Consider the following 57,671-nt stretch of genomic DNA (forward strand, 5'->3'; position numbering starts at 1 on the left):
GCTGCGCCAGCACCGAGCCGTCGACGTACGACACCATCGAGTGGATCACCGACTGCGGATGGATGACGACGTCGATCTGGTCGGCCGGGGCGCCGAACAGCCAGTGCGCCTCGATCACCTCAAGGCCCTTGTTCATCATCGTGGCCGAGTCGACCGAGATCTTGCGGCCCATCGACCAGTTGGGGTGCTTGCAGGCCTGCTCCGGCGTGACGGCGTCGAGCGTGTCGACGGCGCGCGTGAGGAACGGGCCGCCGGACGCGGTGAGCAAAATCTTGGCCACGCCGCTGGCGCCGGGCTGGCGTCCGTACGACGACGGCAGGCACTGGAACACGGCGTTGTGTTCGCTGTCGATCGGCAGCAGCACGGCGCCGGCGTCGGCGGCGGCGTCGATGAACAGCTGGCCGGACATGACCAGCGCCTCCTTGTTTGCCAGCAGCACCTTCTTGCCGGCGCGGGCGGCGGCCAGGGTCGGGGCCAGACCGGCGGCGCCGACGATGGCGGCCATGACGCTGTCGACTTCGGGCGCGCTGGCGATGGCGCACAGCGCCGCCTCGCCGAATTCGATCTGGGTGGCGACGCCGGCCGCGCGCAGCAGCGCGCCCAGGCGGTCGGCGGCGGCGGCGCTGCCGACCACGGCGCGCGCCGGACGGAATTGCACGCACTGCGCGGCCAGTTCCTCGACGCGGCTGTGCGCCGACAAGGCGTAGACGGAATAGCGCTCGGGATGGCGGGCGAGCACGTCCAGCGTGGACACGCCGATCGAACCGGTGGCGCCAAGTATGGTGATGCGTTGCATAGAAATCTCTTTCAGAGCCAGGCGGTCAGCAGCGCCGCCAGCGGCAATACGGGGATCAGCGCGTCGACACGGTCGAGCACGCCGCCATGGCCCGGCAGCAGGTTGCTGCTGTCCTTGATGGCGGCGCGGCGCTTGAGTTGGGATTCGAACAGGTCGCCGATGACCGAGGCGGCGACGATGACGAGCAGCGCCAGCAAGGCCAGCGCCCAGCCGAAGCGCGCCTGCAGGCGCACGGCGAAGGTGTCCTGCAGCCACGGCGCCGAGACGGCCGCGACGATGGTCAGCGCGGCGATCGCCAGCACGGCGACGCCGCCGCCGATGGCGCCTTCCCACGATTTGCCGGGCGAGATGGTCGGCGCCAGCTTGCGCTTGCCGAACGCCTTGCCGGAGAAATAGGCGCCGATGTCGGCGATCCACACCAGCGCCAGCACCGACAGCAGGTACAGCGGCGATTTCAGGTACAGGCCGACGATGGCGAAGAAGCACGCGAAAATGGCAAAGCTGAAGGTGATGGCCATCGACCAGTTGGCAGCGCCCTTGAGCGGCGGCAGGCCCAGGCCCAGGGTCGGCGCGTAACGGATCAGCCACAGCAGCGCGGCCACGCCGTACAGCGCGTTCACGGCGCCCGGCTTGGCGCCGTACATCAGCAACACGAACAGGGCGCAGCTGACCACGCCGGTGACCTTGGCGGCCGTGGCCGACAGGCCGAACAGGCGCGCGCCCTCCCACATGGCGGCGCCGACGAACAAGGTGACGACCACGGCGAACGCGGGGAAATAATTGAAGAACAGGACCGGCAGCAACACCGCCAGCAAGAGCACCGCGGTAATAATCCGTGTTTTCAGCATTAGTTGGTCTTTTCCGCCAGTTGCGCGCCGGTGCGGCCGAATCGGCGCTCGCGGTGCTGGTAGGAGGCGATCGCCTCGTCGAGGCACTCGATGGAGAAATCGGGCCAGTAGGTGTCGGTGAAGAACAGTTCGGTGTAGGCCAGCTGCCACAACAGGAAGTTGGAGATGCGCTGTTCGCCGCCGGTGCGGATGAACAGGTCCGGCTCGGGCGCGTAGGCCATCGCCAGGTGCGGCGCCAGCTGCTCCTCGGCGAAGTCGCCCGCGCCCGGGTGGGCGGCGACCATCTTGCCGACCGCCTGCATGATGTCCCAGCGCCCGCCGTAGTTGGCGCAGACGGTGACGGTCATGCGGGTGTTGTTGGCGGTCTTGCGCTCGGCGCTGGCGATCATGCCCTGCAGCTTGGCGTCAAAGCGGCTCAGGTCGCCGACGACTTTCAAGCGGATATTGTTGGCGTGCAGCTTGGAGACCTCGCGGTCGAGCGCCGTCACGAACAGGCGCATCAGCAGCGACACCTCTTCCTCCGGGCGGCGCCAGTTTTCCGAACTGAAGGCGAACAGCGTCAGGTATTCGACGCCGCGGCGGGCGCAGGCCTCGACCACGGTGCGCACCGCCTCGACGCCCTTGACGTGCCCGGCCACGCGCGGCAGATAGCGCTTGGTCGCCCAGCGGCCATTGCCATCCATAATGATCGCCACGTGGCGCGGCACATTCGGGGCTTCCGGAACCTCAGTAGTCGAACTCGTATATTTCATGAAAACTTTGGTGCCAAAGTATAAAGTATTGCAGGTGTGGTGCGAAAAGACAAGGTGGCACGGTAACCCGCACCCCGAAAGCGTGACGGGGTCGGACCCCGTACGGGGTCCGACCCCTCGGCCGAGGTGCCAAATTCGCCGTCGGCGTCTTCCGGGTTAGACCGTCAGCACTTCCTTTTCTTTTTCGACAACCATCTTGTCGATGTCGGCGATGAACTTGTCAGTCAGCTTTTGCACCTCGTCGGACGCGCGGCGCTCCTCGTCCTCGGAGATGGCCTTGTCCTTGACCAGTTTTTTCAGCGATTCGTTGCCGTCGCGGCGGATGTTGCGCACCGCGATCTTGGCGTCCTCGGCTTCGCTCTTGACCAGCTTGACCATCTCCTTGCGGCGCTCCTCGGTCAGCGGCGGGGTCGGCACGCGGATCATGTCGCCCTGGGCCGACGGGTTCAGGCCCAGGTCGGCGTCGCGGATGGCTTTTTCGATGGTCGAGGCCATTTTCTTCTCGAACGGCTGCACGCCGATGGTGCGCGCGTCCATCAGGGTGACGTTGGCCACCTGGCTCAGCGCCGTCGGCGAACCGTAGTATTCGACCATCACGTGGTCGAGGATGCCGGTGTGGGCGCGGCCGGTGCGCACCTTGGCCAGATCGGCGCGCAAGGTTTCCAGCGATTTGGTCATGCGTTCTTGCGCATTCTTTTTAACGTCAGCTACGGACATTGCTGCTCTCCTGTTATCGGATGAATTAAACGTGGTGCATAAACATTAAACGTGAACCAGTGTACCCTCATCCTCGCCCATGATGACGCGTTTGAGCGCGCCGGGCTTGGTGATGGAGAACACTTTGATCGGCAATTTCTGGTCGCGGCACAGCGCGAAGGCGGTCGCGTCCATCACTTGCAGGTGCTTGGCGATCGCCTCGTCGAAGGTGATCGAGTGGTACAGCGTGGCGTTCGGGTCCTTCTTCGGGTCGGCCGTGTAGACGCCGTCGACCTTGGTGGCCTTCAGGACGATCTCGGCGCTGACCTCGGAACCGCGCAGCGCGGCGGCCGTGTCGGTGGTGAAGAACGGGTTGCCGGTGCCGGCCGCGAACACCACGACCTTGCCCTCTTCCAGGTACTGCAGCGCCTTCGGGCGCACATACGGCTCGACCACCTGCTCGATGCCGATGGCCGACATCACGCGCGCGGTGATGCCGACATGGCGCATCGCGTCGGCCAGCGCCAGCGCGTTCATGACGGTGGCCAGCATGCCCATGTAGTCGGCGGTGGCGCGGTCCATGCCTTGGGCGCCGGGGGCGACGCCACGGAAGATGTTGCCGCCGCCAATGACGATCGCCAGTTCCACGCCCAGTTTCGCGACCTCGGCCACATCGGCCACCATCCGTTCGATCGTGCCGCGGTTGATGCCGTAAGGATCATCGCCCATCAGGGCTTCGCCGGACAATTTGAGGAGGACGCGCTTGTAGGCTGGTTTGGACATGAGACGGGGCTCCTAAAGTGTATAGGGTTGATTCGGGGAAGGCTGCCGGCGCCTATCATACCTTGAGATAGGCGCGACGGCCGCCGGGGACAACTTGTGTTACAGACAATGTTATGTTGCCGGGTTAAAAAAACGGGCCTCTCGGCCCGTTTGTACTATTAACCCTGGGAAGCGGCCATTTGCGCGGCCACTTCAGCGGCGAAGTCGTCGACTTTCTTCTCGATGCCCTCGCCCACCACGTACATGGTGAACGCCTTGATGGTGGTCGCTTTTTCCTTCAGCATCTGTTCGATCGACTGCTTGTCGTTCTTGACGAACGCCTGGTTCAGCAGCGACACTTCCTTCAGATACTTCTGGACCGAGCCTTCCAGGCGCTTGGCCAGGATTTCCGGCGATTGCGCAGGCTTGCCGGCGGCCACGGCGGCGGCCGCGTCTTCCTCGGCCTTGAGCTTGGCGACCGAGCGCTCTTTTTCGATCAGTTCGGCTGGAACCTGGTCGGCCGACAGCGACACCGGCTTCATCGCGGCGATGTGCATGGCGACGTCTTTACCGACTTGCTCGTCGGCGCCGTCGAACTCGACCATCACGCCGATGCGGGTGCCGTGCAGGTACGAGGCCAGCTTGGCGCTCGTTTCGAAACGCTGGAAGCGGCGGATCGACATGTTTTCGCCGATCTTGCCGATCAGGGCCGAACGCACTTCGTCCAGGGTCTGGCCGTTGCCCGCTGGCAGGGCCAGCAGCGCGGCGACGTCGGCCGGGTTGTTTTCAGCGACCAGCTTGGCTGCGGTGTTGGCCAGGTTCAGGAAGTCGTCGTTCTTGGCGACGAAGTCGGTTTCCGAGTTCACTTCGATCAGCGCGCCCACGCCGTTGGCGATGTAGGCGGCGACCACGCCTTCGGCCGTGATGCGGGCCGATGCCTTCGATGCCTTGCCGCCCAGCTTGACGCGCAGGATCTCTTCCGCACGACCCATGTCGCCTTCGGCTTCGGTCAGTGCTTTTTTGCATTCCATCATTGGCGCGTCCGTCTTGGCGCGCAGTTCGCCTACCATTGCTGCAGTAATCGCTGCCATAGTGTTTCTCCTGTATTCGGTATTCGGTGGAAGGGGAGCGGCCGGTGAGCCCTGCTCTACCCATTAGTTAAAAAAAAGGGGGAGCTGTTGGCCACCCCTTTTTCCTTACAGCTAGCTAGTAAAGAACAATTAAGCCTGTTCGTTCACTTCGACGAATTCGTCGCCAGCTGCGGCTTTGACCATTTCAACAACTTCGTTACCGGCGGCTGCACGGCCTTCCAGGATCGCGTCCGCAACGCCACGGGCGTACAGCGTGATGGCTTTCGACGAGTCGTCGTTGCCTGGAATAACGTACTGAACGCCTTCTGGCGAGTGGTTGGTGTCGACCACGCCGATAACCGGGATGCCCAGTTTAGCGGCTTCGGTGATGGCGCCTTTATGGTAGCCAACGTCAACGACGAAGATAGCGTCAGGAACGCCGCCCATGTCTTTGATACCGCCGATCGATTTTTGCAGCTTGACCATTTCGCGCTGGAACATCAGGCCTTCTTTTTTCGACAGCTTCTCGACCGAACCGTCTTCGATCTGGGCTTCCATGTCTTTCAGGCGCTTGATCGAGGTCTTGATGGTCTTGAAGTTGGTCAGCATGCCGCCGAGCCAACGCTGATCGACGAAAGGAACGCCCGCGCGTGCGGCTTCAGCGGCGATGATTTCGCGTGCCTGGCGCTTGGTACCAACCATCAGGATGGTGCCGCGGTTCGAAGCAACCTGCTTCACGTGTTTCATCGCTTCTTGATACATACCCATCGTCTTTTCCAAGTTGATGATATGGATCTTGTTGCGGTGACCGAAGATGAACGGTGCCATCTTTGGGTTCCAGAAACGGGTTTGGTGACCAAAGTGGACACCGGCTTCCAGCATTTCGCGCATCGTTACGGACATATTTAACTCCAGGGTTGGGTCTGGAATCCGATCAGTCACCATAGAGGCACCCTTGTCGATCGGATTCGCGTTTATGAATAAACAATATTAACAACATTGCCCGAACACAAAATCAAATTCAAGCAACCCGAGATTCTACCCTGAAAACAGCCATTTGGGCAAGTCCGGTCCCGGACCACGCGCCGACTCAGCGGCACAGTGCGCCGAAAGGCATCGGCGAGCCGACTGGCGCGATCCGCGTCCGCGCCCGTTGCCCTGGACAAAAAATGTCAAATGTCGGCGCCGATACAACGACCCAAACGTTAAATTGTAACATTCAGAAATTTATTGTTCTCGATCATGTGAATCGTGACCAATTTGTAATATCATTTGCCAAAGTTTAGTGCCCCAGCAATAAGACACTTGCTTTTCTGTAAGACCTGTTAAAATCGCAATATTGCGTTTTGGAGATTGTCTCGATGTCCACCCTTTTTGCCATCACCCTCGCGGCGGCCGCGACCGTACAACCGAGCTGTTCGTGGGACCGCCCGGGCGCGAACCCGTACACCGGCAACACCGACGCGGCGATCGACCGCTACACCGACATCCCGGAACGCACCCGCGTCAAGCTCAAGCACCGCCTCGCCTACGGCAACCCGGACGAGATGGTCAGCATCACGCGCGACGCCATCACCGGCAAGTATAACTACGACCCCGAGATCCGCGACATGCACTTCGGCGCCGCCTCGGTGTGCCACACCGTCACCCGCAGCAAGTGGAGCCCGAAACGCGAAGAGCCGGGCGCCGTCTACTGCGTCGACCAGCATTGCATCCTGGTGCCCAAGATCTGCGGCAACGTCAGCCGCATCGCCCGCCCGCGCCCGGCCGTGGCCGCCGTGCCGCCGCCAGCGGTGGCGCCGGCCCCGAACTGGAACGACCACGTCGGCGACAGCGACCTGGGCCTGGTGGACGCGCCGATGATCGAGGACGTGCCGAACCTGCGCACCGCCGGCTTCCTGCCGGCGCCGATGCCGGCCGCGCCGGTCGAGGAACGGGTGGTCGAGCAGCCCTTCGCGGGCCGCCCGGTGCCGGCCAACCAGCCGGTCTTCCCGGGCGGCAGCGTGCGCCCCATCCTGCCGCCGCCCAACCCGCCCGGCAACCCGCACGTGACCCCGGTGCCGGAGCCGGAGACCTACGCCATGCTGCTGAGCGGCCTGGGCCTGCTCGGCTTCGCCGCCCGCCGCAAGCGCCGCGCCGCCGCCGCGGTCGCCGCCCACACGGCGGCCTGAGCCGATTTCGACACAGGGCGGCCGTTGCCGCACGCGGCGCCCCCGGCGTCGTTTATAATTTCAGCATATCTGCACGCCGCGACGGACCCCGGTCCGCTCGCCGCCTGCGTTTTTACCGTTTACCTTGCTGATTGCGATCCTCTATGTCCATCTCCATTAAATCCGCCGAAGACATCGCCGGCATGCGCGTGGCCGGCCGCCTCGGCTCCGAAGTGCTCGATTACATCACCCCCTTCGTCAAGGCCGGCGTCACCACCGGCGAGCTGGACCGCCTCTGCCACGAATACATGGTCAACGTCCAGGGCACGATCCCGGCGCCGCTCAATTACTGCCCGCCCGGCTACACGCCCTACCCGAAGGCGATCTGCACCTCGGTCAACGACGTCATCTGCCACGGCATCCCCGGCGACAAGGTGCTCAAGAGCGGCGACTCGGTCAACCTCGACATCACCGTCATCAAGGATGGTTATCACGGCGACAACAGCCGCATGTTCCTGATCGGCGAACCGTCGATCATGACCAAGCGCCTGTCCGACATCACCTATGAATGCATGTGGCTGGGCATCGCCAAGGTCAAGCCGGGCGCGCACCTGGGCGACATCGGCCACGCCATCCAGCAGCACGCCGAAAAAGCCGGCTACAGCGTGGTGCGCGAGTTCTGCGGCCACGGCATCGGCAAGATTTTCCACGAGGAGCCGCAGGTGCTGCACTACGGCCGGCCGGGCACGCTCGACGAGCTCAAGCCGGGCATGATCTTCACCATCGAGCCGATGATCAACGCCGGCAAGCGCGAGATCCGCGAAATGGGCGACGGCTGGACCATCAAAACCAAGGACCGCAGCCTGTCGGCGCAGTGGGAGCACACCATCCTGGTCACCGAGACCGGCTACGAGGTGCTGACCTTGTCGGCCGGCAGCCCGCCGCCGCCGGCCTTCATCACGGCCGGTGCGGCCGCTGCGGCCGTGGCGGCGTAGCGCGCATGTCGGCGGCCGTCATGAAAAACGAGCTGCGCGAGCAGCTCAAACGCCAGCTCAAGACCGAACGCCAGATCGTCATCGCCGGCTTCCAGGCCGACGGCATGCCCGAAAAGCTGCTGCGCAGCCTGCGCCAGAGCGTCGACGCGGTGCTGACCACGGCCTGGCACGCGGCGCGCCTGCCGGCCAACACGGCGCTGGTGGGCGTGGGCGGCTACGGCCGCGGCGAGCTGTTCCCCTATTCCGACGTCGACCTGCTGATCCTGCTCGAACAGGCGCCCGACGCCGCCACCACCGAAAAGCTCGAGGAGCTGGTGCAGCTGCTGTGGGACCTGGGCCTGGAGATCGGCCACAGCATCCGCACCGTCGACGAGTGCCTGACCGAGTCGGCCGCCGACATCACCGTGCAAACCAGCCTGCTCGAGGCGCGCGTGATCTGCGGCGACGAGCAATTGTTCGCCCAGCTGCAGCGCCGCTACGACGAGGCGATGGACCCGCGCGCCTTCTACCACGCCAAGCTGCTGGAGATGCGCCAGCGCCACGCCAAGTACGAGGACACCGCCTTCAGCCTGGAGCCGAACTGCAAGGAAAGCCCGGGCGGCCTGCGCGACCTGCAGGTGATCCTGTGGCTGGTCAAGGCCGCCGGCCTGGCCAACTCGTGGCGCACCCTGGCCACCAGCGGCCTGATCACCCAGACCGAGGCCAAGCAGCTGATGGAAAAGGAGCGCGCCTTCAAGGACATCCGCGTGCGCCTGCACCTGCACGCCGGCCGCCGCGAGGACCGGCTGGTGTTCGACATCCAGACCGCCATCGCCGAGTCGCTCGGCCTGCAGGCCACCGGCAGCGGCCCGGGCATGCGCCGCGCCAGCGAATACCTGATGCAGCGCTACTACTGGGCCGCCAAGACGGTCACCCAGCTCAACACCATCCTGCTGCAAAACATCGAGGAACGGCTGTTCCCGCAGGAGGAGGTGGCGGTGCCGATCAACGCGCGCTTCAACGACCTCAACGGCCTGATCGACATGGGCGACGACGACACCTTCGTGCGCACGCCGTCGGCGATGCTGGAGATCTTCGTGCTGATGACCGAGCGGCCGTCGCTCAAGGGCATGACTTCGCGCACCATGCGCGCGCTGTGGCACGAGCGCTTCCAGATCGACACCGCGTTCCGCGCCGACCCGGTCAACCGCGCGCTGTTCCTGCGCATCCTGCAGGCGCCGCAGGGCATCATCCACGCGCTGCGCCGCATGAACGATTTGTCGATCCTGGGCCGCTACCTGCCCAACTTCCGCAAGATCGTCGGCCAGATGCAGCACGACCTGTTCCACGTCTACACGGTCGACCAGCACATCCTGATGGTGGTGCGCAACATGCGCCGCTTCACGATGGCCGAGCACGCGCACGAATACCCGTTCTGCAGCCAGCTGATGGCCAACTTCGCGCAGCCGTGGCTGCTGTACCTGGGCGCGCTGTTCCACGACATCGCCAAGGGCCGCGGCGGCGACCACTCCAAGCTGGGCACGGTCGACGCCCAGCAGTTCTGCGTCGAACACGGCATGAGCGCCGAGGACACCGAGCTGGTGGTGTTCCTGGTCGAGCAGCACCTGGCGATGTCGCAGGTGGCGCAAAAGCAGGACCTGTCGGACCCGGACGTCATCGCCGCCTTCGCCAAGACGGTGGGCGACGAGCGCCACCTGACGGCGCTGTACCTGCTGACGGTGGCCGACATCCGCGGCACCAGCCCGAAGGTGTGGAACGCCTGGAAGGCCAAGCTGCTCGAGGACCTGTACCGCATCACCCTGCGCGTGCTTGGCGGCGAGCCGCACAGCGCCGACCACGAGCTGAAGAACCGCCAGCAGGAGGCCTTGGCCACGCTGCGCCTGTACGGCCTGGGGCCGGACGCGCACGAGGCGTTCTGGCGCCAGCTCGACGTCGCCTACTTCCTGCGCCACGACGCCTCCGACATCGCCTGGCAGACGCGCGCGCTGTACGACCGCTTCACCAGCGACAAGCCGGTCGTCAAGTGCCGCCTGGCGCCGATCGGCGAGGGCCTGCAGGTGGCGGTCTACATCCGCGACCAGCCGGACCTGTTCGCGCGCATCTGCAGCTACTTCGACCGCAAGAACTTCAGCATCCTCGACGCCAAGATCCACACCACGCGCCACGGCTACGCGCTCGACACCTTCCTGGTGACGGAGCAGAACTTCGCCAAGAGCTACCGCGACATCATCAGCCTGATCGAGCACGAGCTGTGCGGCGTGCTGACCCATCCGGAGCCGCTGACGGCGCCCGGCAAGGGCCGGCTGTCGCGCCTGTCGCGCACGTTCCCGATGCAGCCGACGGTGGACCTGCGCCCGGACGAGCGCGGCCAGTATTACCTGCTGTCGATCGCCGCCAACGACCGCACCGGGCTGCTCTATTCGATCGCCAACGTGCTGGCCAAGTACCGCCTCAACCTGCACACGGCCAAGGTCATGACCCTGGGGGAGCGGGTCGAGGACGTGTTCCTGATCGACGGCCCGGCGCTGGGCAACGCCCGCAGCCAGTTGCAGCTCGAGACCGACCTGCTTGAGGCGATCAAGGTATAAACTGTTCCATTGGCGGCTCATGGCGGATTACGCGCGGCGCGCTAATCCGCCCTACGTGTTTTAGATCGGATTTACCGTCATCGGACCGTAGGGCGGATTAGGCGGAACGCCGTAATCCGCCACGAGCCGCCAGCGACGCGGCCCGACCCGATTCATATTAGCTTTACCCCATACTCATCATTTATAGAAAAGCATCATGTCAGAAGAATTATTACGCCTGTCCAAACGCATGTCCGAACTGGGCCTGTGCTCGCGCCGCGAAGCCGACGAGTGGATTGCGCGCGGCTGGGTCCGGGTCGACGGCCAGGTGGTCTCCGAACTGGGCAGCAAGGTCACCCCCAGCCAGAAGGTCACCGTCGAGCGCCAGGCCGCCGCCGAGCAATCGAAGCGCGTGACGGTGCTGATCAACAAGCCGATGGGCTACGTCAGCGGCCAGGCCGAGGACGGCTACCAGCCGGCCGTGGTGCTGGTCAAGCCGGAGAACCGCTGGCCGGACGATCCGTCGCCGGAACTGTTCCACCCCACCCAGCTGCGCTCGCTGGTGCCGGCCGGCCGGCTCGACATCGACTCGGTCGGCCTGCTGGTGCTGACCCAGGACGGCCGCGTGGCCAAGCACCTGATCGGCGAGACCACCAGCGTCGACAAGGAATACCTGGTGCGGGTCGAGTACACCAAGCCGGGCAAGCTGCCCGACAGCGACCTCAAAAAGCTCAACCACGGCCTGTGGATGGACGGCAAGCCGCTGTTGCCGGCCAAGGTGCGCTGGCAAAACGACGACCAGCTCAGTTTCACCCTGCGCGAAGGCAAAAAACGCCAGATCCGCCGCATGTGCGACATGGTCGGCCTGAAAGTGGTCGGTTTGAAAAGGGTTCGCATCGGCAAGGTCAAACTGGGCGACCTGCCGGTGGGCCAGTGGCGCTATCTGCGTCCCGAAGAGCAGTTTTAAGGCGCCGGCGCCGGCGCCCGTGGACCAAAACCGCACAATCGGTGAAATATTCTGACCACTTATTGCTATTTAGCAAGCCAAGTGCGGGAATAAATTGTAAACTGTGCGGACCGACCTCGCATTGCCGAAGTCATTATCAAAGAGATATGCCGCAGTGAACGATCCCATACCCAATGAAATGCGCCGTGGCCCGCCCAGCCTAAAAGATGCTGTGGAGCCGATACCGGCCGGTTCGAAGCCGCATGACATGACCGATGAGCACGACATCGGCGATTCGCTGACCCTGCTCGCCGACAATGGCGACCCGGTGTCGATCTATCCGGCCAGCACCACCAACGTGGTGATGGCGCGGATCCGCTCGGTCGATCCGGAAAACCCGTATTTTGTGCTCGAGCTCAACGAGGGCGAGTTCCTGCCGCCCGGCGAGGCCACCTTCGTCGCCTGGCTGCGCTCGTCGAAGATCCAGTTCAAGCTGGCGTCGGACGAATGGGCCTGCCAGCCCGGCGTGCCGACCCTGATCCCGCTGGAGTTCCCGGACAAGTGCCTGGTGCTGAACCGGCGCGCCTCGACCCGGCTGGAAACCCCGCTGGGCATCTACTACATGGCCTCGTTCGTGCTGAACGGCAAGCCGTACGAGTTGCAGTTGTACGACTTCTCGTCGGGCGGCGTCGGCATGCGGGCGCCGCCGCGCGACTGCGTCGGCCTGCACGTGGGCCGCAAGCTGCAGCGCGTGCGGCTCGAGCTCGGCCCCGACTCGGTCATGATCGCCGACCTCGAGGTGCGCCTGTCGCGCACCTTCCGCTCCTTCCTGCTGGGCGAGCAGGTGCAGATCGGCTGCCAGTTCACCAACCTGTCTCCCGCCATGCGGGACGAGCTGACCCGCCTGCTCGACAAGCTCAACAGCGGCAAGCACCGCTAGCGGGCCGGCCCCGGCCGCTTCAGACCGTATCGGTCGACTGCCGCACGCTGGCCGCGCCGGTGGCCTTGTGGGTATCGCCCATCATCGCCTCCAGTCCCGCGTGGCCGGTATCGTCGTTCTTGAAGTTGACGCTCGACGTGTGCGAATCGAAGCGGAACACGTCGTACTTGACGTCGCGCAGCACCGAATCCTCGAAGTCCACGTGCGCCGTGATCGGCTTGCCGCCGCTGGTGACCATCAACTGGCCGACGTCGGACGCCTGGAGCCCCTGGAGCTTGACGTTGGCGTCGCCGTTGGTCTGGATCACCTTGTCGTGCGCGTGGTAGAACGACGAGTTGGTGATCTCGACCTGCGCCGGCCGGCCCAACGCGGTGGCGGCGACGCCGGCGCGCTGGGCGTCGACCGCGCGGTTGTCGGCGCCGTCGATGGTGATGGCGTCCTCGCCGACGTCGCGGTTGACGACGTTGTCGAGCTTGGCGTCGCCCATCAGGTGGATGCCGTCCGCGCCGGAATACTGCAGATTCTTCAGCTTGCCGCCCGATTCCACGATAAACACCGGCAATTGCGTCTCGCTGACGCCGCCGTCGCCCAGCGCTTTGGTCGGACGGTAATACTTACCGCCGCCGTCGAAGGTTTCGCCCGCGTGGACGATGATGGTTTTATTCACATCGACGATGGCGGTCGGCTCCGGCGGCGCCGTGCGGGCCGCCGGCCGGACGCCCGGCACCGGCCCGGCGGCGGCAAGCGTGACGGCCTTGACCGGCGCGTGCGGTGCGCTTACTGTCGTGTCGGCCAATTTTGCACCATCGTGGTGCACAACCGGGGCTGCCGCGCCGATGTGATGCGCGGGCATGGCCACATGGGTCGCGGCGGACCGGGTTGGCTGCGCGTCGGCCGATTTATGGTGGTGGTGGGCGTGGTGGTTGTGATGGGTGTGATGGGTGTGATGGTGATGGTGATGGTGATGATGGTCATGCTTCGGCCGCTTGTGGTCGCCGTCGTCGAGTTCGGACGCCGCCGACTTGCGGCCCAGGCCGCGTTGCATCAGACGCCGCACGGCCTGCTCCCATTCCTTGTCCAGATTGATGGCACCGGGGCCGGCCGGATGGGCGTGACACTCCCCTCGGGGATGCTGCGCGTCGTGTACGCGCGTGGCTGAAATTTTTTCCATGGCTTGCACTCTCTCTTCTCGATGTGGGCCGGATAAATTCCGGCTTATCGACTCTACAAGCCCGTCCGGCGGCGCCACGCCGCCCCGGCGAAGTGGACATGCGCGGAACGAAAGCCCGCGCCCCGCCCCATTCCTCGGCATATTTCTTGCTTGAAAATACGGACAAAAGACCTATAAGACAAAACAGGAAGCACATGAGCACCACAGCGGCAGAGACCGAACCGCCCCAGCGCATCGTCAAGATCCGGCGCGACTACAACACCTGGGTGGCCAACGAAACGATCGAGGATTACGCGCTGCGCTACACGCCGCGCTCATTCCGCAAATGGTCGGTGTTCCGCGTCTCCAACACGGCCTTCGGCGCCATCTCGTTCCTGGTGCTCGAAGCCATCGGCGGCACCATCACCGTCAACTACGGCTTCATCAACGCGCTGTGGGCCATCATGGCCGTCGGCCTGATCATCTTCCTCACCGGCCTGCCGATCAGCTACTACGCCGCCACCTACGGCGTCGACATGGACCTGCTCACGCGCGGCGCCGGCTTCGGCTACATCGGCTCGACCATCTCCTCGTTCGTCTACGCCTCGTTCACGTTCATCCTGTTCGCGCTGGAGGCGGCCATCATGGCCTACGCGCTCGAACTGTATTTCGGCCTGCCGCTCTATCTCGGCTACATGGTCAGCGCGCTGGCCGTCATCCCGCTGGTGACGCACGGCGTGACCCTGATCAGCCGCATCCAGATGCTGACCCAGCCCGTGTGGCTGGTGCTCATGGCCCTGCCCTTCGTCGCCATCCTGCACAAGCAGCCGCAATTGCTGCCGCAGCTGATGGACTACGCCGGGCGCTCCGGCCAAAACGGCCATTTCAATGTGCTGATGTTCGGCGCCGCCACCGCCGTCGGCGTCGCGCTGATCACGCAGATCGGCGAGCAGGTCGACTTCCTGCGCTTCATGCCAGCCAAGACGGCGGACAACCGCCTGCGCTGGCACCTGGGCGTGCTGGTCGCCGGGCCGGGCTGGATCCTGCTGGGCATCGCCAAGATGCTGGGCGGCGCGCTGCTGGCCTTCCTGGCCATCAGCAGCGCCGTGCCGCTCGACCTCGCGGTCAACCCCACGCATATGTACCTGGCCGGCTACGGCCAGGTGTTTGCCGATCCGCGGCTGGCATTGCTGGCCACCGCGCTGCTGGTGGTGATCTCGCAGGTGAAGATCAACATGACCAACGCCTACGCCGGCTCGCTGGCGTGGTCCAACTTCTTCGCGCGCCTGACGCACAGCCATCCCGGCCGCGTGGTGTGGGCCGTCTTCAACGCGCTGATCGCCGTGCTGCTGATGGAGCTCGACGTGTTCCAGGCGCTCGACCAGGTGCTCGGACTGTATTCGTGCATCGCCATCTCGTGGATCACGGCGGTGGTGGCCGACCTGGTCGTGAACAAGCCGCTGGGACTGAGCCCCAAGGGCATCGAATTCCGCCGCGCCTATCTGTACGACATCAACCCGGTCGGCGTCGGCGCCATGGTGCTGGCGTCGGCGCTGTCGGTGGCCGCCTTCATGGGCGTGTTCGGCCACCAGGCGCAGGCCTTCTCCGCCTTCATCGCGCTGCTCACGGCGCTGGTGGCGGCGCCGCTGATCGCCATCGCCACCAAGGGCAAATACTATACGGCCCGCGCGCCGGGCATGGTGCAAAAGACCTGCGTGATCTGCGAGAAGGAGTACGAGGCCGAGGACATGGCGCACTGCCCGGCCTACCAGGGTTCGATCTGCTCGCTGTGCTGCTGCCTGGACGCGCGCTGCAACGACGTCTGCAAGCCGCACGCGAAAGTGTCGGCGCAATGGCAGCAGGCGATGCAGGCGCTGTTGCCCAAATCGCTGTGGCGCTATTTGAGCAGCGGCCTCGGACACTATCTGCTGCTGATGATCGTCACGCTGCTGTTCCTCGGCGCCCTGCTCGGATTGATCTACTACCACGAGCAATCGGTGCTGCCGGCCGGCGACGCGGCGCTGCTGCCGCAATTGCGGCTGGTATTCTTCAAGATCTTCGCCGCGCTGCTGATCACCAGCGGCATCGTCGCGTGGTGGCTGGTGCTCACCAGCGAGAGCCGCCGCGTGGCGCAGGAGGAATCGAACCGGCAAACCGGCCTGCTGACGCGCGAGATCGAGCTGCACAGCCAGACCGACGCCCAGCTGCAGCAGGCCAAGAAGACCGCCGACCAGGCCAACCAGGCCAAGAGCCGCTACATCGCCGGCATCAGCCACGAGATCAGGACGCCGCTGAATGCCATCCTCGGCTACGCCCAGCTGCTCGACAACGACCCGTCGATCCCCGAACACCGGCAGCAGGCCATCCGCGTGATCCGCAGCAGCGGCGAGCACCTGCTGTCGCTGATCGAAGGCACGCTCGATATCGCCCGCATCGAGGGCGGCAAGCTGACCTTCGACACCAAGGAGATCAACTTCCCCGACTTCATCGGACAGCTGGTGCGCATGTTCGAACTGCAGGCGGCCAACAAGGGGCTGACCTTCCGCTACGAGTTGACCGGGGCGCTGCCGCGCATCGTGCGCGCCGACCGCAAGCGCCTGGGCCAGATCCTCATCAACATCCTCGGCAACGCCGTCAAGTTCACCAGCGAGGGCGGCGTCGTGTTGCGGCTGAAGTACGCGCGCGAGATCGCCTCGTTCGAGATCGAGGATTCCGGCCCCGGCATCCTGCGCGAGGAACTCGATCACATCTTCGAACCGTTCACGCGCGGCAGCGCCAGCGCGCACGCCAACGCCAGCGGCACCGGCCTCGGTCTGCCGATCAGCAAAATGCTGACCCAATTGATGGGCGGCGAAATGAACATCCGCAGCGCGCCGCTGCAAGGCAGCTTGTTCCACATCCGCCTGTTCCTGCCCAGCGTGCACGTCACCGGCAAGGAGCTCAAGGAACTGGAGGCGCCGGCGCGGCAGCGCACCGGCTATCGGGGCCCACGGCGGCGCATCCTGGTGGTCGACAACGAGCAGGTCGACCGCGAACTGCTGCTCAACATCCTCGCCCCGCTGGGATTCGAGATCGCGCAGGCCGCGTCGGGACTCGAATGCATCGACCTGCACGCCTCCTTCCAGCCCGACCTGATCCTGATGGACCTGGCCATGCCCGGCATGGACGGCTGGGAGGCCAGCTACATCCTGCGCCGCCGCCAGCTGTCGCAGGTGCCGATCGCCATCGTCTCGGCCAACGCCTTCGACAAGGGCATGGAAAACCAGGCCGGCATCACCGCGGCGGACTTCATCGTCAAGCCGGTCAACGTCGCCGAGCTGCTGGACTGGATCGGCCGCCGGCTGGCGCTGGACTGGATCACGCAACCGCGCGCGGAGACGATCAGCAGCGAGATGCCGGCGCCGCCGGCGTCCATGACGCTGCCGCCGGCCGCGCAGATGGCCGCGCTGGAGGAATTGATACGCATCGGCTACGTGCGCGGCATCCAGGCCAAACTCGACGAGATCGACGCGCTCGACGCGGCCCACCACGGCTTCACGCACACCATGCGGGATTTTGCCAAACGCTTCCAGCTGGACGCGATGGCTGACTTTGTCCGAAAGAACAAGAGCGATGAACTTCAACATTGAACCCGCGCGCGGCAACGTGGTGCTGGTGGTCGACGACGTGCCGGAAAACCTCGCCGTGCTGCACGACGCGCTCGACGAATCCGGCTTCACGGTGCTGGTGGCGAACAACGGCGAAACGGCGCTGCAACGCGCCGCCGAAGCGCAGCCGGACATCATCCTGCTCGACGCCATCATGCCCGGCATGGACGGTTTCGAAACCTGCCGCCGCCTGAAAGCCAACCTGGCCACGCGCCACATCCCGGTGGTGTTCATGACCGGCCTGACGGAGGCCGAGCACGTGGTGGCCGCCTTCGAAGCGGGCGGCAACGACTACGTGACCAAACCGCTGCGCACCGGCGAGGTGCTGGCGCGGATCGCCGCCCACATGCAGACCGCGCGCCTGATGGACCAGGCCCGCAGCGCCCTGGACGCCTTCGGCAACGCGGTCATCGCGATGACGCCGCGCGACGGCAAGATCGTCTGGCAAACCCCGCTCGCGCGCACCTTGATGCAGGGGTATCTGGTCGACTCGGAGCTGACCTCATGGCTGGCGGCGACGCAGCACGCGCACAGCCAGGGCCAGTCGCACCCGCCGCTGACGCTGGCGCGCGGCAGCCGCCGGCTGATCTTCTCGGCGGCGGAGTTCAGCGAGGACGAACAATGGATGATCGTACTGCGCGAGGAATCGGACGTCGCCCAGATCGAAAAGCTGATGGCCGCGTTCAAGCTGACGCAGCGCGAATCGGAGGTGCTGAACTGGCTAATCAAGGGCAAGACCAACCGCGACATCGGCGAGATCCTCGGCACCAGCCCGCGCACGGTCAACAAGCACCTGGAACACGTGTTCGTGAAGCTGGGCGTGGAAACGCGCACCTCGGCGGCCGCGGTAGCCCTGGGCAAACTACGCGGTGGCCGCAAAGAGGAACTGGAAAGATCCTGAGCACGCGCACGGACATTGCGCCTGAAAACCACACAACCACACAACCACACAACCACACAACCACGTAATCACGTAGGGCGGATTAGGCGGAACGCCGTAATCCGCCATGAGCCGCCTGCGACGCCTATCGAATGACCACCGTTGAAAACGGCGAAAGAACGCTCCACCCCAACGTCGAGTACAACGCCCGCCCCGCATCGGTCGCCACGAGCAGACGCCGCGCCGCATCGGAGCACTGCGTCGAACCCAGCGCCGCCATCACCGCCCTGCCCAGGCCCCGTCGCTGGTGCGCGTCCTCCGTGACGATGCGGTCAAAGATAAACACCCCGCCGTATTCAACCGCATATCCGCTCGCCGCCAGATTGCCGTCAGCGGCAAAAATACGCGCCACACGCGTAAAGCTTTCAGTGACCAGCTCCAGCCGATACTCGGCGGGCAAGGCGTGCTGCACATCGCGGCTGCCATCGTGGGTCATTAAGTAGCCGGCCGGCTGGAGCTCCCACCCTGGCGGGACGAGGTCGAGCAACTGCTCACCATGTCCACACATCTTGATGAAAACACGTGGAGCCGTAATCGACAGCGCCAGCGCGCGAATTTCCGGGGCTGGTCCGGCAAAGACATAACGCCTAACCTCCTCCGCCGACCCCGTATCAACACGCAGTCCCCCATGATCGGGCACCGGCAACGGCAAACCGCGCGCGATTGAACGGGCGGCCAGCCAGCCAGTAAGAAGTTCTTGCGCGACCTGAGATGCACTGCCTTGCTTGCTCATCACCTCGCTCCATCATTCCGTTAATTCACGCACATCCGCAGCATCAGCATCGGCACGCAAGTCCATGCCGTCGCGGCCAGAGCGCAGATTGCGCGAAGCTAACGTGCGCATCACCTCACCCCAACGCGAGATAATCAGACCCGCACGCGGCCCCCTCGCAGGAGGCAAGCCTGAAGAGGTCAGCATGAAAAAACCATATCGTATCAGCCCCGATGTATGGGAACAATTCCTGTCTGCTTGGACGGATCCCGATGGCAGAATTCGTTGCGTAGTGCCGAATTGCGATGCGCCAATGGATCTGCTGACAGTTGACCACCGGGTGTCGAAATTCGAGCATGGTACTGACGCGCTTAGCAATCTCCAACCCATGTGCCGCTCCCATAACTCATCCAAGGGGTCCCGCCCGGACGGTTATTGGAGTAAGCATCTGTATTTCGACAACGCGCTCAACTTGGCTGTGCTGCGAACGTCCCAGCGGGAATATGTGTATCACGCTTTACTCGATTACCGGACGTTCTTCGCGCAGCCGATCAGCCAAATCAGCGGGAAGCTGTACACTGTGGCGCAAGTCGTGGCCTCTGGGAAGACACTTGCGGAATTTTGTATTCCCTTCGCTATCAATGCATGTGTCCGCAGATCGTGCCCCGCTCAGTCTCGCATCGATCGCATGCTAATCGTGACAAAAGGGACGGCGCTCCGATCTCAAATTGCTCAAGAACTTGAAACGGAACCTGTCAGGTATGGTTTCTTACATGAAGCTCCGACTGTCCTTGAAATCACCGACAACGCCACCTTACTGGATCCCCAAGCTTCTTACCATATCGGTGTGATGTGTCCGAATATGCTGTGGCCTCACCTAGACGTGAGCGCTGAAGGACGGAACGGGCCACGCGGTCGCGCATGGATTCGAGGCATTGAACGTGTCGCTAATCGACATCCGCTGGTGATTTTCGATGAAATGCACTTTGCACCCGACAACATCCGGGAATTTGTCGCTGCAGCAAGCAACACGCTCGTTTTTGGTTTTTCTGCCACGCCCTTTAAAGGCGACGGCAAACTTCTAGATGATATCGTTTTGGTGAGCAATTTCACTTATCTTGATGCCATGTCAGAAGACGGGTCGATGAAATACATTCGCTAGGGGCTATCGTGTCGCAACGAGTACCGCACCGGTCGAACTCTTGGGTCGGGGAATCTGTGATTCGCGGCGAGCGTTCACTTATCGTTCTGTCTGCGGATCGGCAAAAGCTTCTCGACGAGGAGTTCCAGGACACGTCCAATTTCAATGGACTCCCAAGCATTCGTTCGGTAACGAATTACGTCATCCAACTGGTCCAAGAGCTCGATGACCCCCAATTTATTCAAGGAAAGGAGCATATTCGAGAACACGACCATTGGGAGCATTATCGTCACACGCATATGAAAAAGGTGTTGGCTAAACCGTTTCCCGTGCACGCAATCATCTCAGTTGCAGACAACGCGATGGTAGATGAAGTTGCCAGGTATATGCAACGCGTTTTCGAAAGCAAACGCGGCATGTTTCCAAAGAAGGACGGCTGGAATGCAATGGGAGTTCACTGCAGGTCGTCAAATCAGCTAGACAAAGAACACCCGTTCTATCGCTACTTGCGAACTGGGAGGCTTGGCCCGGACTGCTGCCGTTTTTTGGTGGTCAACCAAATGGCTGTTGAGGGAATCAACAACAAGTACTTGTCAGTCTGGGGAGTGGCTGAATACATCGACAGCGCGACAGTCTTAATTCAGCGAGGCGGGCGCTTTATGCGCAGCGCCGCAGTCCGTGTCGGCGACATTTTATATATTCCTCCAGCATCGCATGACATTGTTCGTATCGTCACGCACGAGACTTTCGGGCCGACGCATGCGGGTAAGCACAAGTTCAAAACTGCCGAGAACATTGACCGCGCGATCCACTACATCCGCCACATGCGCGAGGAGACCGCAGGTTTGATGACCCTCGAAGAATTCGTGGCACTTGAATCCAATTTCACGGCGTCTGAAAGTCACCGCACAATTAAGGCCATGTCTTTGGCCGACAAGTACGCAATCGCACATTTAGTGGCGGCAAGTCTGGAAGCCGGTTCCCTACCTGACGTCGAAGACATTCTACGTCGGGTCGAAAACATCCGCGCCAATGCGGCAAGAGAGCAGTCGGCGACAGGAGCGGCGTGGGTGGCCGAAAGTGCTGACTTAGGTCCGCTACGGGCCTACGCCAAAAGCCTGATCGACAACGAACCCGTGACCTTTACCATCGAAGTCAATGGCACGATTGAGGCAAGGGATATCGATGCCGTTAAGGACTTCCGGTCATCCCTTCTCCGGGAAGAACCTCCAGATGCCGAGCCTATTCTCGAAGCGGAACACCTGTTCCGGCGACCTTTTACCGTCGATGACGCAATCGCCTGGTTGAATGAGTGGTCTTTCGGCCCGCGCGAAACCAGCACACGCGAACTATGGGGCGACGAGGTGTGGCTGGCGCATATAGAACAGTTGCGCGACGTGTTGGTTGGGCGCTTTGAAGCCTTGGACTTCGAATTTGAAGAAACCCCTGCGGATCTCATCCGAACGTTGGCTAATAAGATTTCCAAGTTCTTAAATATCAAGGAAAAATACGCCACCGTACTAGAACTTGTGATCGAAGGATCTCGTTACCGTTTGGCTCCGGTCCCAGTCAGCGGACTTAGCGACTTTGAATACGGCGCGGTGCTCTGCAAATCATGCGTCACATTTGCCCTGCGCAGCGAGGCCTTTCAGCGGCAGCTGTTGAAGTGGATCACGTCTCGGTTGCTCAATACAGGTCAGCTCAGGCCACTCGACGAACTCTTCAAGCGAGGGCGCGCATGGGAGGATATATGAGAACCAATGAAACCTCCGCCGTGCGCACGCCAAAGCAGAGCCGCTCGCTCCGAGACCAGCTTGCCGGAACAGAAGCATTGCGCACCCGGATACCGATGCCGGAGTTTATAGTTTTGACGGATCCGGACGTGCGGCGTCATTTTGCCTCGTTAAAAAACGAGACCCAACGTCGGGCCTACCTCGACGCCCTAATGAGGATGCTTGATCACTCTATCGAAAGTTGGACTACCTTCTACGAGGCTGTCTCACTACTCCGAAACCATCGCCCTTATTGGCGTAAGCAAGGCTACGGCACATTTGCCGCATTCTGGCGCGATCGTGCCGGCCCAACATTCCAAGCGCTGAAGGAATTGGAGGACATTTATGCCTATGCCCGTCTTGCCTGCCCCGAGTATGGAGGGAGCGACTCACGAAGTGCTCGCCGTCTACGTTCGCGCGTAGAAGTCTTGGCAACACCTGTCAAATTGAAGCGTATCCCCGTATCCGGCGGAAAGCGGGTCTTTGAATCGAAAGATGACGCGAGTAAAGCCATTGCCCATGCGTTCAAATGGTCCATGGTGAGCAACCGATCTTTCGAATATCGCCTTTATCGAATCAAGAGGGACCGTCAGGATGTCGCCGCACATCTCCTCGCGGGAAAATTCACGGTCCGATTAGATAGTGGACTGTATGCAATCGATCTAATTCGTGCAGAACGCGCTGTCTACGGAGCCACCTACGGAATGAACGGCAGTAGTACTGTTGCTAAGACCTCGACCGAGACACACGCGCTGGATACCGAGAAAAAACGCATAAAACAAGAAATTCAACACTTAGTGAAGGCGTCCGCACAGTCGTCCGCGTATCAACGATATATTCTTGAGCAACTCCGGGCTATACCTTGGCTTGCACGCGAATTCAAAGCTTCGCCGTGAGCGCTATTTCTACACCTTGAATTGCGCCTGTATAACGTCATGATACCCAAATCTGCTACAGCCACAGTGGTCGTCCACTTGGAGATTGATTCTGTCAAAATAGACATAACAGATCTGTTCCTCCTTGACTTCACCCTGACAGAGGAACTTGCCAGCATTCTCGAGGCGCTCATAGTCAAAGAGAAGTCTACATCAGCCCGAGGGCGTCTAGCTGAAGCGAAGCAGTCGCTCTGCAAGGTCCTGGATTTGATCGCGGGGAGAACAATAGAGGTAGGCACACGACTTGCTATGGCGGCACGCGTATCAGAATCGGAGTACGATCCGCGCCCGACAAAGTGTTCATCAGGATTCTCGCCGAGCCGCAATGAGCTGCTGACATTGAAGGCGCGCCGAAGGGATGAGTTCGTGAAAATGAGTATTGGGGAGCTTCGCGTGGCGGTTGGAGAGCGGCAATGGACAGAAATACAAATGCGCCTCGCCGTCATGCAACCTATCCGCGCACTATATTTGCGGAGGACGGCGCAATGGCTTTTGCGTGGCCTCGACATCAGGCAGGCTGTAGCAAAAGCCTGCATGCCGGCAAGACGCCATCGTCAATGAGTCTTTCATACTTGCGCAATGCCGTATCGCGTATTTAGTCCCTAACGTCGAATACGCGGAAGCCACTCGAAAAAACGAAGCAATGTTGCTCGATATTTGCAGAAAAGGCACGCACTTATCACAAAGCTATGCCGCGCAGGCGGCTAAAAAAGAAGCCACGAGGCTCACGGTCCGGTACACATCCGCAGCATCAGCATCGGCACGCAAGTCCATGCTATCGCGGCCAGCGCCAGCGCCGCCGTCGCGACGCGCACCCAAACGATCAGCTGCACCGGTCGCGCTGCGCGCCACAGCAGCCGCACCGCGCGCGCCAGCAGCGCCACGGCGGCAACCATGGCCAGCACCGAGGCCACGACCAGCGCAACGGCGGGATCGCCCCCGCGCTGGCAGGCCGCCGCCGTCCACGCATAGCAAAAAAAGAAATGCGCGGCCCACACCAGCAGCGGCGCCACCGCCAGCGTCATTTGACTGAGAAGCCGGTCTTGAGTGCGCATGATCATCCCATCAATTGTGGCAGCCACCGAACGACCGCCTCGATACACAGCCCCTGCAAGGTCGCATAGTGCCACACCAGCGCGCAGTTATCCAACGTCGCGCGGCCCGGCGGCGTGAGCCTGCCCGTCCAGGACCGGGCCAACAAATAACACGCCAAAATGAACAGCAACACCGCATGCAGCCCCTGATAGGCCAGCATCGCCGCCACGGTGGCGCCCCAGGCATGGGCGGTTGGATCAAGCCCCGCCAACACCTGACCGCGCAGATCGGCCGCGAAGGCGCCCAACATGCACGCCAGCGCCAGCGCGATCGCCAGCCGCTGCCATCCCTGCTCGCCCATCCGGACCGGCGCGCCTGCCACCGCCGTGCGCCGCGTCCATTCGATCAGCAGCGATCCCGCCAGCAGCAGCCCACAGGACAGCAAAGGCCATAACGGCGCGGGCAGGCGGCTGCCCGGCGGCGGACAAACCTCCAGCCGCATCGAGATGTGAATATGCGCGAACAGGAACGACGCGAAGATGGTGCCGTCGACCACCAGCATGATCACCGTCCCCCACCACGAGTGCGAGGCCGGTCCGGTGACGCCCACCGGCAGCACGACATCGTCCGCCACCTTCGCCGTGCGCTGCGCGGGCGGCCTGTCGGACTGCCACATCCACGCCAGCACCGACGCCACGGCCACGATCCCGCAGGCCCATGCCACCAGCGTCAGTTTTATCGTCAGCAGCAGGAAGAAACCTGCCGTGCCGACGGCTGCGGCGAACGGCCACCAGCTGTCCCCCGGCAGCACCTGCAGATACAGCGGGCGCGCCCGCACCGGGCTGGTGACGATGGTCTCGCGCCGCCCGGTGGCGCTGCCCGGCAGCCAGTGCGCGCCATCGGCCACTTCCCGCGCCAGTTGCGGATGGTCCCACAGCGGCTCGCGCGACGCCACCTGCGGAATGCTGCGCGTGGCGTATTCGTCGGCCGGCAGCCATTCGAGCGTCGATGCGCGCCACGGGTTGCCATGCTCTCGCTCCGGCAGGCGTAGCGTGCGCACCGCGTCGACCATGAACAGCAGCACGCCCAGCGCGAGAATGAACGCGCCCACGCTCGACAGCATGTTGAGCAGATCCCAGCCCATCTCCGGCGAATAGGTGTAGACTCGGCGCGGCATGCCCAGCAAACCGGTGATATGCATCGGGAAGAACGCCATGTTCATCCCGCCGAACATCAGTCCGAACACCCAGCGCGCCACGCGCTCCGACATGCGGTTACCGTTCACCAGCGGCATCCAGTAATACAAGGCCGCGAACATCGGGAACACCATCCCACCGATCAAAACATAGTGCAGGTGGGCGACGATGAAATAGGTGTCGTGCACCTGCCAGTCGAACGGCAGCACCGCCACCATCACGCCGGTCAGGCCGCCGAGCACGAAGATGAACATGAAGCCGAGCAGGAACAAGGTCGGCGCGTTGATGCGCACCTGCCCGCGCCACAGCGTGGCTATCCACGCGAACACCTGCACGCCGGTCGGTATCGCCACCGCCATGCTGGCCGCCGACACCAGGCTCGTTTCCAGCAGCCCCAAGCCGGCGGTGAACATATGGTGCGCCCACAGCGCGAAACTGAAAAAACCCACCGCCACCAGCGCGGCGACGATCGAGCGGTGCCCCACCAGCGGCGTGCCGGCGAGTGCCGGGATCATCGTCGACACCATGCCGGCGGCCGGCAGGAAGATGATGTACACCTCCGGGTGGCCGAAGAACCAGAACAGGTGCTGCCATAACAGCGGATCACCGCCTCGGCCGGGAATGAAGAACGGCCAGTCGTAGGCGCGCTCCAGCTCCAGCAAGGTGGTGCCGGCGATCACCGCCGGGAACGCGAACACGATCATCACGCCCACCACCAGCATCGCCCAGGCGTACACCGGCATGCGGCCCAGCGTCATTCCCGGCGCGCGCGTGAACAGAATGCCGACAATCAGCTCGATGGCGCCGGCGATCGCGGAAATTTCGATGAAGCCGATGCCGAGCAGCCAAAAGTCCGCGTTCAGCCCTGGCGAATACTCCTTACCCGTCAGCGGCGGATACATGAACCAGCCGCCGTCCGGGGCCAGCCCCGCGAACAGGCTAAGGAAAAAGCCGATGCCGCCCACCGCGTACGCCCAGAACGCGTAGGCCGACAGGCGCGGGAACGGCAGGTCGCGCGCGCCCAGCATGCCGGGCAGCAGGAATACGGCGATCGCCTCGACCACCGGGATCGCGAACAGGAACATCATCACCGTGCCGTGCATGGTGAACACCTGGTTGTAGGTGCCGGCGGAGAGCAGCGCGTTCTCCGGCACCGCCAGCTGCGCCCTGATCATCAGGCCAAGGATGCCGGCCAGGATGAAGAACAGCAGCGCGGTGCCGATGTACAGCAGGCCGATATTGGTGTTGTTGACGGTGGTGAGGAAGGCCAGCCCGCGCGGCGTGCGCCAGATGCGTTCAAGCTGTTCGAGTTCTCCCGCCGGGCGTGGCAGGGAGCTGGGAAGGTCGTCGCGCGCGGCCGTCATTTGAGCTGCTCCAGATAGGCGGCCAGCGCACGCAGGGTCGCGCCGTCCATGTCGGCGCTGGCCGGCATCCGCACGCCCGGCTTGGCGACATGCGGATCGGCGATCCAGGCCGCCAGGGCGCCCTGCCCGTTGCGCAAGGTGCCGGCGCCCAGATACAGGCGGCTGCCGACGTGCGTCAGGTCCGGGCCAAGTGTGGCGCGGCCATCGTCGGCCGTGGTGCCGGCGCGTATCGTATGGCAGGCGGAGCAACGCTGTTCGTCGAAGGCGCGCCGCCCGCGCTCCACCTCGCCCCCGTGCGGCAGGATGCCCGCCGGCCGCGCCTGCCCCGCCAGCCATGCCGTGAATTCGGCGGGCGACTGCGCAACGACGTGCAAGGCCATGCGCGCGTGCTGCTCGCCGCAATATTCGGCGCACTGCGCGCGATAGACGCCGGCGCGGTCGGCCTGCAAGGTCATGCCGTGCACGCGGCCCGGCACCATGTCGACCTTGCCCGCCAGCGAAGGCACCCAGAAGCTGTGTATCACATCGGCGCTGCTCAGGCCCAGATAAACCGGCTGCCCGGCGGGTACCCGGATCTCGTTGGCCAGCACGATATCCGCTCCGCCGGCGGGATCGGCATAGCGCACCTCCCACCACCACATGCGCGCCACCACCGCGATCTTGACCGCGTGGCGCGACGTCGGCTGGCTCAATTGCGCGGCGCGCCAGGTGCCGAACACCAGCAACGCAGACAGCAGCACCAGCGGCAACAGCACGCCGCCGCCGACTATCCACACCATCGGCCGCACCGGACGCCTGCCGCGAAGGCCCATCACGCACAGCGCCATCACGCCGGCGAACAACAGCGCGCCGCCGATGAACAGCACCCACGTCAACTGCGCGATGACGGCTGCATCCGGTCCGGCCGGATGCAGCGCCGATTGCAGCCAGGATTGGGCGCTCATGGTTGCGCGTACAGGTAGGCCGCCATGTCGCGCGCGTCGGCGGCCGACACGCCCATGGCCGGCATCGCGGTGCCGGGCTTCATGGCCGCCGGGTCGACGATCCAGCGCGCCAGCGCATCGGGACGATTGGGAATCTGGCCGGCGATATAACTGCGCCGGCCGTAGCTGTCCAGCGACGGGGCGAGCGTGCCGCGCGCCGCCGCCACGCCGGCGATCTGGTGGCAGGAACCGCACTGGTACCGCGCCAGCAGCAGCTTGCCGCGTCCAACGTCGCCACCCGGCACCGGTGAACGCGCCTGTTCGCCGGTGTCGCAAGCGGCCAGCAGCGCCAGTAAGGAAAGGAGAAGGATGCGCACGATTGGAACCTGCTCAAGCCTGTCGAATAGCTATAATACAAGAACATATCATTTCGCTACGTTCAACAGAACGCGGGTCGTCGCGCCGTGATTGGCGCGGTCGGCAAAGGACACGAACGATGACTACGCACCGCCGCCGACTCGTTTTGACCACGGTCGCCGCCACCCTGGCGACGCTGGCGGTGCTCGGCGCGGCCGGCGGCGCGGTGGTGTTCTACGGCGGTTATTACGACGTCGCCTCCACCAAACTACACTTCCAGCCGGTCCACACGGTGCTTGAACGCGGTATGCGCGAATCGGTCCAGCACTACGCGCGCGACGTGCGCACGCCGGCGTCCGTGGCCCAGGCCAAAATCCAGGGGGCGGGGTTCAATGCCGCATCGACGCCAACGCCGGCGTTGCTGCGCGGCGCGGGCCTGTACCGCGACAACTGCGTGATCTGTCACGGCGCCCCCGGCGTCGCCCAGGACGACATCGGCAAGAGCATGCAGCCGGTGCCCGGCCCGCTGGCCGACGCCGCGCGCCGCTGGCGTCCGAACGAGCTGTATTGGATCACCCGCCATGGCATCAAGATGAGCGGCATGCCGGCCTGGGAATTCCACCTGGCCGAGGATGACCTGTGGGCGGTGGTTGGTTTTCTGGTCGCGCTGCCGGAGTTGTCGCCGCAGGCCTACGCGGCGATCACCAAACAGGCCGGCGCCCAGCCGCGCGCGCCGCGACCGCAGCGCGAGCGCGCCGACGCCGCGCGCGGGCGGCTCGCGCTAAGCCAGTACGCCTGCAACGCCTGTCATGTCATTCCCGGGGTGACAGGTCCGGAGACGTTTTTCGGTCCGCCGCTGAAGGATCTCGCGGCGCGCAAATACATCGCCGGCCACCTGCCCAATGACGCCGCCAACCTGGCGCGATGGATACGCGATCCCCGGCAAATCAACCCGCAAACGGCCATGCCGGCGATGAACGTCACCGAGTCCGACGCGCGCGACATGGCGACGTACCTGCTGGCGCGCTAGCCCCCACCCCGCAAGGCGATCCGCCCTGGGGTCGGACCCCGAGGGGTCCGACCCCGCCGCACCGGGTTAAGGTTCACACAGCCAAATGCCGCTTAACTTCCGGATCGTTCATCGTCGCCTGCGCGCCGGCGGCGACCACCTCCCCGCGCGACATCACGATGAACTGGTCCGCCAGCTCGTGCGCGAAATCGAAATACTGCTCGCACAGCAGAATCGCCATGTCCCCCCGCTGGCGCAGCAGCCGTATCACGTTGCCGATATCCTTGATGATCGACGGCTGGATACCCTCGGTGGGCTCGTCGAGGATGATCAACTTCGGCTCCGCCAGCAGCGCCCGCGCGATCGCCAACTGCTGCTGCTGGCCGCCGGACAAATCGCCGCCGCGACGGTGCAGCATATCCTTCAGCACCGGGAACAGCTCGTACACCTCGCCTTTGATCAAGCTGGCCTTCTTGCCGCTGTGCGTCGCAAGCCCCATCAGCAGATTTTCCTCCACCGTCAGCCGCGCGAAGATCTCCCGCCCCTGCGGCACGTAGGCAATGCCGGCCCGCGCGCGCTGGTGCGGCGCCAGGCGCGTGATGTCGCGCCCTTCCAGCTTGACGCTGCCGGCCGACACCGGCAACACGCCCATAAGGCACTTCAACAGTGTCGTCTTACCCACGCCGTTACGCCCCAGCAGCGCCATGCACTTGCCGCGCTCCAGCTCCAGCGACACGCCGCGCAAGGTATGCGACGAACCATAGTACTGATTGATTTTTTCAACTTGCAGCATATTCTTCAGCGTCCCAGATAGACTTCGATCACCCGCTCATCGGACTGCACCTGCGCCATCGTCCCCTGCGCCAGCACCGAACCCTCGTGCAGCACCGTCACCACGCCCTGCTGCGCGATCTCCGTCACGAACGCCATGTCATGCTCGACCACCATGATCGAATGCTTGCCGCGCAATTCGTTCAGCAGTTCGGCCGTGCGCGCGGTCTCCGCGTCGGACATGCCGGCCACCGGCTCGTCGAGCAAAATCAGCTGCGGCTCCTGCATCAGCAGCATGCCGATCTCCAGCCACTGCTTCTGGCCGTGCGACAGCAACCCGGCCAGACGCGCCTCGCTGCCGTTCAGGCGTATCAGCTTGAGGATCTCGTCGATCTTGCCGCGCTGTTCCGAGTCCAGCCGCGCGAACAGCGTGGGCCGAACGCGCTTGTCGGTCTTCATCGCCAGTTCCAGGTTCTCGAACACCGTGTGCTGCTCGAAGATGGTCGGACGCTGGAACTTGCGGCCGATGCCGGCGTGGGCGATCTGGTACTCGGTCATGCGGCTCAAGTCCATGGTCTGGCCGAAGTAGGCCGTGCCGGACGTCGGCCGCGTCTTGCCAGTGATGACGTCCATCATCGTCGTCTTGCCCGCGCCGTTAGGCCCGATGATGCAACGCAGCTCGCCGACCGATATGTCCAGGCTCAGTTTATTGAGCGCCCGGAAGCCGTCGAACGACACCGTGATCTCTTCCAGGTACAGGATCGCGCCGTGCGTCGTATCCAGTCCCGCTGCCGCGACGCGGTCATAGCTCTCGTTTCCGCTCATGCCGCCTCCTCCTTCTTGCCCCGGCGCGCCGCCAGGCCGGCGATGCCCTGCGGCAGATAGCGCGTCACCAAAATAAAGATCAACCCCAGCGCGAACAGCCACAGATCCGGGAAGGCGCCGGTGAACCAGCTCTTCAAACCATTGACCGAGAAGGCGCCGATGATGGGACCGATCAGCGTGCCGCGCCCGCCGACGGCGGCCCAGATCACCATCTCGATCGAGTTCGCCGGCGACATCTCGGAAGGATTGATGATGCCCACCTGCGGCACGTACAAGGCGCCCGCTATCCCGCACAGCACCGCCGACAGGGTCCATACGAACAGTTTGAACCACAGCGGGTTATAACCGATGAACATCAAGCGCGACTCCGAATCGCGCACCGCCTGCAGCACGCGTCCCAGCTTGGAGCGCACGATGGCGCGGCACAGCAGCAGCGAACCGGCCAGTACCGCCAGCGTCACCAGATACAGGGTCGCCTTGGTGCCGGGCGCGCTGATCGAATAGCCCAGAATGCGTTTGAAATCCGTGAAGCCGTTGTTACCGCCAAAGCCCGTGTCGTTACGGAAGAACAGCAGCATGAAGGCATACGTCATCGCCTGCGTGATGATCGAGAAGTACACACCCTTGATGCGGGAGCGGAACGCGAAGAAGCCGAACACGAAGGCCAGCACGCCGGGCACCAGCACCACCAGCGACAGGCAGTACCAGAAGCTGTCGGTCGCGGTCCAGTACCACGGGTAGGTTTTCCAGTCGAGGAAGACCATGAAGTCCGGCAGATCGCTCTGGTACACGCCATCCCTGCCGATGGCGCGCATCAGGTACATGCCGTGCGCGTAGGCGCCCAGCGCGAAGAACACGCCATGGCCCAGTGACAGGATGCCGGCGTAGCCCCACACCATGTCGAGCGCCAGCGCGGCCAGCGCGTAGCACATGAATTTGCCGATCAGGCTGACCATGTAGCTCGGCACGTGCAGCGCGTGGCCGTCCGGGAAAACCAGGTTAAGCAGCGGCAGCGCCGCCAGCACCACGCAGGTCGCCGCGATGGCGCTCCACGCCCGGCGCGAAAACAAAGAATTAGCGGTCATTCAGCACTCCTGCCTTTCATGGCGAACAGACCCTGCGGCCGCTTCTGGATAAAGATGATGATGAAGATCAGGATGGCGATCTTGGCCAGCACCGCGCCTGCCACCGGCTCGAGGAATTTGTTGGCTTCGCCCAGTCCCAGCGCGGCGATGATGGTGCCGGCCAGTTGGCCGACGCCGCCCAGCACCACCACCATGAACGAATCGACGATGTAGCTCTGGCCCAGGTCCGGCCCCACGTTTCCCAGCTGCGACAGCGCCACGCCACCGAGGCCGGCGATGCCCGAGCCCAGGCCGAAGGTCATCATGTCGATCTTGGCGGTCGACACGCCGACGCAGCCGGCCATGCGGCGGTTCTGCATCACGGCGCGCACGAACAGGCCCAGTCGCGTCTTGTTCAGGATCAGCCACACGCCCGCCACGACGATCATCGCGAAGACGATGATGGCGATGCGGTTATAGGCCAGCACCAGGTTGCCCAGCACCGTCACCCCGCCCGACATCCACGACGGATTGGCCACTTCGACGTTTTGCGCGCCGAAGATGGTGCGCACGCCCTGCATCAATATGAGGCTGATGCCCCAGGTGGCCAGCAGCGTCTCCAGCGGACGGCCATACAGCCAGCGGATCACCGTGCGTTCCATCGCCACGCCCACCGCCGCCGTCACCAGGAAGGCGGCCGGCAGCGCGGCGATCAGGTAGGCGTCCACCGCCGACGGGAAGTACTGGCGGAACGCCAGCTGGCACAGATAGGTGGTGTAGGCGCCTATCATCAGCAGCTCGCCGTGCGCCATGTTGATGATGCCCATCAGGCCGAAGGTGATGGCCAATCCCAGCGCCGTCAGCAGCAGCACGCTGCCCAGCGAGATGCCGTAGAAGACATTGCCGATAAATTCGGTGCGCGCCAGGCGGCTGTCGATGGTCGCCAGCGTGCGCGCGGCGGCCACGCGCACGCCTTCATCCGGTTCGGCCGGCGTGCCGTCGGCGTTTTTAATTAGCATCGCCTGCAGCACCGGCCGCAGGTTGGCGTTGCTGCTATCGGCCAGCGCCTCCACCGCGCCTTTGCGCTTGGCGGCGTCGGGCGATTGCAGGTTGGCGGTCGCCGCGACCAGCTGCAGCAGCGGACGGATGCCGGCGTCGGTCTCCTTGGCGAGGGCTTTTTCGATCAGCGGCGCCTGCGCCAGCGTCACGCTTTTTTGCAGCTCGGTGACGGCGGCCAGGCGTTCGGCGCGGTCGGGGGAAAGCAGTTTGAGCGCCGACAGCGCGTCGTCGATGGCGCCGCGCAGACGGTTGTTGATCATCAGGCCGTCGATCCCCTCCGGCAGCGGGCCGGTGGCGCCGCTGGCGGGATTGTAGGCCTTGTCGTCGGTGACGATCAGTATGTGACCATCGGGCGTCGCGTAGGCGTCGCCGTTTTTCATCGCCATCAACAGGCGGGTGGCGTCGTCATTGGCCAGCGCGCCGATCTTGCCGACCGCCGCGATGCGGGCGTCGGCGTCGTCGCCGGTCAATGGCGCCAGCAAGGCGCTGTCGATGGCCGCCTGTGCCGCGCCGGCGATGCACAGGCATGCTAGCAGTATTAGTTTTTTCAAGATTTTTCCAGTATGCGGAAATCGTGGAACCCGCACTGCGGCGGACAGGGGTCGGACCCAGAGGGGTCCGACCCCAGCCTCTTTGGGTTGGGTGTACGGCTCAATCCACCGTCGCTTTCTTTACAGCTTTTGCTTGCCTTCGTTACCAGGGATGTACGGGCTCCAAGGCTGGGCGCGCACCGGACCCGGCGTTTTCCACACCACGTTGAACTGGCCGTCGCCGCGGATCTCGCCGATGAACACTGGCTTATGCAAGTGGTGGTTGGTCGCGTCCATCGTCAGCGTGAAGCCCGAAGGCGCCTTGAAGCTCTGGCCGCCCATCGCCGCGATCACCTTGTCGGTGTCGGTCGACTTGGCCTTCTCCACCGCCTGCGCCCACATGTGGATGCCGACGTAGGTCGCTTCCATCGGATCGTTGGTCACCACCGTTTTCGCGTTCGGCAGTTTTTTGGCGACGGCGTAGGCCTTCCACTTCTTGATGAACTCCGCGTTGACCGGATTTTTCACCGACTCGAAGTAGTTCCAGGCCGCCAGGTGGCCCAGCAGCGGCTTGGTGTCGACGCCGCGCAGTTCCTCCTCGCCCACCGAGAACGCCACCACCGGCACGTCGGTCGCCTTCAGGCCGGCGTTGCCCAGCTCTTTGTAGAACGGCACGTTGGAGTCGCCGTTGATGGTGGAGATCACCGCCGTCTTGCCGCCGGCCGAGAACTTCTTGATGTTGGCGACGATGGTTTGGTAATCCGAATGGCCGAACGGGGTGTACACCTCGTCGATGTCGCTATCCTTCACGCCTTTGCTCTTCAAGAAGGCGCGCAGGATCTTGTTGGTGGTGCGCGGGTAGACGTAGTCGGTCCCCAGCAGCACGAAGCGCTTGGCGCCGCCGCCGTCCTTGCTCATCAGGTATTCCACCGCCGGTATCGCCTGCTGGTTCGGCGCCGCGCCGGTGTAGAAGACGTTCTTTTCCAGTTCCTCGCCCTCGTACTGCACCGGGTAGAACAACAGGCTATTCAACTCCTTGAAGACCGGCAGCACCGACTTGCGCGACACCGACGTCCAGCAGCCGAAGACCGCCGCCACCTTGTCCTGGGCGATCAGGCCGCGCGCTTTTTCGGCGAACAGCGGCCAGTTAGAGGCCGGATCGACGACCACCGCTTCCAGCTTCTTGCCCATCACGCCGCCCTTGGCGTTGATCTCATCGATGGTCATCAAGGCGACATCCTTGAGCGAGGTCTCCGAGATGGCCATGGTGCCCGACAGCGAGTGCAGGATGCCGACCTTGATGGTGTCTGCTGCATAAACATTCACACCGGCGGCCAGCATGGACGCGGCGGCGGCGATGCGGCTCAGGGAGCCGATGAAGTTGCGACGATTTTGCATGTGATAGCTCCGTAGGTGACGAGATTAGTATTGCAGCTGCAAAGTGACCGAGAACTTGTCCTGGCTGGCGACGCTGGTGACTTTGGTCTTCGAGTAGAAGGCGCTGACCTGCGCGTTGTAGCCGTCGATGATGTAGTTCACGCCGGCGTCGATCTGCTTGGTGTCGACGTTGGTATCGGCGGAGAACTTCTGCCAGTGCGCGAACGGCTGCAGCTTGCCCCAACCGGCCTTCTGCTCGAAGATGTAGGACACGCCGGCCGAATAGGCCTTGCCCTGCTCCGCCAGCACGATGTTGTCGGTGTCGTAGTCGTAGTAGGCCGCTTCCACCGCCACCGCGCCGGAACCCTTGATGCGCTTCTCCATCAGGAAGTCGACGTTGTAGGAGCTGTATTTGCCGTTCTTGGCGACGGTCAGGATGCCGTCTTTCTGATAGCGGCCCGCCACGCCGATCGACAGGATGTCGGCGTTGCCCAGGTAGTTACCGGTGCCGTAGTAGCCCGGTTCCGCGTCCCAGAAGTCGTACTGCAGGCGGCCCGCGTACATCAGCGAATCGTCGGCCTTGACGCCCGCCGCCTTGGCCTGCGACTGCGTCAGCGTACCGATGCCGAAGGTGTGGCCCTCGAAGGCGCCGAACGAGTAACCGAGCTTGCCGTCGGCGACGTTGCCCCAGACGACCACGCCGTCGTCGCGGCCGCGGAAGATGCCGCCGTTGTAGCCGTAGCGCGACGCCACGCCGGCCCAGTAGCCGCCGCCCATCGAGTAGTACGGCCCGGCCATGTTGGCACGGTCGCTCGGCGACAGCAGGCGGCCGGCCCATATATTGAGTTCGGGCGAGATGGCGAACTGGCCGGCGGCGTCGAGCACGCGGATCTTGTCGCCGTCCCACTCGGTGTTGAACATGCCCTTGATGTTCTTGTTGAGCGAGGCGCCGAAGAACAGGCGGCCGCTGTCCAGATTGAAGTCCTGCGAGCGCCCGCTGCCGTTGGGCGCGGCGTCCTCGGCGCTGGTGAAGCTCTCGCGCAGGCCGAAGCCGACGCTAACCGACTTGTCGTCGCCCATGTTGATCGTCGCGCCGGCGCAGGCAGGGTTGGATATACCCGCCGCCACCGCCGCCACCGCCGCCAGCAGCAGTTGCTGGCTTCCCCGTTTCAGACGCATCGTGTTTCCCCTTGGTTGGACTATTGTTGAACTAATGTTGCAACTTTAGTCAGCAAGGAGAACTCGGGGAATACGTCGAATGACGTAGGGCCGATTACGGCGTTCCGCCCATTCCCCCCCTACGTGATCCCATAGCACGCAATTTCGTGCACAATTACGCTTTCAGATTTTAAGAGAGCCCTATCATGACCATTTTCGCCGCCCCCGTATTCGACGCCACCGTGATTTACGAAGGCAACGAGCTGTTCAAAGGCCAGGGCGCCGCGCGCGGCTGGGCCGAGAAACTGGCCAAGGAACTGGAGTGCGAGATCGGCGTCGAAAAGATCGGCACCGGCTGGGCGCTGACCGGCACCGTCGACGGCGAGCCGTGCAAATGGGGCATCCTCGGCCAGCGTCTTAAACGCATGGAATAAAGCGTGCGCTATCGCACATCATTGCGCTGAGGCGGACGGTAGGATTACCGCTAACCTGCTCACCCGAGGACAGCAATGAAGCGCGATCTCCCAGCGGCCGTCACCCCGGCCCCCACGCCCGCCACCGACGACGCCCTGGCGGCGGCCAAATCGGCCGGCCTGCGCTACGTGCACGACTACCAGCCAGGCATCGCGCGCCGCAAGCGCGGCAAGACCTTTCACTACGTCGACGCCGACGGCCACCCGGTCAAGGACGCCGACACGCTCGCGCGCATCAAGTCGCTGGTGATCCCGCCGGCGTGGACCGACGTCTGGATCTGCAAGCAGCCGCTGGGCCACCTGCAGGCGACCGGGCGCGACGCGCGCGGGCGCAAGCAGTACCGCTACCACCCGCGCTGGCGCTCGCTGCGCGACGAATCGAAATACGAGCGCATGCTCAACTTCGGCAAGGCGCTGCCGGCCATCCGCAAGGCCGTCGACGCCGCGCTCAAGCAACCCGGGCTGCCGCGCGAAAAGGTGCTCGCGACCATCGTCTACCTGCTGGAGGCGACGATGATGCGGATCGGTAACGAGGAATATGCGCGCGAAAACAAATCCTTCGGCCTGACCACGCTGCGCGAGCGCCATGTGCGGCTCGACGGCAGCAAGGTCGAGTTCCGCTTCCGCGGCAAGAGCGGCGTCAACCACACGGTCCAGGTGCAGGACCGGCGCCTGGCCAACACCATCCGCCGCACCTTGGACCTGCCGGGCCAGGAGCTGTTCCAGTATGTCGACGACGACGGCAATCCGCACACGGTCGGCTCGGCCGACGTCAACGAGTACCTGCAATCGATCGCCGGCGAGGACTACACCGCCAAGGACTTCCGCACCTGGTCGGGCACGGTGCTGGCGGCGGTGGCGCTGCTGGAATATGAAAAATACGACTCCGAGGCGCAGGCCAAGAAGAACATCGTGCAGGCGATCGAATCGGTGGCCAAAAAACTCGGCAACACGCCGACCATTTGCCGCAAATGCTACGTGCATCCGGCGGTGATCGAGTCCTACCTCGACGGCACGATGCTGACGGCGCTGCGCCAGCGCGCCAAGGAGGAATTGAAGGAAGACCTGCACGAGCTGCGTCCCGAGGAAGCGGCGGTGCTGGCGCTGTTGCAGCAGCGTCTGCAGGCGGCCTGAGCACGGCGGAGGACGCGTCCGGCGCTCGCGCGGCACCCGCCTTCGGGGTAGAATCTACTTCCGTTGACCGCGAGCCGCCCATGCCCCCTGCCCTGCCATTTCCCATCCGCAAAGAGTGCCCGCCCGGCGCCTGCGAATGCCGGCAGAGCGAGCTGCTGGACGCGTGGGAACGCGACGACCAGACCGACATCCGCGTGCTGCGGCTGACGCGCGAGGAGGAAAAGGCATTGATCGCGCGCATCGAAGCGATCGACAGCTACGAGGCTTTGGGCCGCATCGAGCAGCGCATGCGGGAACTGCTGGGCATCCAACTGACGATCACGCCCAGCGCCAACGGCGTGCGCACCGTCATGGGTTTGCAGATCAAGCTGGCGGAGCAGCAAGGCCTGTGCCGGCGCACCCGCGAAAACATTCCCGCCGCGATCCGCCGCTGCTTCGGCCAGCATCCCGAGATCATCTACGCGCTGCTGAACGCGCGCGACCTGCTGGGCGCCGAACAAGGCTAAGGCCGGGACCGCGCGTCCCTATCGCCCGACCATTACACAAAACAATCGCCCATTCACGGAACACGCGCTCGGTAAACCTTCGCGCGCAGGATAAGCCGCGCCCTTTTTTAGCGTGATCAACGCAATGGGAAGCGATGACGACCGCTTCCTTTTTATCCGTTTAACAACGCCCCGCATTTAGACGATGACAATTCGATTCTAATATGGCAATATCATTATGATATTAAAAATTATTTAATTATTGAAGGGTCGTTGTTCTTGGCCGTTGGGATAGCTATGCCTACGATTAATGAATACTATAAGCGATTTCCGGATAAAACGGCCGAGGATGAATTAAAGGCCATTTACGCAATTCATAGCTCGCTCTTATCCACGCTACGCACGATGGAAACGGCGATCGTGCATTCCTGGTATTCCCGCAGTACTGAGGGAATTATCGCCCATGTTGCCGATGCCGTCGCACTGGCAGCCAACTGGCAACGTATGTTGGACCAGCAAATGCGAGGCTTTCTCAGTGGTTCCGTATCCATACGGGCGCCGTCTCCCATATCGATAACAAGGGCGGCGACCTGGGCCGCGCGGGCCGAAGCGGGCCGCTTTAGCAATCTCGATTCCAGACTATGGCTTGATTTGCTGCGACAGCTTGAGCCGTTGATCCTGGACGTATTGGCGCCCCCGTCCGAGCCACAGCGCGACACCCCGGAATTGTCGCCGCGCCCGCCCACCGTGCCGAGGAGCGCGCCAACCTCGGCTCCGCCAGCGTCCGATTACCTGGGCGAGGCCCTTTTCGACGCGTTGCAGTCGCCCGACCAATCCGAGCGGGAAAGGGAGCGCCGCGACAACCGTGTGGCTGATTTCGCCCTTGCCCGCATGGATGAAAACGGGCGATACAAGCTCTTGGGCAAGGCGGCGCTCGAACAAGCGCTGGCGTCCAATTCCCGTTACCGTCTACGGGTTCATATTGGATCGCCAAATCCGCGTTACAGCGCGGTGCAAGGGCCCGTGGTATCGGTCGATGAAATCCTGGGCGCGGCTCCCGACGATAAACCGCGTGCCATTGACGTCACCGTTTTTCCAAAGCGCTTTAGGCTGCGTTCACCATCGACGATAACGCTGTCACTTCCCCCTGCCGGTCCGACCAAATACGCGTATTTTGATCTGATAACACCAGAGGAAGAAGGCATTTGCGATTTGCGTATCGCACTGTATTGGCAAAACAATTTAATCCAGTCATTCACCCTGACAACGGGGGGATTGACCGGCGCAAGCGGGGAAGTTACCAAAAGTCAAGGCACAATTATTAAGATGACATCGTCCGGATTGGAATCGATTCAATCAATCCGGAACCTGCACGCCAGGGCTTTATCCATAGCGCTTAATCATGACGTCAATCCCGGCAGCCATACGGTGATGATAAAAGGAAGCAATTGGAGTCAGCAAGTCCAATTGAACTCGGCGGCCATGACGCGCTTCATGGATAACTTCCGCGCGATTTTGCAAGAGTCGGCGGAAGACCCGAATGCCAGTTTCAAATCGAGCCTGCTGAAGTTGGCGCAACTGGGCAGCAAAATCTGGGAAAGGCTCTCGCTGAACTCAGCTGACACCCGTCTCCACGATCTAAAAACCAACGCCGGAGAAACCGTCCAGTTTGTACGCCACGGCGACGCCCCCTTCCCCTGGCAGGTGGTCTACGACTATGTGCTGCCCGAGGGCGAAGACTTTCTCCGGGCCGAGGTGTGTTTGGCCGGCCAGGCGGCCAGCCCCGACTGGACGCCCGGCATGCGCGGCTGCCCGCATTGTCCCGGAAAGAATGTCGTGTGCATCGAAGGATTTTGGAGCGCGCGCCACCGTATCGAGCTCATCTCGGAGGAGTTCGGCGCCGGCGGTACGCCGGAGGGACGCTGCGTCCACACCAGCGCCCAATCGAATGGCCCGTTGGTTTTGTCCGGCATCGCCGACAACAGCTTGGCCTCCTCCGATTTTGCCCAAGCGCTGGCCAACCGTTGGGCGAACGATGTCCAGAAAATTGCCGCGCTCATACCCAGCCTCCAGGACAGACTGTGGAATCCTGGTCAAAGGCCGGCCGTGCTCCTGCTGCTCAGTCATTTGTATCCGGAAGACGACAACCGCAACGTTCCCAGCCACATGCTCGCGATCCGCCCCGAAATCGGGGAAATGCGGGTGTCGGCGCGCTGGCTTTCCCAGACCCGTAGCGCGAGCCATCCACGCTGGGAGGCACCGTACAGGCCGGTCGTGCTGCTCATGGCCTGCCAATCGGCGCGCACCCGGTTGGGTGAGCTGACCAATTTGGTGGACGCGTTCCTCGCCACCGGCGCCGCCGCCGTCGCCGGCACGGAATGGAACGTCCTGACCAGCCAGGCCGCCGCCTTTGCCACGCATTTGCTCGAGAAAACACTGGGGCGCGAATTACCGCTGGGAGAAGCGGTGCGCAGCTTCGTGATCGACGGACTTCGGAATCAAGACATTTCACCGTTTGTCTTCACGGTGTATGGCAACGCGGATTTGACAATCGGGAGAACATGATGCGGACAAGCTGCGCAAAGTACTACGCCACGATCACCATGCTGCTGACGGGCCTACCCGTGGCAGCGGTGACGTTATCGCCGCTGCAGGCGCCGCCGTACATCATGTCGACGGCGAGCGATCAAACCACTTTACCGGTTCCTCTGATTGTCCCGCCCGGAACAGCCGATGTTTGCTTGCGACTGGGCGCTGTGTCATGGAAGCAGAACAACGATAAGGTGCTGAGCGATCACTTCGACGTCAACGACAAGCTCAGCGTCAAAACCGGAGTTCCCACGCTCCTCATCAATATCAAGAACGTCCACAGTCTAAGGCCCGGCGAGTATCAACTGATCGTCGTACCGTGTGGGAAAGAGGATGCTTTCGACCCCTTTCGCCTGACGCTCACCCGCCCCGCCGTCAAGTTCGAAACCGTTGCGGGAAAAGTGACGGTCGATCGCTGGGTGGCTTTTTTTGACCGGGACGTCGCAACGCGGACGGTGCCGGCCACCATCGAACTGCGGCCGGCGGTGGACAACAAGGGCGAGCACCTCAGGGCGCTCACACTAAGACTCGAGAATCTGGTGTCGGGACAGAAGAATACCGGCGTGTGGCAGACCAGCTCGGCGCGTGACGTTGCTGTCGGCGGCCATGTCGATGTCGCGCTCGACGCCGGAACGCTACCGGTCGGTGTCACCGACGGACAATTGGCGCTCGACAGTCCCGATCTTGACAACCGCTATGTTATCCCATTGCAGTACCGAACACGCTTGCACTGGTCCTGGATCATTTGGATGGTCGCCTTGGGCATCGTTGCGGGCGTGATCAATCGGGTGGTGTTCAAGCACCGCCAGGCCTTGGCGACGGCGCGCGCGCCGGCGCTGGAAGCGCTGATCGCCTATCGCCAGCAACTCGACACGATCCCCGATACGGGATTCGCCGATGCCATTCGGGAGCCGCTTGAGAATCTTGTCAACGCGGTCAACAAGGATGACGACGCCAAGATTAACGAGGTCACGACAATCACCAAAGACGCCGTCGCCGCGGCGCTGCAAAAGTTAAATGAAGAAATAAGTTCGACGTCGAAAGCGATCGTGGACCTTCGAAACGGATACGACGTTCAATCCGCCCTGCCGGTTCAGCTTGGCGACGTGCGGGACGAAGCGCTCAAAGAGTTGCAAGAAAGCGAGCTGTTGCTGCGGGGCCGCGACCCCACACGCGCGCAGGCGCTGATCGAGGCGACCAAGCGACGCACCGACGAGGGCCTGACCAAAGCGCACGCCGAGCTTAAACTGATCGGCGACACGTTCGTCGAGCAGCTTGGCCTGGTGGCGGTCATGCTCATGCCGGCGGCGCAAACGATGCTGTCCGCCCGGCTCGTCGAATGGAGGGCGTCGCTGTCGGCGCTGTCGGGTCCATATCAAAGCGATGCTAAAACGTTTCTCCGAGCCGCCTCCGAGGTGGAGCTGAACGCGAAAGCGCTGCTGACCTGGTGCGCGGAAGAATTAGCAAAAGGCGCGGCGAAAATATCGGCGCTGGTCGACGGGCGTGCCGCAGCCGGTAGCTTGAAAACGGAGCTCGACGGGTTCTGCCAGGCCGCGGACCAACTGATATCGGCCGCGCGGTCCCTGCCCTCGCCGATATTATCCGGCCCGCTCCTCGCGCAATGGACCACGCACGTCGGACGCGCCATCGACGCGGGCAACGAACTGCTGCAAAAGCTTGCATCGCTGCGCGCGGATCACGCGCCGGACTTGAACCAACCTGGCGCGAACTGGATCGCGCTGCTTGAGGGCGTGCCCCCGCTGAACTCACAATTGAGCGCTGACACAGCGGCCGCCACGCCGGCAACGTTGCCGGCGCCGGCCCAACTATACCCCCAAGGCGGCGCCGCGAAAGTGCTTATTCCATCGTTCGACGCTTTCAAGCTGGGCAGCCTCGAAAGCGCGGTGGCGACGAACAAGCTCGCCTTGTTCAGGGCCGACCTGGGCATGGCGACGCTGGTGGCGATCCTGCTGGCCTGGGCGAGTTTCGCCTACATGGAAGACAAATTCATCGGCACCTGGGCCGAACTACTGGCCCTGTTCTTCTGGGGATTCACGGCCGACCTCAGCGCCGAAAAACTCGCCGAGCGCATCACCCCGGCAAAAGTGGGCCCGTGATCATCGGGCGCGGCGGCGCCGGTGACCGTGGCGATGTCATCCGCCGATGGCATCAAACAGTGCCGGCGGGCAGTCGCTTGCGCCCCCCGGATTATTTCATCTCAGGGGAATACAAAAAAATGAAAAATAGTCCAAAACAAGGGTTCACCTCTAGTCGAAGCGGATCAAAGTCCCGCCTCTTCGCAAAGTCGGTTTTGCTCACCACGTTGGCGGCCAGCGCGACCGGCTGCAGCGTGTTTTACAACGAAGCCCGCGACAAGCAAGGTCAAACCGCCAAAAGCGACTGGGAAAAAGTCGATCTGACATCTCAAATCAGCCTCGCCAGGAAAAACCACGCGGCCCTTCTTGCTGAGCAACTCAAGACGACGGACGAGAGAGCGGTAATCCTGCGCAACATTGCCGCCCGCGAAATGGCGATCGGCAGCGGCTCGGTCAACGATGTCTTGCTCAAGTCCATAGAAAGGGAGCTGCACAAGCTATCCGCATCGGATTCGGCAGCACAATCCTGGGTGCAATATGAAACGACAAAACAGGGCGCGGAGGCTGGGGTGGCGCTCGCTGTACAGAATTTCAAGCAATCGGGCTTTACGCCGAAACGCTGCGACGAAGCGCAACTCAATGAGGCGCCTATTGGCGAGATCCGGGATGCGGATGCGGTCAAAGGAAGGAGGCTGACTGAAATTCAGCAGGATTACGTGGCCAAATGCGCCGCGTTAAAAGATATCGGCCCGAAACCGACGCTGCCCGACGGAATGCTGGCGGCCGCCGTCGAGGCGCGCGATACCGCATCGGCGGAGGTTGACAAGGCCGACGACGATACCAAACCCGCGCGCGACGCCTTCGAGGCGGCGCTGGCCGAGTTTAACAAGGCGACGTCGGCGCAGGAGGCGAACAGCAAGGGGCTGCAGGAAAAGCTGCAGCATGCAAAGGAAAAATTGCAAAGCGCCGTAGAGAACGCGGACAAGGCAGGCGAAGTCCTGAGCGGCGCCTTCGGATCGCAGCTGCTGTCCGACGCCGAGCAAGCGTCCATCGACCGTTTTTTAGCGACGTTGACGGCCACCAAAGACGATACGTTGGCGGAACGCAGCAAAGCCGCCGATGCCATCCTCGCGATCTCGAAGTTTGCCGCTGAGACAAAAGCGGATTGGGCCGCCACCGACAAGCCCAATCTGGTGCCGCTGCTGTTGGCGAAGAACCTGGCGCAGGCCAAAGGCGATGCCGCCGCGCGGGAGATCGCGCTGCGCCGCCTGAAGCTGGATCTTCTTCAGCAGCGGGTCAACATTCAGTTGCAGCGCTATCAACGTCTTTCCTACGCAAAAGCGGCCCTGGTCGGGAAACCGGAAGTGAGGAGAGGCCGCGAAATCGACACCGCCGCGCTCCCTCCGATCAATTTGGAGGAACCGGTCAACGCCGGCTTCACGCCGGTGGGCGCCAGACCCGCCAAGACCAAAGAACTCAATGCGTGGAAAGCCCAGGTCATCGACAAGCAACGCCTGTGGGACTCGGCCACAAATTATTTGGATGACGTCGGGCGGCTCCAGCCAGCCGCCGCCAAAATTAACTTCCAGGTCGACGCGTTAGCCCACGACCGCTCGCTCTCGCTGGCCGAGTCGAATCTGGCGCTATGGACCGGCGTCATCAATTCAGTGGTAGAGCAACAGGCATCCTATGCCGCTTCCGGCATCAAACCGAGCGATATACAGGCGCTACTCAACAGCGCAACCCTTCTCTGGATAGGCAAAGGAGTCAATTGATGAACAACCATCTTCTTACTTTCGCGATCGCGTGTATCGCGCTGTCCGGCTGCGCCTCGCCACCGGTCGCTCGCGAATCGGCAAACTTCGGCGTGAGCGCCATCGGTCAGATGGAAAGCGCGCTCGGCGATTTCCGATCGAGCGAAACAGAGTCGTACAAGGCTCGGCAGGCATCGCTGATCGAACAACAACGGCAGGCGAAGAACGTACGCGCCAGCATTGCCAACAGCAGTCGCATGCGCGAGTCCGCCGGCGATTATCAAGCCCAAGCGGTCACGCTAAGATTGATCGGCAATGCCGAAGCGATGGGCAATGATGAAGCCGGGTTAATCGCCGCGAACAAACTCGATGACGCGACGATCGCCGCGCTGGCCACTCCGTTGCCAAGCACGAAGAAGGCCACCGAGGCGGCGCAGAAATCGCTGGCGGCCTTGGGCGCCGATCTGACGGCACAAGCCAAGTACGACAATCTCAAGCTATTCACGACCGCCGTCAAAACCACAGTCGACAGCAACAAAAAGAAAATTGAGGAAGCAAAAAATGCGGCTCAAGCCGGCACGGTCGCTAAATAACCCATTCAACATTCAAGGAGCATCACATGGCAAGCAATCTCGACGGTTTGTGGCTGGCTTTTTCCCACGCCTACACGGCCCTGCAAAATGAAAAGAAGTACTTTGAAAATTTGGCACAGTTTTCCATTTTGGAAGAAGACAAACTCAAGTTCTTCCGTGCCGCGTTCGAAATGGAAGACCTGCTGGCCCAAATGAAATCGACCAACCAGGCGACGATCGATAAATACAACGGCACCGCGCTGAAGGGGCCGGACGACGCAACGCTTGAGAAGGCCCAAAGTCTGGCTTCCGAATTCGCCAAGGACATCGCGGCCAACGCGAAGGCGGTGGCCATTGTTACCGACGCGACAAGTTTCATTAGACACTGGGCGGGCTTGGCATAACCGTCAACACAACGGGCGCCTGGCGCTGGCCGATGCCGTGCCGGCCAAAGCCCCACGCCCGTTCATGTGTACCCCTTTAGCAAGCTCAGTCGGTATGAAACTCGCTGGCGGTCACAAACAAATCCCACGCGGCGATGAACATCGCCGCGACCACCGGGCCGATGACGAAACCGTTCAGCCCGAACAACGCCATGCCGCCGACCGTCGATAACAGCACCACGTAATCGGGCATCTTGGTGTCCTGCCCGACCAGCACCGGCCGCAGGAAGTTGTCGACCAGGCCGATCACAAACACGCCGAACGCCGCCAGCGTCACGCCCTGCCACACCGCGCCCGTGGCGAGGAAATAGATCGCGACCGGGGCCCAGACGATGGCCGCGCCAACGGCCGGCAGCAGCGACAGGAAGGCCATCAACACGCCCCACAGCACCGGCGCGCGCACGTCCAGGAACCAAAAAATCAGGCCGCCCAGCGCGCCCTGGGCGATGGCGACCAGGATGTTGCCCTTCACCGTCGCGCGGATCACGGTGGTGAAATTCTGGAACAGGCGCTGCTTGTATTTACGGCTCAGCGGCACGGCTTCCTTGATGCGCTTGGACAACTTGTCGCCGTCGCGCAGCAGGAAAAACAGCAAGTACAGCAAAATACACAGGCTGGTCAGGAAATCGAATGTGTACAGGCCGGCATTGATCGCCCGCTTGGCCACTTCCTGGCTCACTTGCGAGGCGGCGTCGGTGAGCTTGTCCTGCAGGTTGGCCAGGCTGGTCAGATGGAACTTATCGAGCAGGCCCACCAGCCAGTTCGGCAAAGCGGCCATGATCTTGTTAAAGAAGCCCGCCACGGAAATGTCGCCGGAACGCACCATGTCCACGACCGAGGCGGCCTGGTTGACGATCGACACCGACACCAGCGTCAGCGGCAGGATGACGATCACGACAATCAGCAGCAAGGTCAAAATCGACGCCAGGTTGGCCTTGTTGCGGGTGCGCTGCAGCAGCCAGCGGTAGATCGGCGCGAACAGGATCGCCAGCACCACGCCCCAGAATATCGCCCCGCCGTACGGCGCGAGTATCCATCCGAAGCCGATGGTGACGATGGCCAGCAGGGCCAGGAAGATTTTTTGCTGAAACGAAAACGGTTGCATGGGAGATCGCGTGTTAGTCAAGTTGCATCATCATAAACGATGCATGCCCCACTGCCCCGCACGCATGTGGCAACACGCCGGGCGATCTCAATCGTCGTCGTTGGGGTCGAGGTCTGGGAACATGACGTCGGTGAAGCCGAACTTGGAGAAGTCGGTGATGCGCATCGGGTACAGCACGCCGAGCAGGTGGTCGACCTCGTGCTGCACCACGCGCGCGTGGAAGCCGTCGACGTCGCGCGCGATCGGCTGGTTGAACTGGTCGACGCCTTCATAACGCAGTTTGGTCCAGCGCGGCACGCTGCCGCGCAGCCCGGGCACCGACAAACAGCCTTCGAAGCCGTCTTCCTTTTCGTCCGACAGCGGCGTCAGAACGGGATTGATCAATACCGTTTCCGGCACCTGCGGCGCGTCCGGATAGCGCACATTTTGCTTGAAGCCGTAGATCACCAGCTGCAGGTTGACGCCGATCTGCGGCGCCGCCAGGCCGGCGCCATTGGCCGCGTGCATGGTGTCGAACATGTCGGCGATCAGCTGCTTCATTTCCGGCGTGCCGAATTCGGTCACCGGTTCGGCCACGCGCAGCAGGCGCGGATCGCCCATCTTGAGGATTTCACGTACGGTCATGTCGCCACCTTATTTACTGTTTCGCCAGCAGTTCCTGCAGGCCCGCCTCGTCGAGGATGGTCACTTCCAGTTCCTGCGCCTTGGCCAGTTTGCTGCCGGCGTCGGCGCCCGCCACCAGATAGTGCGTCTTCTTCGACACCGATCCGGAAACCTTGCCGCCCTGCGCCTCGATCATCGCGGCGGCCTGGTCGCGGCTCAGGGTCGGCAGCGTCCCGGTCAGCACGAAGGTCTTGCCGGTCAGCGGACCTTCGGCCGCTTCCTCCGGCAGTTGCGCCAGCAGGTCTTCGCGCAGTTGGTGCAGCGACGCGACCAGTTCACGGTTGCCCGGCTCCGCCATCCATTCCGTCAGCGCGTCGCCGACGGCGGCCGGCAGCCCGAATACGGTGAAGATCGGCAGGTTGGCCATCGCCTTCAAGTTCATGCCCTGGTCCACCAGCTGCTTGCTGCGCGGTTCGGTCAGTTTCGGGATCGCCAGCGCGGCCATCAGCTTGACGGTGTCGAGCTTCTCGCGCAGCTTGGCGCTGGGCGGATGCTCGCCTTTCGGCGTCACGCCGGCGGCCAGCAGCGCGTCGATGGCTTCCTGGTTTTTCGGCTCGGCGAAGAATTCGGCGATCGACAGCGCCACCGTGCCGCCGATATCGGGCAGCACGCGCAGCAGCGCGGCCGGCACGCGGCGTATCAAGTCGAAGCGCCCCAGCCACTCGGCCAAGGTCTTGGCGGTCGATTCGCCCACGTGGCGGATGCCGAGCGCGAACAGCAGACGCTCCAGCGGCGGGTTCTTGCTGGCGGCGATGGCCTCCAGCAGATTGTCCGCCCACTTGGTGGCGATCTTGCCCTTGACGACAGTCTCCGGCGTGGTGCCATCGCGTTCGTCGGCCAGGCGCTTCATCTCCAGCAGGTCTTCGAGCTTGAGCGAATACAGGTCGGCCACGCGCTGCACCTTGCCCCATTCGACCAGGCTGTCGATGTAGCGGTCGCCCAAGCCTTCGATGTCCATCATCTTGCGGCCGGCGAAGTGGCGGATCGCCTCCTTGCGCTGGGCCGAACAGAACAAACCGCCGGAGCAGCGGGCGATGGCCTCGCCCTCCTCGCGCACCACGTGCGAGCCGCACACCGGGCAGGTTTTCGGCAGCTCGTACATCGCCGGTTCCGGCGTCGGGCGGCGCTCCAGCACCACGGCCAGCACTTCCGGGATGACGTCGCCGGCGCGGCGCACGATCACCGTGTCGCCGACGCGCACGTCCTTGCGGCGCACCTCGTCTTCGTTATGCAAGGTGGCGTTGGTGACGTTGACGCCGCCGACGAACACGGACGCCAGCCGCGCCACCGGCGTGATGGCGCCGGTGCGGCCCACCTGCACCTCGATCGCCTGCACGGTGGTCAGCGCCTCCTCGGCCGGAAACTTGTGCGCCAGCGCGAAACGCGGGGCGCGCGAGACGAAGCCCAAGGTGCGCTGGTCCTGCAGCAGATTGGTTTTGTAGACCACGCCGTCGATTTCGTACGGCATGGTCGGACGCGCTTCGCCGATCTGTTTGTAGTATTCCATCAGGCCGTCGTAGCCGCGCACCACCTTGCCCTCCTTGGCCACCGGCAGGCCGAGCGTGCGGTACCAGTCCAGCAAGGCGGAATGCGATGGCGGCATCTCGGCGCCCTCCAGCAGGCCGACGCCGTAGCAGAAGAAACTGAGCTTGCGCGCGGAGGTGATGCGCGAATCGAGTTGGCGCAGGCTGCCCGCCGCCGCGTTGCGCGGGTTGACGAACTCCTTCTGCCCCGCCTCGCGCTGGCGCGCGTTCATGGCGTCGAAATCGGCTTTGAACATCAGCACTTCGCCGCGCACATCGAGGATGGCGGGCGGATTGGACGTCTTCAAACGCAGCGGGATGGTGCGGATGGTGCGGATATTGGCCGTCACGTCCTCGCCGGTGTAGCCGTCGCCGCGCGTGGCCGCTTGCACCAGTACGCCGTTTTCGTAGCGCAGGTTGATGGCCAGGCCGTCGTATTTGACCTCGGCCGCGTATTCGACGGCGCCGGCCGCGTCCAGGCCTTCGCGCACGCGGCGGTCGAAGTTCTCGACATCCTCGTCGGCGAAGCCGTTATTGAGCGACAGCATGGGCACCGAATGGGTGACCTGGTCGAACTGCGGCAGCGGCGCCGCGCCAACGCGCTTGGTCGGCGAGTCGGCCAGCGCCAGCTCCGGGTGCTCCAGCTCGAGCGCCTGCAGCTCCATGAACAGCTTGTCGTACTCCGCGTCCGGGATGGTGGGCGCGTCTTCCACATGATAGGCGTGCAGGTGCCGGTTCAGCTCAGCGCTCAACGATTCGATACGCGCCTTGTAATCCACTTCAGTCATTGCCACTTCCAAATCAGCTAAACAAACGCAGCGCGCGGGTGGAACCGGCCGGGATATCGGCCTCGTTCATCTCGGTGTAGAAGTCCTGCACCTGGGTGGCGATCTCGCCCAGCGCGGCGTCGGTCAGCGGCTGGTTGTAGTCGTCGACGATGGTGGCGTCCAGGCGGCCCACCAGCGATTTGGCGCAGGCCACCATGGCGCCGAAGCCGTCGCGCGATGGCGCCACGCACGGCACGTCCAGCAGCAAGGTCAGACGCGAGGTGGTTTCCTCGGCCAAGGTGACGTTGGTCGACAGCGAGAACAGGAAGCCGCCCTCGCCGTCCGGCATCACGAAGCGGCCGTCCGGGCGCACGTCGAAGCCCTGCTTTTCCAGCGCGCCGATCAAGGTCGAAATGGCCCACGGCGCGCCGTTCGATTGCAGGTTCACGCCCAACTGGGCGTCGTGGCCGGCGACGAAGCGGTGCAGATTGCGCGCCTCGGCCATCACTTCGATCATGTCCGGGATTTCCGGCTCGGCGCCGATTTCGTCGGCCATCGCGCGCAGGCGCGTGACCAGTTCCGAGTATTCCAGCTCGTTCAACGCGGTGCTGCGGCTGGCCAGTTGCACGCCGCCCTGCAGCTTGGTGTAGACGCCGCCGTGGACGATCGGTTCCCAGTCGCCGCTGACGGCCAGGCCGATGTAGTGCACCGGCTTGTTGCCGACCATGCGCAGGGTTTGCAGCACCGGCAGCAGCTTGTCGCCGCGCGCGGCGCCTTCCAGCGCCAGCGGCAGCAGGCAATCGATCAACGGGTCGACCAGCGCGGTGGCCTGTTCGGCGGCGGCCGCCGAGGCGGCGTTGGCGCGCGCGATCAGCGCCGCTTCGGCCGCGGCCGACGACGACGCGTCGACAGGATCGGTGCTGAATTCGCCGGCGACCGCCGCCAGCGACGCGGCGGCGGCGGCCGCCTCGGCACCTGCCACGCCCGGCGCCAGCGCAGGCGAATCATCGAGCGAGAAGCTCGGCTCCTGGCGCGGTCCGCCGGCCGGATCGACGCGCGGTTCAATACGCGGCTCCGGACGCGCTGCGGCCGGCGTTTCGCCGGTGCGCATCAGCACATCGTCATGGTCGGTCGCGAAGGCGCGTTCGACGCTCTTCTTAGCCTTGTATTCCTGGATTTTGTTGTAGGTGAATACACCGGCGACGAATACGCCGGCGATCCCGATCAAACTCATTTGAAGGTCTGTCATGCTGCTTGTGCCTCTGAAGCGAAATTGGCGGCGGATTGCATATCCACCGCCACGATGCGCGATACGCCCTGCTCCTGCATCGTCACACCGATTAGTTGATTGGCCATCTCCATCGCAATCTTATTGTGCGAGATGAAGAGGAATTGGGTATGGTCGGACATGCGCTTGACCATCCGGCAGAATCGTTCGGTATTGGCGTCGTCCAGCGGCGCGTCGACCTCGTCGAGCAGGCAGAACGGCGCCGGGTTGAGCCGGAACATGGAGAACACCAGCGCCGTCGCCGTCAGGGCTTTTTCGCCGCCGGACAGCAGGTGGATGGTGGCGTTCTTTTTACCCGGCGGCTGCGCCATGACCTGCACGCCGGAGTCGAGAATTTCATCGCCGGTCATGATCAACTTGGCCTGGCCGCCGCCGAACAGGATCGGGAACAGCTCGGAGAAGTGACCGTTGACGCGGTCGAAGGTGTCCTGCAGCAGATCGCGCGTTTCCTTGTCGATCCTGGCGATGGCGTCTTCCAGCGTGTTGATCGCCTCGTTCAAATCGGCGTTTTGCGAATCGAGGAAGTTCTTGCGCTCGGACGCCGTCGCCAGTTCGTCCAGCGCCGCCAGGTTGACCGCGCCGAGCAGCGAAATGGCGTTGGTCAGTCGCGTCACCTCGCCCTGCAGATACGACGCCTTCATGTCCGGATGGAGCTTTTCGGCCAGCGCCGCCTCGTCGGCCTGCACCTCGGCCAGCTGCGCGGCGAACTGCTCCTGGTTCAGGCGCGCGGCCTGCTCCTTGAGCTGCATTTCCATGATCTTGTCGCGCTGCGGCTGCAGCGCGCGCTCGGTCGACATGCGCCCTTCCTCGAACTGGCGCAGCTGCTGCGTGATCTGGTCGAGTTCATGGCGCGCGTCCGACAGCGCCTTCTCCTGCTCGGTGCGGCGGTCCAGCAGATCCTGCAGGCCGTCGTTGGCGGAACCCGATTCCAGCGTCGCCAGTTCGTGCTGGCCCGCTTCCAGGCTTTGCGTTACCTGCGCCACCTGCGCGGTAGCGGTGGCGATCGAACGGCGCAATTCCTCGATCTTGTTGCGCTGGGATTTTTCGGCGAACTGCGCTTCCTGCGCCGCGCGTTCCAGATCGCGCAGGGCTTCGCGGGCGTCGGCCAGGCGCTGCTCCTTCTCCAGGAAAATGGTCTGGCCGTCCTCGTGGTCGCCCTGCAGGTTGCCGAGCTCCATATCGAGCTGCTCGAACTTTTCCTCGGACTCCATCTTGATCTGGGTCTGTTCCTCTTCCTGCGCGGCGATTTCGGCCAGGTCGGTTTCGATCTGGTTGCTGCGCTGGTTGAAGCGTGCCTCGATCTCGGACAGTTTGACCACGTCCAGCTGCAAGGTGTGCACCGACTGCTGCAGGCTTTGCAGCTTGGCGCGGTACTCGGTCAGGCGCCGCGTCAGTTCCGACAGCGCCGCCTCCGCACGCACCGAGCGGGCGCGCGCCTCGTCGGCCAGCATCTGCTGCGCGCGCAGCTGCTTGGTGATGTTTTCGATCTCCTGCTGGCGCCCCAGCATGCCGTCCTGCTCCGAATCGGCGGCGTAGAAGCGCACGCTGTTCTGCGTGACGACGTGGCCCTGGCGCGTGACGAAGTAGCCGCCGGCCGGCAGCCTGGCGCGTTCGGCGAAGGCCTCGGCCGCGTCGTCGGCCTGGTAGGCGTTGTGCAGCCAGTCCTGCAGCAGGCCGCGCAGACCGGGGTCGTTCAACTTGAGCAGGTTGAGGAACGGCTTCAGGCCCGCCACCTCCACCGGTGCCGGCGGCACCGCCGTCGAGGGCGCGAACAGCGCCAGCTTGGCCGGCGGCGCGTCGCCGAAGAAGGCCTTGGCCCATTCGATGTTCGACATCTGCAGCGCCGACGTGCGCTCGCGCAGCACCGATTCCAGCGCCGTCTCCCAGCCGGATTCGATATTCAGTTTTTGCCACAGGCGCGGCAAGGAATCGAGTTCGTGCTTTTGCAGCCACGGCGTCACCTTGCCCTGGGTTTGCACGCGCTCCTGCAGCTGGCGCAGCGCGTTCAGGCGCGCTTCCAGCTGGGCGTTGGCGGCCGTCTCGCTATTGACCTGCTGCTGCGCGGCCTGGCGTTCCTCTTCCAGGCGCGGTTGCTGCTCCAGCGCCTCCTCCAGCAGGAAGCTCTGCTCCTCCAGCGCCTGCTGCTTCTCCTCCAGCTGCATGCGCATATTGGTCAGGTGCGCGCTGTCGGGCAGATTGAGGCCGTTCTTTTCCTGCTGCAGGCGCTCGCGCCGCACGGCCAGGCCGTTGAGGATGTTGTTGGCGTTGCGCTGGTGCGCCGATTCCAGCTCCAGCTGCTGCTGCGCCTGCATGATGCGGGCCCGCGATTCGGTGCTCTTGGTCTGCGCCTCGCGCCACGCCTGCTCCAGCATCGGCAGCGACTCGCCCTTTTGCTCGGCCATCATCTGCGATTGCTCGACCTTGGCCGACAGCTCCTCGAGCGTGAATTCGGCCTCCTCGATCTGGCCGGCGTATTCGGTGGCCTGGTTCTGCCACTGGTCGCGCTGCGCGGTCAGTGCCGCCAGCTGCGATTGCAGGCGGCCGCGCGATTCGATGACGAACTTGATCTGCGCTTCCAGGCTGCCGATTTCCGAGTTGGTCTGATACAGGCTGCCCTGCGCCGTGTGCAGCCGGTCGCCGGCGGCGAAGTGCGCCTGGCGCATGTGCTCCAGGGTCAGCTCGACGTTGCGCAGCTTGGCGGTCTGCTCTTCCAGATCGTTCTGCGCCTGTTCCACCTCGCGGAAGTACTTTTTCTGCTCGGTCTCCGCTTCGATCTTGCGCAGCAGCCAAAGCAGCTTTTGCTTCTCTTCCTGGTCCGACTGCAGCTGGTGGAACTTGGTCGCGACGGCGGCCTGGCCTTCGAGCTTTTCCAGGTTCGAATTGAGCTCGCGCAGGATGTCCTCGACGCGCAGCAGGTTTTCGCGGGTGTCGTGCAGGCGGTTTTCGGTTTCCCGGCGCCGCTCCTTGTACTTGGAGACGCCGGCCGCCTCCTCGAGGAACACCCGCAGTTCCTCCGGGCGCGATTCGATGATGCGGCTGATCATGCCCTGGCCAATGATGGCGTAAGCGCGCGGACCGAGGCCGGTGCCGAGGAAGATGTCCTGGATGTCGCGCCGGCGCACCGGCTGGCCGTTGATGTAGTAGGTCGAGGTGCCGTCGCGCGTCAAGGTGCGCTTGACGGCGATCTCCGCATACTGGCCCCACTGGCCGGCGGCCTTGCCGTCGTTGTTGTCGAAGACCAGCTCCACGGAGGCCCGCCCGGCCGGCTTGCGGTGGGTCGAGCCGTTGAAAATGACGTCCTGCATCGACTCGCCGCGCAGCTCCGAAGCCTTCGATTCGCCCAGTACCCAGCGCACGGCATCGATGATGTTCGACTTGCCGCAACCGTTCGGCCCCACCACGCCAACCAGCTGACCCGGCACCTGGAAATTGGTGGGATCAACGAAAGACTTGAATCCCGACAATTTAATCGAAGAGAGACGCACGTGATTATCTGGGCTATGGGCTGTAAAAGATCACAATAATACCATTTAGCGCATTATCCGCGCCCTATTCATGCCCCCGGTGCTTGGACTCCTGCCACATGGCGCGGGTGTACGGCTGGTCGCGGCCGGACAGGTACAGCGCGGCCTGGGTGATCCACTGCTCGGCCGGCACCGGCTCGACCTGCGGCGCGATCAACACGATCGGCAGGCACAGCACGACCAGCATGCGGCTCAGCGCCCAGTGGTGCTCGCTGCTGGCGTAGCGGATGAAGCCGGCGGCGATGGCCAGGCCCAGGATGGAGCCGGTGACCGATTCGGACACGGAGTGCGCCATCATCGGCACGCGCGAGATGGAAATCAGGATGGCGAACACAACCCCGGCGGCGGTGGCCAGATACCTGGCGCGGCTGCTGGAACTGCGGAAGGCGAGGAAGGCGGCGACCGGGTAGACGGCGGCGGCGCGCATCGCGTGGCCGCTGAAGCCGGCGAACTCGACCGATTCCACACCGATGCCCCAGCCGACGAACGCCATTTTGGTGACGACCACCAGCGCCATGCCGATGCCGAACAACAGCCCCCACATCCATGTCAGCCGCCAGGACTTGCCCGCGATCAGCCATATGGCGATCGCCACGCCCACCGGCCCCGTTACCGCCAAACTTCCCGCTATGCTTAAAGCGTGCCACCACATCATCCAATCACCGCCTTTCAATTATTTTGCACTGCACCATCATTAAAGCATACCCAGCAGTATTTGACCGAACAATTGCTGCGCACCAACGTCTGTAGCCTGGGCGCCAAGGCCGCAACGGGTGGAAAATCGGCCCCGCCAGCACGCTTGGCGCAGGCGTGGCATACTATTGCTCACACTCACTGTTGTTTGATTGGAAATACTATATGACACTCTCGACCTGGCTGTTGTTCCTATCCGTTTCCCTGGCGGCGGCCTTCAGCCCCGGTCCGGGCGTGTTGATGGCCATTTCGACCGCCTCCACGCAAGGCGCGCGGCGGGCATTGTATAGTTCCCTGGGCAATGCGCTGGGGGTGTTCATCGTCGCCACGACCGCCGTGGCCGGCCTCGGCCTGGTGCTCAAGACCTCGGCGCTGGCGTTCGGCGCGGTAAAAGTGGCCGGCGCCGCCTACCTGATTTATCTCGGCGTGAAAACCTGGCGCCAGGCGTCGGCCGCGCCAGCCCAGGCCGATGCAGCCGCAGCGCCGGCGCCCGCCGCCCAGGCCAGCCGCCTGAGCACCTTCCGCTCCGGCCTGCTGGTGGCGGTCAGCAATCCCAAGGCGATCCTGTTCTTCACCGCCGTGTTCCCGCAATTCATGCCGCCGGATCACGTCGATCCGACCCGATTCCTGCTGCTGACGTCGACCTTCACCGCCTGCAGCCTGCTGTCGCACTTCTTTTACGTGGTGTGCGCGTCCTGGATGAAGCGCAAGGTGCGCCACAGCGCGGCCCGTGCACGCTTTACCAAACGCACCACCGGCGCCTTGTTCATCGGCATGGGCGGCGCGCTACTGACGGTCAAATAAGCGGTTGAACTTCAACCGAAGGCGGACGCGGGCGGCTCGTCTCCCGCGTCGTTGACGGCGCCCCGGGCCAGCGCCTCGGACAGCGCCATCGACACCACGCCGTCGCTGCGCACCACCTGCGCGGTTTTTTCCTGGAATTGCTTCGCCAATTGCTCGCCGGAGACGGAGAACGCCTCCTGCCGCGCGGCGGTCGAGAAGATATACAGCGTGCGCAGCGGACTGATCCATGCCAGCTTGACCTTGCGCCGGCCACCGTCCGGCTGCGCGAACTCCAGCCACATGCCGCGCGTTAGCCCATCGACTTCAATCGCGGCATCCTCTTCGGCCGCCTCCAGCTCGGGCCGGCGGGCGCGCTGCTCCGCCTCGGCCTGCTCGGCCGCGTCGGCTTTCGCCTGAATTTCCAGACGCCGTTCGGCGGCTTGGCGGGCCACTTGCATCGATATTTCCAGCTGACGCTCGGGCGACAGGTCCAGCGGCGCGCGCACGATGGACGCGTGGCACTCGGCCAGCTCGGCAAAAAATTGCAGACGATCGGCGTCCTGCCACTTGATCACATCCAGCCATTTATTCAGGCTCGCCAGCATGCCGGGCAACTTGGCGATCAGCAGCTTGCGGTCGTCGGCGTTGAGCTTGGGGCGCACGCTCCAGATCAGCTCGTCCATGGCGCGGGTGGCGTTGTTGACGGCGCCCGGCTTGCCGTCCTCGATGCTGTAGGCGACGGTCAGCACGGACACCCAGCGTTGTTCCAGGAAGGCTTCCACCACGGCGATGACCTCGCCGGTGCCGATGCGCAGGGCCACGGCGTTTTTCGCCAGCTTGGCCGATTCGGTCGTCTTTTCCTGTTTCAGCGCGGCGGCGATCGGTTCGGCGATGGCCACCGCCGCGGCGCGCTCCTCCGCCTGGATCGACGACTCCAGGTCGCTGACCGCTTGCGCGAACACCGACAGTTCGCGGTCGTAGTCGCGGCCGACGCGGTCGACACTGCGCTGCATCGCCTTGAACAGCGGGTCTTCCGGCCCCTTGTGCTGCTCCCAGCCCATGCGCGACAGCAAATCGATCATGCGGCGCGCCGGGTGCTCCTCCTGGAAGAAGAAATTCTTGTCGACCAGCGCGGCCTTGAGCACGGGAATCTGCAGGAAACGTATCAGGTCGCGTATTTCCTGCGAGATGTTCTGGTCGCGGAAGACGGCCTCGAAGATCGCCGTCAGCAGGTCGATGGTGCTTTCGTCGGCGCGCGTCAGGCTTCCTTGCGGCACGCTTTGTTTGATGTTGGGCAAATAAAACACGTTGGCCGGGATGGCAGCGCCCTCGCCCGGGGCCGGGGTTCCCGCCGTGCCGGCGGCGGCCGCCGCACTGCTCTGCAAGCGGGCCAGATAAGCGAACAACGGCTGCTTGGCGTTGATCTGGGACTGCCGCTGCGCAAGCTCATTGCTGATGCCCACCGGCTGGAAACCTTGCGCCGGACCCTGTACCCAGCCCCCGCCCGGCGCGGCGGCCACAGCCTCGCCGACGCCGGCGCCTGTGCCCCCGCCGAGGAAGCCAACCGCGCCGGCCGCCCGCGCGGCCGCGCCCTGCCCGGCCGCGTTCGGCACCCAGGCGGTGCCCGAATGCAGCGCCGACATCGGCAAATCCGGAATGCTCAGATCGATACCGCCGTGCAGCATACCGCCGGCGATGTTGTCGACGATCTGGCCGGCGGCCGATCCGGCCACATCGCTGGAGGCGAAAAACTGCCGCAATTGCTGGGCCAGCGCCGCCTGGTTGCCGCGTGCGCGGTCGCCCGCAATTGTCTTGGTCGCGTCGGCCTTGCGGCCCTTGTAGCCGTCCACCGAGCCCGGCAGCACGCCCTTGCTTTGCAACGCCAGGTTTAGCGCGTCGAGCATCGGTCCCAGTTCAATGAACATGCCTGGTTTGATGAGCGGCTGCAACAGCGGAGCCGACTCGGGCTCGGCGTCGAACTGCGTCCACGCCTGCTGCAAGGCCACCAGGAACACTTCCGGGCGAAACGGGTTCTGGCTCACGCGCAGGATATCGCGGTCCAGCAGGAAGGCCAGCCGCACGTTCAGCGTCTGCAAAGCATCCGAATGCAGCGATTCGAACGGTTTGCCCACTCCGCCGAGCGCCACCCTGGTATCCATCTCCTCGAACGGCACCAGCGCCAGCGGCTGGTCCGCGCCGCCACGCGCGCGCTGGTCCCTGGCGGCCGGCGCCAGCTCGGCGATCTCGCGCCGCAGCGCTTTTTCCAGGGTTTCCGTGGCCAGGTGCAAAAAC

The 57,671-nt window shown here is 63.5% G+C and carries 47 protein-coding genes (2 of these 47 running past the window's edge); 21 read left to right on the forward strand and 26 right to left on the reverse strand.

The genetic code is table 11. From position 1 onward, the window contains the following. The 7 genes from ispC to rpsB form a co-directional block, all read right to left on the reverse strand. Positions 1-796 carry the 5' portion of a 1-deoxy-D-xylulose-5-phosphate reductoisomerase gene (gene ispC / locus JOD97_RS05435; RefSeq protein WP_209714029.1) on the reverse strand. The gene continues 386 nt to the left of window position 1, outside the view, so 796 of the gene's 1,182 nt are visible here — the first part of the coding sequence; its start codon is at positions 794-796; the stop codon falls past the left edge of the window. A gap of 11 nt (positions 797-807) precedes the next feature. Next, positions 808-1,644 carry a phosphatidate cytidylyltransferase gene (locus JOD97_RS05440; RefSeq protein WP_209714031.1) on the reverse strand — a complete coding sequence of 279 codons (837 nt, stop codon included), beginning with the start codon at positions 1,642-1,644 and terminating at the stop codon, positions 808-810. Then, the gene (gene uppS / locus JOD97_RS05445; protein ID WP_209714033.1) at positions 1,644-2,396 is read right to left on the reverse strand and encodes a polyprenyl diphosphate synthase; all 753 of its coding nucleotides are present in this window, start codon (positions 2,394-2,396) and stop codon (positions 1,644-1,646) included. The genes JOD97_RS05440 and uppS overlap by 1 nt, the downstream gene beginning before the upstream one ends. Positions 2,397-2,552: 156 nt before the next feature. Continuing rightward, positions 2,553-3,113, reverse strand: a complete 561-nt coding sequence (frr, locus tag JOD97_RS05450) for a ribosome recycling factor (RefSeq protein ID WP_209714035.1) — start codon at positions 3,111-3,113, stop codon at positions 2,553-2,555. A gap of 45 nt (positions 3,114-3,158) precedes the next feature. Continuing rightward, positions 3,159-3,875 carry a UMP kinase gene (gene pyrH, locus JOD97_RS05455; protein WP_209714037.1) on the reverse strand — a complete coding sequence of 239 codons (717 nt, stop codon included), beginning with the start codon at positions 3,873-3,875 and terminating at the stop codon, positions 3,159-3,161. A gap of 158 nt (positions 3,876-4,033) precedes the next feature. Next, positions 4,034-4,945 carry a translation elongation factor Ts gene (gene tsf, locus JOD97_RS05460; protein WP_209714039.1) on the reverse strand — a complete coding sequence of 304 codons (912 nt, stop codon included), beginning with the start codon at positions 4,943-4,945 and terminating at the stop codon, positions 4,034-4,036. Positions 4,946-5,074: 129 nt separating this feature from the next. Next, entirely contained in the window at positions 5,075-5,827 is a 753-nt protein-coding gene (gene rpsB, locus JOD97_RS05465; protein ID WP_209714041.1) for a 30S ribosomal protein S2, read from the reverse strand. Between the two features lie 458 nt (positions 5,828-6,285). Between rpsB and JOD97_RS05470 the strand changes: the two genes are divergently transcribed. From JOD97_RS05470 to JOD97_RS05490, 5 genes are all read left to right on the forward strand, one after another. Beyond that, positions 6,286-7,095 (forward strand): MHFG family PEP-CTERM protein, encoded by an 810-nt coding sequence (locus JOD97_RS05470; RefSeq protein WP_209714043.1) that lies wholly within the window; start codon positions 6,286-6,288, stop codon positions 7,093-7,095. Positions 7,096-7,238: 143 nt separating this feature from the next. Beyond that, positions 7,239-8,069, forward strand: coding sequence for a type I methionyl aminopeptidase (gene map, locus JOD97_RS05475; RefSeq protein ID WP_209714044.1), 831 nt, complete (start codon positions 7,239-7,241; stop codon positions 8,067-8,069). 20 nt (positions 8,070-8,089) lie between these two features. Further along, positions 8,090-10,657: a [protein-PII] uridylyltransferase gene (locus JOD97_RS05480; protein WP_209714046.1), complete on the forward strand. Its 2,568-nt coding sequence runs from the start codon at positions 8,090-8,092 to the stop codon at positions 10,655-10,657. A 196-nt stretch (positions 10,658-10,853) separates the two neighbouring features. Beyond that, complete coding sequence (locus JOD97_RS05485) at positions 10,854-11,603, forward strand: pseudouridine synthase (protein WP_209714048.1); 750 nt, start codon at positions 10,854-10,856, stop codon at positions 11,601-11,603. 247 nt (positions 11,604-11,850) lie between these two features. Next, positions 11,851-12,522 carry a flagellar brake protein gene (locus JOD97_RS05490; RefSeq protein ID WP_209714050.1) on the forward strand — a complete coding sequence of 224 codons (672 nt, stop codon included), beginning with the start codon at positions 11,851-11,853 and terminating at the stop codon, positions 12,520-12,522. 19 nt (positions 12,523-12,541) lie between these two features. Here the strand turns inward: JOD97_RS05490 and JOD97_RS05495 are convergent, their stop codons facing one another. Then, a complete protein-coding gene (locus JOD97_RS05495; protein ID WP_229264190.1) occupies positions 12,542-13,693 on the reverse strand; it encodes a pectate lyase in 1,152 nt (383 codons plus the stop codon). Between the two features lie 194 nt (positions 13,694-13,887). Here JOD97_RS05495 and JOD97_RS05500 point away from each other — a divergent pair, with 194 nt between their 5' ends. Continuing rightward, positions 13,888-17,301 carry an ATP-binding protein gene (locus tag JOD97_RS05500; protein WP_209714052.1) on the forward strand — a complete coding sequence of 1,138 codons (3,414 nt, stop codon included), beginning with the start codon at positions 13,888-13,890 and terminating at the stop codon, positions 17,299-17,301. Continuing rightward, positions 17,285-18,220 (forward strand): response regulator, encoded by a 936-nt coding sequence (locus JOD97_RS05505; RefSeq protein ID WP_209714054.1) that lies wholly within the window; start codon positions 17,285-17,287, stop codon positions 18,218-18,220. Before JOD97_RS05500 ends, JOD97_RS05505 begins: the two co-directional genes overlap by 17 nt. 124 nt (positions 18,221-18,344) lie before the next feature. Here the strand turns inward: JOD97_RS05505 and JOD97_RS05510 are convergent, their stop codons facing one another. Then, a complete protein-coding gene (locus tag JOD97_RS05510; protein ID WP_209714056.1) occupies positions 18,345-18,992 on the reverse strand; it encodes a GNAT family N-acetyltransferase in 648 nt (215 codons plus the stop codon). Between the two features lie 184 nt (positions 18,993-19,176). On the opposite strand from JOD97_RS05510, the gene JOD97_RS05515 reads away from it, so the two are divergent. The 4 genes from JOD97_RS05515 to JOD97_RS05530 are packed head-to-tail and all read left to right on the forward strand — an operon-like array spanning position 19,177 to position 23,380. Then, complete coding sequence (locus JOD97_RS05515) at positions 19,177-20,133, forward strand: HNH endonuclease (protein WP_209714058.1); 957 nt, start codon at positions 19,177-19,179, stop codon at positions 20,131-20,133. 56 nt (positions 20,134-20,189) lie between these two features. Beyond that, positions 20,190-21,866 (forward strand): hypothetical protein, encoded by a 1,677-nt coding sequence (locus JOD97_RS05520; protein WP_209714060.1) that lies wholly within the window; start codon positions 20,190-20,192, stop codon positions 21,864-21,866. Beyond that, positions 21,863-22,780 (forward strand): hypothetical protein, encoded by a 918-nt coding sequence (locus JOD97_RS05525; RefSeq protein WP_209714062.1) that lies wholly within the window; start codon positions 21,863-21,865, stop codon positions 22,778-22,780. The genes JOD97_RS05520 and JOD97_RS05525 overlap by 4 nt, the downstream gene beginning before the upstream one ends. Positions 22,781-22,819: 39 nt before the next feature. Continuing rightward, complete coding sequence (locus JOD97_RS05530; protein ID WP_209714064.1) at positions 22,820-23,380, forward strand: hypothetical protein; 561 nt, start codon at positions 22,820-22,822, stop codon at positions 23,378-23,380. A 164-nt stretch (positions 23,381-23,544) separates the two neighbouring features. Here JOD97_RS05530 and JOD97_RS05535 read toward each other — a convergent pair whose 3' ends face one another. The 4 genes from JOD97_RS05535 to JOD97_RS05550 are packed head-to-tail and all read right to left on the reverse strand — an operon-like array spanning position 23,545 to position 27,714. Next, positions 23,545-23,874 carry a hypothetical protein gene (locus JOD97_RS05535; RefSeq protein ID WP_209714066.1) on the reverse strand — a complete coding sequence of 110 codons (330 nt, stop codon included), beginning with the start codon at positions 23,872-23,874 and terminating at the stop codon, positions 23,545-23,547. A gap of 2 nt (positions 23,875-23,876) precedes the next feature. Then, positions 23,877-26,414 (reverse strand): cytochrome c oxidase subunit I, encoded by a 2,538-nt coding sequence (gene ctaD / locus JOD97_RS05540; RefSeq protein WP_209714068.1) that lies wholly within the window; start codon positions 26,412-26,414, stop codon positions 23,877-23,879. Then, entirely contained in the window at positions 26,411-27,358 is a 948-nt protein-coding gene (locus tag JOD97_RS05545; RefSeq protein ID WP_209714070.1) for a c-type cytochrome, read from the reverse strand. The genes ctaD and JOD97_RS05545 overlap by 4 nt, the downstream gene beginning before the upstream one ends. Further along, complete coding sequence (locus JOD97_RS05550; protein WP_373999791.1) at positions 27,355-27,714, reverse strand: cytochrome c family protein; 360 nt, start codon at positions 27,712-27,714, stop codon at positions 27,355-27,357. Before JOD97_RS05550 ends, JOD97_RS05545 begins: the two co-directional genes overlap by 4 nt. 119 nt (positions 27,715-27,833) lie before the next feature. Between JOD97_RS05550 and JOD97_RS05555 the strand changes: the two genes are divergently transcribed. Then, on the forward strand, positions 27,834-28,724 hold the full coding sequence (locus JOD97_RS05555) for a c-type cytochrome (protein ID WP_209714072.1): 891 nt from the start codon (positions 27,834-27,836) through the stop codon (positions 28,722-28,724). A gap of 73 nt (positions 28,725-28,797) precedes the next feature. On the opposite strand, the gene urtE is transcribed toward JOD97_RS05555, so the two are convergent. From urtE to JOD97_RS05585, 6 genes are all read right to left on the reverse strand, one after another. Then, entirely contained in the window at positions 28,798-29,496 is a 699-nt protein-coding gene (urtE, locus tag JOD97_RS05560) for an urea ABC transporter ATP-binding subunit UrtE (RefSeq protein WP_209714074.1), read from the reverse strand. Between the two features lie 5 nt (positions 29,497-29,501). Next, a complete protein-coding gene (urtD, locus tag JOD97_RS05565; protein ID WP_209714076.1) occupies positions 29,502-30,299 on the reverse strand; it encodes an urea ABC transporter ATP-binding protein UrtD in 798 nt (265 codons plus the stop codon). After that, positions 30,296-31,384 (reverse strand): urea ABC transporter permease subunit UrtC, encoded by a 1,089-nt coding sequence (gene urtC / locus JOD97_RS05570; protein ID WP_209714078.1) that lies wholly within the window; start codon positions 31,382-31,384, stop codon positions 30,296-30,298. Before urtC ends, urtD begins: the two co-directional genes overlap by 4 nt. After that, positions 31,381-32,973 carry an urea ABC transporter permease subunit UrtB gene (gene urtB, locus JOD97_RS05575; protein ID WP_209714080.1) on the reverse strand — a complete coding sequence of 531 codons (1,593 nt, stop codon included), beginning with the start codon at positions 32,971-32,973 and terminating at the stop codon, positions 31,381-31,383. Before urtB ends, urtC begins: the two co-directional genes overlap by 4 nt. A 120-nt stretch (positions 32,974-33,093) precedes the next feature. Then, complete coding sequence (gene urtA, locus JOD97_RS05580) at positions 33,094-34,293, reverse strand: urea ABC transporter substrate-binding protein (protein ID WP_209717224.1); 1,200 nt, start codon at positions 34,291-34,293, stop codon at positions 33,094-33,096. A gap of 81 nt (positions 34,294-34,374) precedes the next feature. Then, positions 34,375-35,508, reverse strand: coding sequence for a porin (locus tag JOD97_RS05585; protein ID WP_229264191.1), 1,134 nt, complete (start codon positions 35,506-35,508; stop codon positions 34,375-34,377). A gap of 185 nt (positions 35,509-35,693) precedes the next feature. Between JOD97_RS05585 and JOD97_RS05590 the strand changes: the two genes are divergently transcribed. The 8 genes from JOD97_RS05590 to JOD97_RS05625 all read left to right on the forward strand — a co-directional run bounded on the left by JOD97_RS05590 (position 35,694) and on the right by JOD97_RS05625 (position 44,994). Next, positions 35,694-35,921 carry a hypothetical protein gene (locus JOD97_RS05590; protein ID WP_209714082.1) on the forward strand — a complete coding sequence of 76 codons (228 nt, stop codon included), beginning with the start codon at positions 35,694-35,696 and terminating at the stop codon, positions 35,919-35,921. Between the two features lie 75 nt (positions 35,922-35,996). Continuing rightward, a complete protein-coding gene (locus JOD97_RS05595) occupies positions 35,997-37,094 on the forward strand; it encodes a DNA topoisomerase IB (RefSeq protein WP_209714084.1) in 1,098 nt (365 codons plus the stop codon). 80 nt (positions 37,095-37,174) lie between these two features. After that, entirely contained in the window at positions 37,175-37,600 is a 426-nt protein-coding gene (locus tag JOD97_RS05600; RefSeq protein ID WP_209714086.1) for a hypothetical protein, read from the forward strand. 276 nt (positions 37,601-37,876) lie between these two features. Then, positions 37,877-40,144: a CHAT domain-containing protein gene (locus JOD97_RS05605; RefSeq protein WP_209714088.1), complete on the forward strand. Its 2,268-nt coding sequence runs from the start codon at positions 37,877-37,879 to the stop codon at positions 40,142-40,144. After that, positions 40,141-42,285 carry a hypothetical protein gene (locus JOD97_RS05610; RefSeq protein WP_209714090.1) on the forward strand — a complete coding sequence of 715 codons (2,145 nt, stop codon included), beginning with the start codon at positions 40,141-40,143 and terminating at the stop codon, positions 42,283-42,285. The genes JOD97_RS05605 and JOD97_RS05610 overlap by 4 nt, the downstream gene beginning before the upstream one ends. Further along, positions 42,282-44,039 (forward strand): hypothetical protein, encoded by a 1,758-nt coding sequence (locus tag JOD97_RS05615; RefSeq protein WP_209714092.1) that lies wholly within the window; start codon positions 42,282-42,284, stop codon positions 44,037-44,039. The genes JOD97_RS05610 and JOD97_RS05615 overlap by 4 nt, the downstream gene beginning before the upstream one ends. Next, positions 44,039-44,611, forward strand: coding sequence for a hypothetical protein (locus tag JOD97_RS05620; RefSeq protein WP_209714094.1), 573 nt, complete (start codon positions 44,039-44,041; stop codon positions 44,609-44,611). The genes JOD97_RS05615 and JOD97_RS05620 overlap by 1 nt, the downstream gene beginning before the upstream one ends. A 26-nt stretch (positions 44,612-44,637) precedes the next feature. Continuing rightward, a complete protein-coding gene (locus JOD97_RS05625) occupies positions 44,638-44,994 on the forward strand; it encodes a hypothetical protein (protein ID WP_209714096.1) in 357 nt (118 codons plus the stop codon). A gap of 85 nt (positions 44,995-45,079) precedes the next feature. On the opposite strand, the gene JOD97_RS05630 is transcribed toward JOD97_RS05625, so the two are convergent. The 6 genes from JOD97_RS05630 to JOD97_RS05655 all read right to left on the reverse strand — a co-directional run bounded on the left by JOD97_RS05630 (position 45,080) and on the right by JOD97_RS05655 (position 54,498). Then, the gene (locus tag JOD97_RS05630) at positions 45,080-46,138 is read right to left on the reverse strand and encodes an AI-2E family transporter (protein WP_209714100.1); all 1,059 of its coding nucleotides are present in this window, start codon (positions 46,136-46,138) and stop codon (positions 45,080-45,082) included. A gap of 87 nt (positions 46,139-46,225) precedes the next feature. Continuing rightward, entirely contained in the window at positions 46,226-46,762 is a 537-nt protein-coding gene (gene def / locus JOD97_RS05635) for a peptide deformylase (protein ID WP_209714103.1), read from the reverse strand. Positions 46,763-46,775: 13 nt separating this feature from the next. Further along, entirely contained in the window at positions 46,776-49,112 is a 2,337-nt protein-coding gene (gene ligA / locus JOD97_RS05640) for an NAD-dependent DNA ligase LigA (RefSeq protein ID WP_209714105.1), read from the reverse strand. A gap of 13 nt (positions 49,113-49,125) precedes the next feature. Next, positions 49,126-50,340 (reverse strand): cell division protein ZipA C-terminal FtsZ-binding domain-containing protein, encoded by a 1,215-nt coding sequence (locus JOD97_RS05645; RefSeq protein ID WP_209714106.1) that lies wholly within the window; start codon positions 50,338-50,340, stop codon positions 49,126-49,128. Beyond that, complete coding sequence (gene smc / locus JOD97_RS05650; RefSeq protein WP_209714108.1) at positions 50,337-53,864, reverse strand: chromosome segregation protein SMC; 3,528 nt, start codon at positions 53,862-53,864, stop codon at positions 50,337-50,339. The genes JOD97_RS05645 and smc overlap by 4 nt, the downstream gene beginning before the upstream one ends. Before the next feature lie 64 nt (positions 53,865-53,928). After that, complete coding sequence (locus JOD97_RS05655; RefSeq protein WP_373999792.1) at positions 53,929-54,498, reverse strand: phosphatase PAP2 family protein; 570 nt, start codon at positions 54,496-54,498, stop codon at positions 53,929-53,931. Between the two features lie 263 nt (positions 54,499-54,761). On the opposite strand from JOD97_RS05655, the gene JOD97_RS05660 reads away from it, so the two are divergent. Beyond that, a complete protein-coding gene (locus tag JOD97_RS05660; protein ID WP_209714112.1) occupies positions 54,762-55,400 on the forward strand; it encodes a LysE family translocator in 639 nt (212 codons plus the stop codon). Between the two features lie 11 nt (positions 55,401-55,411). On the opposite strand, the gene JOD97_RS05665 is transcribed toward JOD97_RS05660, so the two are convergent. Continuing rightward, on the reverse strand, positions 55,412-57,671 hold the 3' portion of the coding sequence (locus tag JOD97_RS05665) for a DUF1631 family protein (RefSeq protein ID WP_209714114.1). Its footprint extends 233 nt past the window's final position; the window shows 2,260 of its 2,493 coding nt (coding positions 234-2,493); its start codon lies off the right edge, out of view — the gene reads right to left on this strand; its stop codon occupies positions 55,412-55,414.

This window comes from Duganella sp. 1411, assembly GCF_017833525.1.
In the GTDB taxonomy this organism is placed as follows: Bacteria; Pseudomonadota; Gammaproteobacteria; order Burkholderiales; family Burkholderiaceae_D; genus Rugamonas.

Bases quoted from the DNA above. Each gene is read 5' to 3' on its own strand.
- JOD97_RS05440 (WP_209714031.1), bottom strand. From the start codon at position 1,644: ATGCTGAAAACACGGATTATTACCGCGGTGCTCTTGCTGGCGGTGTTG.
- uppS (WP_209714033.1), bottom strand. From the start codon at position 2,396: ATGAAATATACGAGTTCGACTACTGAGGTTCCGGAAGCCCCGAATGTG.
- frr (WP_209714035.1), bottom strand. From the start codon at position 3,113: ATGTCCGTAGCTGACGTTAAAAAGAATGCGCAAGAACGCATGACCAAA.
- pyrH (WP_209714037.1), bottom strand. From the start codon at position 3,875: ATGTCCAAACCAGCCTACAAGCGCGTCCTCCTCAAATTGTCCGGCGAA.
- tsf (WP_209714039.1), bottom strand. From the start codon at position 4,945: ATGGCAGCGATTACTGCAGCAATGGTAGGCGAACTGCGCGCCAAGACG.
- rpsB (WP_209714041.1), bottom strand. From the start codon at position 5,827: ATGTCCGTAACGATGCGCGAAATGCTGGAAGCCGGTGTCCACTTTGGT.
- JOD97_RS05470 (WP_209714043.1), top strand. From the start codon at position 6,286: ATGTCCACCCTTTTTGCCATCACCCTCGCGGCGGCCGCGACCGTACAA.
- map (WP_209714044.1), top strand. From the start codon at position 7,239: ATGTCCATCTCCATTAAATCCGCCGAAGACATCGCCGGCATGCGCGTG.
- JOD97_RS05480 (WP_209714046.1), top strand. From the start codon at position 8,090: ATGAAAAACGAGCTGCGCGAGCAGCTCAAACGCCAGCTCAAGACCGAA.
- JOD97_RS05485 (WP_209714048.1), top strand. From the start codon at position 10,854: ATGTCAGAAGAATTATTACGCCTGTCCAAACGCATGTCCGAACTGGGC.
- JOD97_RS05490 (WP_209714050.1), top strand. From the start codon at position 11,851: ATGACCGATGAGCACGACATCGGCGATTCGCTGACCCTGCTCGCCGAC.
- JOD97_RS05495 (WP_229264190.1), bottom strand. From the start codon at position 13,693: ATGGAAAAAATTTCAGCCACGCGCGTACACGACGCGCAGCATCCCCGA.
- JOD97_RS05500 (WP_209714052.1), top strand. From the start codon at position 13,888: ATGAGCACCACAGCGGCAGAGACCGAACCGCCCCAGCGCATCGTCAAG.
- JOD97_RS05505 (WP_209714054.1), top strand. From the start codon at position 17,285: ATGAACTTCAACATTGAACCCGCGCGCGGCAACGTGGTGCTGGTGGTC.
- JOD97_RS05510 (WP_209714056.1), bottom strand. From the start codon at position 18,992: ATGAGCAAGCAAGGCAGTGCATCTCAGGTCGCGCAAGAACTTCTTACT.
- JOD97_RS05515 (WP_209714058.1), top strand. From the start codon at position 19,177: ATGAAAAAACCATATCGTATCAGCCCCGATGTATGGGAACAATTCCTG.
- JOD97_RS05525 (WP_209714062.1), top strand. From the start codon at position 21,863: ATGAGAACCAATGAAACCTCCGCCGTGCGCACGCCAAAGCAGAGCCGC.
- JOD97_RS05530 (WP_209714064.1), top strand. From the start codon at position 22,820: ATGATACCCAAATCTGCTACAGCCACAGTGGTCGTCCACTTGGAGATT.
- JOD97_RS05535 (WP_209714066.1), bottom strand. From the start codon at position 23,874: ATGCGCACTCAAGACCGGCTTCTCAGTCAAATGACGCTGGCGGTGGCG.
- ctaD (WP_209714068.1), bottom strand. From the start codon at position 26,414: ATGACGGCCGCGCGCGACGACCTTCCCAGCTCCCTGCCACGCCCGGCG.
- JOD97_RS05545 (WP_209714070.1), bottom strand. From the start codon at position 27,358: ATGAGCGCCCAATCCTGGCTGCAATCGGCGCTGCATCCGGCCGGACCG.
- JOD97_RS05555 (WP_209714072.1), top strand. From the start codon at position 27,834: ATGACTACGCACCGCCGCCGACTCGTTTTGACCACGGTCGCCGCCACC.
- urtE (WP_209714074.1), bottom strand. From the start codon at position 29,496: ATGCTGCAAGTTGAAAAAATCAATCAGTACTATGGTTCGTCGCATACC.
- urtD (WP_209714076.1), bottom strand. From the start codon at position 30,299: ATGAGCGGAAACGAGAGCTATGACCGCGTCGCGGCAGCGGGACTGGAT.
- urtC (WP_209714078.1), bottom strand. From the start codon at position 31,384: ATGACCGCTAATTCTTTGTTTTCGCGCCGGGCGTGGAGCGCCATCGCG.
- urtA (WP_209717224.1), bottom strand. From the start codon at position 34,293: ATGCTGGCCGCCGGTGTGAATGTTTATGCAGCAGACACCATCAAGGTC.
- JOD97_RS05585 (WP_229264191.1), bottom strand. From the start codon at position 35,508: ATGCGTCTGAAACGGGGAAGCCAGCAACTGCTGCTGGCGGCGGTGGCG.
- JOD97_RS05590 (WP_209714082.1), top strand. From the start codon at position 35,694: ATGACCATTTTCGCCGCCCCCGTATTCGACGCCACCGTGATTTACGAA.
- JOD97_RS05595 (WP_209714084.1), top strand. From the start codon at position 35,997: ATGAAGCGCGATCTCCCAGCGGCCGTCACCCCGGCCCCCACGCCCGCC.
- JOD97_RS05600 (WP_209714086.1), top strand. From the start codon at position 37,175: ATGCCCCCTGCCCTGCCATTTCCCATCCGCAAAGAGTGCCCGCCCGGC.
- JOD97_RS05605 (WP_209714088.1), top strand. From the start codon at position 37,877: ATGCCTACGATTAATGAATACTATAAGCGATTTCCGGATAAAACGGCC.
- JOD97_RS05610 (WP_209714090.1), top strand. From the start codon at position 40,141: ATGATGCGGACAAGCTGCGCAAAGTACTACGCCACGATCACCATGCTG.
- JOD97_RS05620 (WP_209714094.1), top strand. From the start codon at position 44,039: ATGAACAACCATCTTCTTACTTTCGCGATCGCGTGTATCGCGCTGTCC.
- JOD97_RS05625 (WP_209714096.1), top strand. From the start codon at position 44,638: ATGGCAAGCAATCTCGACGGTTTGTGGCTGGCTTTTTCCCACGCCTAC.
- JOD97_RS05630 (WP_209714100.1), bottom strand. From the start codon at position 46,138: ATGCAACCGTTTTCGTTTCAGCAAAAAATCTTCCTGGCCCTGCTGGCC.
- def (WP_209714103.1), bottom strand. From the start codon at position 46,762: ATGACCGTACGTGAAATCCTCAAGATGGGCGATCCGCGCCTGCTGCGC.
- ligA (WP_209714105.1), bottom strand. From the start codon at position 49,112: ATGACTGAAGTGGATTACAAGGCGCGTATCGAATCGTTGAGCGCTGAG.
- JOD97_RS05645 (WP_209714106.1), bottom strand. From the start codon at position 50,340: ATGACAGACCTTCAAATGAGTTTGATCGGGATCGCCGGCGTATTCGTC.
- JOD97_RS05660 (WP_209714112.1), top strand. From the start codon at position 54,762: ATGACACTCTCGACCTGGCTGTTGTTCCTATCCGTTTCCCTGGCGGCG.